43 protein-coding genes and 3 tRNA genes are annotated in these 51,733 nt (G+C 70.3%); 25 read left to right on the plus strand and 21 right to left on the minus strand.

Translation table 11 applies throughout. The features are described 5' to 3' along the window. Positions 1 to 166 precede the first annotated feature (166 nt). The 3 genes from QYS60_RS12950 to cmrA are packed head-to-tail and all read left to right on the plus strand — an operon-like array spanning position 167 to position 3,566. Entirely contained in the window at positions 167 to 712 is a 546-nt protein-coding gene (locus QYS60_RS12950) for a PadR family transcriptional regulator (RefSeq protein ID WP_003938929.1), read from the plus strand. Further along, complete coding sequence (locus QYS60_RS12955; protein WP_371383369.1) at positions 709 to 2,736, plus strand: FAD-dependent oxidoreductase; 2,028 nt, start codon at positions 709 to 711, stop codon at positions 2,734 to 2,736. Before QYS60_RS12950 ends, QYS60_RS12955 begins: the two co-directional genes overlap by 4 nt. Positions 2,737 to 2,762: 26 nt before the next feature. Continuing rightward, entirely contained in the window at positions 2,763 to 3,566 is an 804-nt protein-coding gene (cmrA, locus tag QYS60_RS12960) for a mycolate reductase (protein WP_371383370.1), read from the plus strand. Positions 3,567 to 3,619: 53 nt separating this feature from the next. On the opposite strand, the gene QYS60_RS12965 is transcribed toward cmrA, so the two are convergent. Continuing rightward, a complete protein-coding gene (locus tag QYS60_RS12965) occupies positions 3,620 to 5,338 on the minus strand; it encodes a helicase HerA-like domain-containing protein (RefSeq protein WP_289381856.1) in 1,719 nt (572 codons plus the stop codon). Positions 5,339 to 5,421: 83 nt separating this feature from the next. Between QYS60_RS12965 and orn the strand changes: the two genes are divergently transcribed. Together orn and QYS60_RS12975 are read left to right on the plus strand one after the other, a co-directional pair. After that, complete coding sequence (gene orn / locus QYS60_RS12970; RefSeq protein ID WP_003938933.1) at positions 5,422 to 6,021, plus strand: oligoribonuclease; 600 nt, start codon at positions 5,422 to 5,424, stop codon at positions 6,019 to 6,021. Between the two features lie 83 nt (positions 6,022 to 6,104). Then, positions 6,105 to 6,182 (plus strand) — tRNA-His (locus QYS60_RS12975). A gap of 64 nt (positions 6,183 to 6,246) precedes the next feature. On the opposite strand, the gene QYS60_RS12980 is transcribed toward QYS60_RS12975, so the two are convergent. Beyond that, on the minus strand, positions 6,247 to 7,680 hold the full coding sequence (locus QYS60_RS12980; RefSeq protein ID WP_371383371.1) for a selenium-binding protein SBP56-related protein: 1,434 nt from the start codon (positions 7,678 to 7,680) through the stop codon (positions 6,247 to 6,249). 250 nt (positions 7,681 to 7,930) lie between these two features. Continuing rightward, positions 7,931 to 9,073, minus strand: a complete 1,143-nt coding sequence (locus QYS60_RS12985; RefSeq protein WP_054373841.1) for an Ig-like domain-containing protein — start codon at positions 9,071 to 9,073, stop codon at positions 7,931 to 7,933. Positions 9,074 to 9,422: 349 nt separating this feature from the next. On the opposite strand from QYS60_RS12985, the gene QYS60_RS12990 reads away from it, so the two are divergent. The 3 genes from QYS60_RS12990 to QYS60_RS13000 all read left to right on the plus strand — a co-directional run bounded on the left by QYS60_RS12990 (position 9,423) and on the right by QYS60_RS13000 (position 11,658). After that, a tRNA-Lys gene (locus QYS60_RS12990) sits at positions 9,423 to 9,495 on the plus strand. Between the two features lie 345 nt (positions 9,496 to 9,840). Continuing rightward, complete coding sequence (locus QYS60_RS12995; RefSeq protein WP_371383372.1) at positions 9,841 to 10,680, plus strand: alpha/beta fold hydrolase; 840 nt, start codon at positions 9,841 to 9,843, stop codon at positions 10,678 to 10,680. 141 nt (positions 10,681 to 10,821) lie between these two features. Then, the gene (locus QYS60_RS13000) at positions 10,822 to 11,658 is read left to right on the plus strand and encodes a mycofactocin-coupled SDR family oxidoreductase (RefSeq protein ID WP_003938938.1); all 837 of its coding nucleotides are present in this window, start codon (positions 10,822 to 10,824) and stop codon (positions 11,656 to 11,658) included. Positions 11,659 to 11,698: 40 nt separating this feature from the next. Here the strand turns inward: QYS60_RS13000 and QYS60_RS13005 are convergent, their stop codons facing one another. Both QYS60_RS13005 and QYS60_RS13010 read right to left on the minus strand, forming a co-directional pair. Further along, the gene (locus tag QYS60_RS13005; protein WP_371383373.1) at positions 11,699 to 12,466 is read right to left on the minus strand and encodes a L,D-transpeptidase family protein; all 768 of its coding nucleotides are present in this window, start codon (positions 12,464 to 12,466) and stop codon (positions 11,699 to 11,701) included. Between the two features lie 185 nt (positions 12,467 to 12,651). Beyond that, positions 12,652 to 12,873, minus strand: coding sequence for a DUF3618 domain-containing protein (locus tag QYS60_RS13010; protein ID WP_003938940.1), 222 nt, complete (start codon positions 12,871 to 12,873; stop codon positions 12,652 to 12,654). A 74-nt stretch (positions 12,874 to 12,947) separates the two neighbouring features. Between QYS60_RS13010 and bcp the strand changes: the two genes are divergently transcribed. After that, positions 12,948 to 13,424: a thioredoxin-dependent thiol peroxidase gene (bcp, locus tag QYS60_RS13015; protein ID WP_289377471.1), complete on the plus strand. Its 477-nt coding sequence runs from the start codon at positions 12,948 to 12,950 to the stop codon at positions 13,422 to 13,424. 8 nt (positions 13,425 to 13,432) lie between these two features. Here bcp and QYS60_RS13020 read toward each other — a convergent pair whose 3' ends face one another. Next, positions 13,433 to 14,767 (minus strand): dipeptidase, encoded by a 1,335-nt coding sequence (locus QYS60_RS13020; protein ID WP_289377533.1) that lies wholly within the window; start codon positions 14,765 to 14,767, stop codon positions 13,433 to 13,435. A gap of 187 nt (positions 14,768 to 14,954) precedes the next feature. Here QYS60_RS13020 and QYS60_RS13025 point away from each other — a divergent pair, with 187 nt between their 5' ends. Further along, positions 14,955 to 15,830: a cyclopropane mycolic acid synthase family methyltransferase gene (locus QYS60_RS13025; RefSeq protein WP_371383374.1), complete on the plus strand. Its 876-nt coding sequence runs from the start codon at positions 14,955 to 14,957 to the stop codon at positions 15,828 to 15,830. Between the two features lie 88 nt (positions 15,831 to 15,918). Next, a complete protein-coding gene (locus QYS60_RS13030) occupies positions 15,919 to 16,722 on the plus strand; it encodes a TetR family transcriptional regulator (protein ID WP_040784145.1) in 804 nt (267 codons plus the stop codon). Positions 16,723 to 16,738: 16 nt separating this feature from the next. Here QYS60_RS13030 and QYS60_RS13035 read toward each other — a convergent pair whose 3' ends face one another. Both QYS60_RS13035 and QYS60_RS13040 read right to left on the minus strand, forming a co-directional pair. Further along, positions 16,739 to 17,140 carry a holo-ACP synthase gene (locus tag QYS60_RS13035; protein WP_054373802.1) on the minus strand — a complete coding sequence of 134 codons (402 nt, stop codon included), beginning with the start codon at positions 17,138 to 17,140 and terminating at the stop codon, positions 16,739 to 16,741. A 40-nt stretch (positions 17,141 to 17,180) separates the two neighbouring features. Then, positions 17,181 to 26,435: a fatty acid synthase subunit beta domain-containing protein gene (locus QYS60_RS13040; RefSeq protein WP_371383375.1), complete on the minus strand. Its 9,255-nt coding sequence runs from the start codon at positions 26,433 to 26,435 to the stop codon at positions 17,181 to 17,183. A gap of 408 nt (positions 26,436 to 26,843) precedes the next feature. Between QYS60_RS13040 and QYS60_RS13045 the strand changes: the two genes are divergently transcribed. The 4 genes from QYS60_RS13045 (at position 26,844) to QYS60_RS13060 (ending at position 28,329) form a co-directional block, all read left to right on the plus strand. After that, positions 26,844 to 27,326, plus strand: a complete 483-nt coding sequence (locus QYS60_RS13045) for an HNH endonuclease (RefSeq protein WP_040784148.1) — start codon at positions 26,844 to 26,846, stop codon at positions 27,324 to 27,326. A gap of 47 nt (positions 27,327 to 27,373) precedes the next feature. After that, positions 27,374 to 27,458 (plus strand) — tRNA-Leu (locus QYS60_RS13050). A gap of 68 nt (positions 27,459 to 27,526) precedes the next feature. Next, positions 27,527 to 27,946: a hypothetical protein gene (locus tag QYS60_RS13055; protein WP_003938948.1), complete on the plus strand. Its 420-nt coding sequence runs from the start codon at positions 27,527 to 27,529 to the stop codon at positions 27,944 to 27,946. After that, the gene (locus QYS60_RS13060) at positions 27,943 to 28,329 is read left to right on the plus strand and encodes a DUF3817 domain-containing protein (protein WP_003938949.1); all 387 of its coding nucleotides are present in this window, start codon (positions 27,943 to 27,945) and stop codon (positions 28,327 to 28,329) included. Before QYS60_RS13055 ends, QYS60_RS13060 begins: the two co-directional genes overlap by 4 nt. A gap of 100 nt (positions 28,330 to 28,429) precedes the next feature. On the opposite strand, the gene rdgB is transcribed toward QYS60_RS13060, so the two are convergent. From rdgB to QYS60_RS13080, 4 genes are all read right to left on the minus strand, one after another. After that, complete coding sequence (rdgB, locus tag QYS60_RS13065; RefSeq protein WP_054374480.1) at positions 28,430 to 29,047, minus strand: RdgB/HAM1 family non-canonical purine NTP pyrophosphatase; 618 nt, start codon at positions 29,045 to 29,047, stop codon at positions 28,430 to 28,432. Between the two features lies 1 nt (position 29,048). Beyond that, entirely contained in the window at positions 29,049 to 29,837 is a 789-nt protein-coding gene (gene rph / locus QYS60_RS13070; RefSeq protein WP_010596763.1) for a ribonuclease PH, read from the minus strand. A gap of 13 nt (positions 29,838 to 29,850) precedes the next feature. Further along, positions 29,851 to 30,612, minus strand: a complete 762-nt coding sequence (locus QYS60_RS13075; protein ID WP_371383376.1) for a cyclic nucleotide-degrading phosphodiesterase — start codon at positions 30,610 to 30,612, stop codon at positions 29,851 to 29,853. 123 nt (positions 30,613 to 30,735) lie between these two features. Beyond that, a complete protein-coding gene (locus QYS60_RS13080; RefSeq protein ID WP_371383377.1) occupies positions 30,736 to 31,362 on the minus strand; it encodes a rhomboid family intramembrane serine protease in 627 nt (208 codons plus the stop codon). 155 nt (positions 31,363 to 31,517) lie between these two features. Between QYS60_RS13080 and QYS60_RS13085 the strand changes: the two genes are divergently transcribed. Continuing rightward, on the plus strand, positions 31,518 to 31,670 hold the full coding sequence (locus QYS60_RS13085; RefSeq protein ID WP_371383378.1) for a hypothetical protein: 153 nt from the start codon (positions 31,518 to 31,520) through the stop codon (positions 31,668 to 31,670). Positions 31,671 to 31,675: 5 nt separating this feature from the next. On the opposite strand, the gene QYS60_RS13090 is transcribed toward QYS60_RS13085, so the two are convergent. Genes QYS60_RS13090 through clpS form a run of 3 tightly spaced genes read right to left on the minus strand, consistent with a single transcriptional unit; the run spans position 31,676 to position 33,796 of the window. Continuing rightward, positions 31,676 to 32,782, minus strand: a complete 1,107-nt coding sequence (locus QYS60_RS13090; protein WP_371383379.1) for a P1 family peptidase — start codon at positions 32,780 to 32,782, stop codon at positions 31,676 to 31,678. Then, entirely contained in the window at positions 32,779 to 33,357 is a 579-nt protein-coding gene (locus QYS60_RS13095) for a DUF2017 domain-containing protein (RefSeq protein WP_371383380.1), read from the minus strand. The genes QYS60_RS13090 and QYS60_RS13095 overlap by 4 nt, the downstream gene beginning before the upstream one ends. Before the next feature lie 55 nt (positions 33,358 to 33,412). Continuing rightward, positions 33,413 to 33,796 (minus strand): ATP-dependent Clp protease adapter ClpS, encoded by a 384-nt coding sequence (clpS, locus tag QYS60_RS13100; protein WP_371383381.1) that lies wholly within the window; start codon positions 33,794 to 33,796, stop codon positions 33,413 to 33,415. 48 nt (positions 33,797 to 33,844) lie between these two features. Between clpS and QYS60_RS13105 the strand changes: the two genes are divergently transcribed. The 4 genes from QYS60_RS13105 to QYS60_RS13120 all read left to right on the plus strand — a co-directional run bounded on the left by QYS60_RS13105 (position 33,845) and on the right by QYS60_RS13120 (position 38,155). Further along, positions 33,845 to 35,191 (plus strand): nicotinate phosphoribosyltransferase, encoded by a 1,347-nt coding sequence (locus QYS60_RS13105; RefSeq protein WP_371383382.1) that lies wholly within the window; start codon positions 33,845 to 33,847, stop codon positions 35,189 to 35,191. 5 nt (positions 35,192 to 35,196) lie between these two features. Then, on the plus strand, positions 35,197 to 35,754 hold the full coding sequence (locus QYS60_RS13110; RefSeq protein WP_371383383.1) for an isochorismatase family protein: 558 nt from the start codon (positions 35,197 to 35,199) through the stop codon (positions 35,752 to 35,754). A 46-nt stretch (positions 35,755 to 35,800) separates the two neighbouring features. After that, positions 35,801 to 37,831 carry an ATP-dependent DNA helicase gene (locus QYS60_RS13115; protein ID WP_371383384.1) on the plus strand — a complete coding sequence of 677 codons (2,031 nt, stop codon included), beginning with the start codon at positions 35,801 to 35,803 and terminating at the stop codon, positions 37,829 to 37,831. 120 nt (positions 37,832 to 37,951) lie between these two features. Continuing rightward, positions 37,952 to 38,155, plus strand: coding sequence for a cold-shock protein (locus tag QYS60_RS13120; protein WP_054374489.1), 204 nt, complete (start codon positions 37,952 to 37,954; stop codon positions 38,153 to 38,155). Positions 38,156 to 38,186: 31 nt separating this feature from the next. Here QYS60_RS13120 and QYS60_RS13125 read toward each other — a convergent pair whose 3' ends face one another. Then, complete coding sequence (locus QYS60_RS13125; protein WP_371383385.1) at positions 38,187 to 38,888, minus strand: ANTAR domain-containing protein; 702 nt, start codon at positions 38,886 to 38,888, stop codon at positions 38,187 to 38,189. Positions 38,889 to 39,159: 271 nt separating this feature from the next. Between QYS60_RS13125 and QYS60_RS13130 the strand changes: the two genes are divergently transcribed. Both QYS60_RS13130 and QYS60_RS13135 read left to right on the plus strand, forming a co-directional pair. Further along, the gene (locus tag QYS60_RS13130) at positions 39,160 to 39,354 is read left to right on the plus strand and encodes a hypothetical protein (protein WP_289377480.1); all 195 of its coding nucleotides are present in this window, start codon (positions 39,160 to 39,162) and stop codon (positions 39,352 to 39,354) included. A 115-nt stretch (positions 39,355 to 39,469) separates the two neighbouring features. Then, entirely contained in the window at positions 39,470 to 39,601 is a 132-nt protein-coding gene (locus QYS60_RS13135) for an AMP-binding protein (RefSeq protein WP_371383386.1), read from the plus strand. Positions 39,602 to 39,705: 104 nt separating this feature from the next. Here the strand turns inward: QYS60_RS13135 and QYS60_RS13140 are convergent, their stop codons facing one another. Continuing rightward, on the minus strand, positions 39,706 to 40,170 hold the full coding sequence (locus tag QYS60_RS13140; protein ID WP_289377482.1) for an ATP-binding protein: 465 nt from the start codon (positions 40,168 to 40,170) through the stop codon (positions 39,706 to 39,708). A 124-nt stretch (positions 40,171 to 40,294) separates the two neighbouring features. Further along, positions 40,295 to 42,874 (minus strand): alpha-glucan family phosphorylase, encoded by a 2,580-nt coding sequence (gene glgP / locus QYS60_RS13145; RefSeq protein ID WP_371383387.1) that lies wholly within the window; start codon positions 42,872 to 42,874, stop codon positions 40,295 to 40,297. Between the two features lie 347 nt (positions 42,875 to 43,221). On the opposite strand from glgP, the gene QYS60_RS13150 reads away from it, so the two are divergent. From QYS60_RS13150 to QYS60_RS13160, 3 genes are read left to right on the plus strand one after another with little or no spacing between them, the layout of a single operon-like run. Continuing rightward, positions 43,222 to 45,240, plus strand: coding sequence for an alpha-1,4-glucan--maltose-1-phosphate maltosyltransferase (locus tag QYS60_RS13150; protein WP_054374498.1), 2,019 nt, complete (start codon positions 43,222 to 43,224; stop codon positions 45,238 to 45,240). After that, positions 45,237 to 47,435: a 1,4-alpha-glucan branching protein GlgB gene (gene glgB / locus QYS60_RS13155; protein ID WP_371383388.1), complete on the plus strand. Its 2,199-nt coding sequence runs from the start codon at positions 45,237 to 45,239 to the stop codon at positions 47,433 to 47,435. The genes QYS60_RS13150 and glgB overlap by 4 nt, the downstream gene beginning before the upstream one ends. A 31-nt stretch (positions 47,436 to 47,466) precedes the next feature. Then, positions 47,467 to 48,906, plus strand: a complete 1,440-nt coding sequence (locus QYS60_RS13160) for a neutral zinc metallopeptidase (protein ID WP_371383389.1) — start codon at positions 47,467 to 47,469, stop codon at positions 48,904 to 48,906. An 89-nt stretch (positions 48,907 to 48,995) separates the two neighbouring features. On the opposite strand, the gene QYS60_RS13165 is transcribed toward QYS60_RS13160, so the two are convergent. The 3 genes from QYS60_RS13165 to QYS60_RS13175 all read right to left on the minus strand — a co-directional run bounded on the left by QYS60_RS13165 (position 48,996) and on the right by QYS60_RS13175 (position 51,644). Continuing rightward, the gene (locus QYS60_RS13165) at positions 48,996 to 49,889 is read right to left on the minus strand and encodes a tetratricopeptide repeat protein (RefSeq protein ID WP_371383391.1); all 894 of its coding nucleotides are present in this window, start codon (positions 49,887 to 49,889) and stop codon (positions 48,996 to 48,998) included. A 96-nt stretch (positions 49,890 to 49,985) separates the two neighbouring features. Then, positions 49,986 to 50,357: a DUF3817 domain-containing protein gene (locus tag QYS60_RS13170; RefSeq protein WP_040784029.1), complete on the minus strand. Its 372-nt coding sequence runs from the start codon at positions 50,355 to 50,357 to the stop codon at positions 49,986 to 49,988. A gap of 96 nt (positions 50,358 to 50,453) precedes the next feature. Further along, positions 50,454 to 51,644 (minus strand): acetyl-CoA C-acetyltransferase, encoded by a 1,191-nt coding sequence (locus QYS60_RS13175; RefSeq protein WP_371383390.1) that lies wholly within the window; start codon positions 51,642 to 51,644, stop codon positions 50,454 to 50,456. Positions 51,645 to 51,733: the final 89 nt, after the last annotated feature.

The raw sequence follows: 51,733 nt of genomic DNA on the forward strand, positions 1-51,733 counted from the left end.
ATGCCCGCAGCCTAGGAGATCGCCGCGCCGAGAACCGGCGTCTGACGATCCGCGTGCTCCGCAGTCGGCCGCGAACGCAATCGCGTTCGCGGCCGACTGGGACGTTCGCGGATGTCGACTCCGGTGTGCACTTGATTGCATATGCACCTCGGTGCATACTCGCGATATGGCACTGGAACACGCGCTGCTCGCCGCACTCGACGAGCGGTCCGGCTCCGGCTACGAACTCGCCCGCCGGTTCGACAAGTCGATCGGCTTCTTCCACAGCGCAACCCACCAGCAGATCTACCGCGTCCTGCGGCGGATGGAGGAGCGCGGCTGGATCACCGGCCGCACCGTGCCCCAGGACGGGCGACCCGACAAGAAGGTCTACCGCGTCAGCGCCGCCGGACGCACCGAACTGGACCGCTGGATCTCCCAGCCCTCCGACCCCGAGCAGCTACGCAGCGACCTGGCAGTGAAGATCCGCGCCGCCGGGCCCGCCACCCTCCCCGCCCTCCTCGCGGAGCTCACCCGCCACCGCGACGCCCACGCCGCACGTCTCGAGGTGTACCGCACCATCGAGAAGCGCGACTTCCCCGCACCTGACCGGCTCACCGGGCCCTCACTGCACCAGTATCTGGTTCTGCGCGGCGGCATCCGCGTCGAACAGGGATTCGCGGACTGGTGCCAGGAAGTGCTCGACGCCCTCACCACCGAGGACAACTCGTGACGAACCCGTACCCCCACCTGCTCTCCCCTCTCGACCTCGGACCCTTCACCGTCCCCAACCGGGTCGTCATGGGCTCGATGCACACCGGTCTCGAGGACCGGGCCAAGAACACCGCTCGCCTCGCTGCGTACTTCGCCGAGCGCGCCCGCGGCGGCGTCGGCCTCATCGTCACCGGCGGCTACGCCCCCAACCGGACCGGCTGGCTGCTGCCGTTCGGCGCCAAACTCACCAACCGGCTCGAGGCCCGCCGGCACCGGACGATCACCGATGCGGTCCACGCCGAAGGTGGCCGTATCCTGCTGCAGATCCTGCACGCCGGGCGCTACAGCTACTGGCCCCTGAGCGTGTCTGCGTCGTCGATCAAGGCACCGATCAACCCGTTCCGCCCACGCAGGCTGACCTCGTGGGGTGTGCGCCGGCAGATCCGCGCCTACGTCCGCTGCGCCCGCCTCGCCCAGCAGGCCGGTTACGACGGCGTCGAGATCATGGGCGGCGAAGGCTACTTCATCAACCAGTTCCTCGCCGAGCGCACCAACCGCCGCACCGACGCGTGGGGCGGCAGCGCCGAGAACCGTCGCCGGCTGCCCGTCGAGATCGTCCGCCGCACCCGCGAAGCCGTCGGACCGGACTTCGCGATCTGCTTCCGGCTGTCCATGGCCGACCTCGTCGAAGGCGGCCAGCGCTGGGACGAGATCGTCGCCCTCGCTCAGGAGGTCGAACGCGCGGGCGCCACGCTGATCAACACCGACATCGGCTGGCACGAGTCGCGGGTGCCCACCATCGTCACGTCCGTCCCGCGTGCCGCGTTCGCGGACGTGACCGCCGAGCTGGCAAAGCACGTCGGGATCCCGGTCGCCGCGTCCAACCGGATCAATATGCCCGAGACGGCCGAGGAAATCCTCGCCCGCGGCGACGCACAACTGATCTCGATGGCGCGGCCGATGCTGGCCGACCCGGAATGGGTCCGCAAGGCCGCCGCCGGCGTACCCGACGAGATCAACACCTGCATCGCCTGCAATCAGGCCTGCCTCGACCACGCGTTCGTCAACAAGCACGTCTCGTGCCTGCTCAACCCCCGAGCCGGCCGGGAGACCGAACTGCTGCTCGCCCCCACCCGCCGCCGCAAGACCGTCGCGGTCGTCGGCGCCGGACCTGCCGGGCTCGCGGCGGCCGTGAACCTGGCCCGTCGCGGCCACTCCGTCACCCTGTTCGAAGCCGACGACGAGATCGGCGGCCAGTTCGGCATCGCCCGCCGCATCCCCGGCAAGGAGGAGTTCGCCGAGACCGTACGGTACTTCCGCCGCCAGCTGGAGCTGACGAAGGTGCAACTCCGTCTCGGTACCCGCGCGAGCGCCGACGATCTGATCGGCGCGTACGACGAGGTGGTCGTCGCGACCGGCGTCACCCCCCGCGTGCCCGCCATCCCGGGCATCGACCATCCGAGCGTGCTGTCCTACCCGCAGGTCGTCCGGGACGGGGCGCCCGTCGGGGCGCGCGTCGCCGTGATCGGGGCGGGCGGAATCGGCGTCGACGTCTCCGAGTTCCTCACCCACGACCACTCCCCCACCCTCGACCTGGCCGAATGGAAACGCGAGTGGGGCGTCACCGACCCGAAGGCCGCCCCGGGGGCGCTCACCGAGCCCCGCCCGTCGCCGTCGCCGCGGGAGGTGTTCCTGTTGCAGCGCAAGCCCGGCCCGATCGGGAAGGGACTCGGCAAGACCAGCGGATGGGTGCACCGGGCGTCCCTGAAGCACAAGAAGGTGCACGAGGTCTGCGGGGTCAACTACGAGCGGATCGACGACGCCGGCCTGCACATCAGCTTCGGCGAGGATCGCCGTGACCCGAAGGTGCTCGACGTGGACAACGTGGTGATCTGCGCGGGGCAGGAACCGGTCCGTGACCTGGTCGATCGGCTCACCGCCGCGGGTGTGACCACCCATGTCATCGGCGGGGCCGACGTCGCCGCGGAACTCGACGCCAAGCGCGCGATCGAGCAGGGCACCCGCCTCGCGGACCGCATCTGAACCGGCCGCCGCTACGCTGAGCGACCATGACTCTGCCGACTCCCACCCCCGACGCCCGAGCCGTCGTGACCGGCGCCTCCTCCGGCATCGGCGAGGCTCTCGCCGCCGAACTCGCCGCGCGCGGGCACTCGCTGATCCTCGTCGCCCGCCGCGGCGACGTGATGGAGGAGCTCGCGGCGACGCTGCGGGCGAAGTACGGCGTCACCGTCGAGGTCCGCGCCTGCGACCTGTCCGACCGCGACGCACGAACCGAGCTCGTCGACGAACTCGGCAAGCGCCCGATCAGCATCCTGTGCAACAACGCGGGCATCGCGACGTTCGGCCCGGTGGCCCAGCTCGATCCGGCCTACGAACGGGCCCAGGTCGAACTGAACGCCGTCGCCGTGCACGACCTGACCCTCGCGGTGCTGCCGCAGATGGTCGAGCGCCGATCCGGGGCGATCCTGATGGTCGGTTCCGCGGCGGGCAACATGCCGATCCCCAACAACGCGACCTATGCGGCGACGAAGGCGTTCGTCAACACCTTCTCCGAGTCGCTGCGCGGGGAACTGAAGGACAGCGGCGTGCACGTGACGCTGCTGGCGCCGGGCCCGGTACGCACCGAGACCCCGGACCCGACCGAGGCGTCGATCGTCGACAGGCTCGTGCCGGACTTCCTGTGGATTTCGAGCGAGCACACCGCGAAGGTGTCGCTCGACGCGCTCGCCGAGAACAAGATGCGCATCGTGCCGGGCCTGATCAGCAAGGCGATGTCCGTCGCCGGCAACTACACCCCGCGCGGTGTCGTCGCGCCGATCGTCGGCGCCTTCTACAAGAAGCTGGGCGCATAGCGCCGGTGTGCCGTTTGGGCTGCGGGAGTAGCCCAAACGACACACCGGGGGCGTCAGCGCCGGCGGCGCCGGCCGGTGCCGAAGATGCTGCGACTGATCTCGCGTCCCGCGGCCGACGCCGCCGAGCGCAGGAAACTCTTGACGGCCGCATTGCCGAGGACCTGCTCGACAACGCTCGGCCCTTCGTCCCGCGGCGGCGGCGCGCTGGGCAGGTCCGGCAGCGGCGGCAGGTCCACCCGCGGGTCCGGCGCGGGCGCGCCGGACACCTTGGCGGTGAGCAGCTCGTACGCCGACTCGCGGTCCACCGTCCGCCCGTACCTGCCGTACAGCGCGCTGCCCTGCGCGGCCGCGCGGATCGCCGGCTCGCCGATCGTGTCCATCAGCGAGCGCGGCGGCCGGATCCGCGTCCACGCGACAGGTGTCGGCGCGCCCTTCTCGGAGAGCACCGTGACGACGGCCTCGCCGATCCCGAGGGTGGTCAGTGCCTCCTCGAGATCGTAGAAGTCCGTCTCCGGATACGTCCGGACGGTCTTGGCCAGCGCCTTCTGATCGTCCGGGGTGAACGCGCGCAAGGCGTGCTGCACCCGCGCACCGAGCTGGGACAGCACCGCGTCGGGCACATCCGCGGGCAGCTGCGTGCAGAAGAACACTCCCACGCCCTTCGAACGGATGAGCTTGACCGTCTGCTCGATCTGCTGCAGGAACACCTTGGAGGCGTCCGCGAACAGCAGGTGGGCCTCGTCGAAGACGAACACGAGCTTCGGTTTGTCGAGGTCGCCCTCCTCCGGCAACGTCTGGAACAGGTCCGCGAGCACCCACATCAGGAACGTCGAGAACAGCACCGGCCGGGCGGCGTGGGTGCCGAGCTCGAACAGACTGATCACGCCGCGTCCACCGTCGACGCGCAGTAAGTCCTCGGTCTCGAACTCCGGTTCCCCGAAGAAGGTGTCCCCGCCGTCGGCCTCGAGATTGACCAGCGCCCGCAGGATCACGCCGGCGGTGGCCCGGGAGACTCCGCCGATGCCCTTCAGGTCGGCCTTCCCCTCGTCACTGGTCAGATGGGTGACGACCTGCCGCAGGTCCTTCAGGTCGAGCAGCGGCAGTCCCCGGCGGTCGGCCCAGTGGAAGATCAGCCCCAGGGTGGACTCCTGGGTGGGGTTGAGGCCGAGGACCTTGCCGAGCAGGATCGGACCGAACGCGGTGACCGTGGCTCGGACCGGAACGCCCATCCCCTCGGTGCCGAGGGAGAGAAACTGCACCGGGTAGGTGCTCGGCACCCATTCGGAATCGCCGGTCTCGGCGGCGCGGGTCCGCACCCTGTCGGTGTCCTCGCCGGGCGCCGACAGGCCCGACAGGTCGCCTTTCATGTCGGCCATCACCACCGGGACTCCGGCGGCGGAGAGCTGCTCGGCGATGCCCTGCACGGTCTTGGTCTTGCCGGTACCGGTGGCACCGGCGATCAGTCCGTGCCGGTTCATCGTGGCGAGCGGGATCCGTATCCGAGCCGACGAATCGACCACCCCGTCGTGGACGACAGCGCCGAGGTCGAGGGCGACCCCGTCGACGGAGTATGCCGCGGCGATCTGTCCGGCCGGGCCGGGCGCGACGTCCGCCGCGTCGGCCTCGCGCTGGGCCGCCTCGGCCGCTCGCTGCGCCTGCTCGGCGGCTTCCAGGGCAGCGGCGGCGACGCGCGCCGCTTCCTCGGCGGCCGCGCGGGCGGCCGCCGCCTTCTCGGCCGGCGACGATGCCGGCGGTGTCGGATCGGCTGTCATCCGGTGTCCTCCTCGTCCACATGCGGCCGCGGAATGGTCACCGTGACCATATCGCCGCGACCGGGCTGACTACGCTGTGTTTCGTGCAGGACAAACTTGTATGGATCGATTGCGAAATGACCGGCTTGCGGATCGACAGCGACCAGCTGATCGAGATCGCCGCCCTCGTCACCGACAGTGATCTCAACGTGCTCGGAGACGGGGTGGACATCGTCATCCACGCCGACGACGAGGCACTCGCCGCGATGCCCGACGTCGTCACCGAGATGCACGAGCGCTCCGGGCTCACCGAGGAGGTGCGCAAGTCCACGGTCAGCGTCGCAGAGGCGGAGAAGATGGTGCTCGACTACATCCGGGCTCACGTCCCGGAGGCCGGTACCGCGCCGCTGGCCGGCAACTCGATCGCGACGGACCGCGGGTTCATCGCTCGTGACATGCCCGAGCTCGACGCCTACCTTCACTACCGGATGGTGGACGTCAGCTCCGTCAAGGAGCTGTGCCGCCGCTGGTATCCGCGGATCTACTTCGGGCAACCGGCGAAGGGCCTTTCGCACCGGGCGCTCGCCGACATCAAGGAGTCGATTCGCGAATTGCGGTACTACCGGCGGACCGCGTTCGTCGCGCCTCCGGGCCCTCCGTCGGCCGAGATCGCCGCCGTCACGAAGGAGTTGGGTCCGGCCTGACCTGCGGATTCGCCCTTTCCGGCAAACACAGGCTAGTATCTGTACCGCAGGCGCAACCGGCCCAGGCCGATCGCGAATGCGATGGTGAGTGTAGTTCAGTTGGTAGAGCACCAGGTTGTGATCCTGGCTGTCGCGGGTTCGAGTCCCGTCACTCACCCCCACAGGGCAAGTCCCTGACCGGTATCCGGTCAGGGACTTGCCTTATTCAGTGGCGTGCCACGGCGGTCATCCGGTGAAGCAGTACGAGTCGCTGGACGCATCCCCGCCCTGCAGGCGCGTCTGATGCACCCTGAGTCCGTGGAAGTCGTCGCCGTGCGGGAAGAACCCGCGGTCGACGACGAGGCCGCCGGCGGAGACATCGGCATCGAACTTCGCCATCCACGCTCCGACGCCGTCCGGGTAGAAGACCTCGTCCCAGGCCGCGTACAGCGAGTTGGTGGCGTAGACCCGGCGCCCGTCGCGACTGATCTCCACCATCTGCGGGCCTCCCGAGATCGGGAGGTCCGGAACCGCCGGGTGCGGCGCGCGGCGAACGATCCCGCCCAGGCGCACCGATGCCGTCTCCCGCGGATGGAACGGGTCGGCGACGTCGTACTGCTTGAGCTCTCCTGTGCCCCAGCACGAGACGTACAGCCAACGGTCGTCGACCGACAGGTCGATGTCGGAGACGAGCGGCGGTACCGCGCCGAAGGGTTTCAGTGCCGGCGGCAGATCGTCGGTGTCGGCCGGCTCCGCCGGAATGGTGATCACCTTCTCGACCGCCCACCGGTCGTCGCTCTTGTGCCACATCCACACGGAGGCCGACAGATCCTCCACGCTGACGACAACTCCCACGAACCCGAACGCCTGGGAGGGATTGTGCGCCGGGCGGAGTTCGAGAACCATCTGATGTTCGTCGCCGAGATCGATGCGCTGGGTCAGCTTGCGCTCGGACATGCTCCAGAAGTTCAGATGGTGTCCGAACCTGCGGCCGAGGAGGTCTTCGGGGTTCAGTCCGTTCTCGATCATCGACGGCGTGGCCCACTCGGAGGTGATCACCGTGTCGTACTTCAGGTGCCACCACACGTCGTACGCCAGGAACTGCTCGCCGTGCTCGGCTTCCCAGGCCCCGACGACGTCGAACGTGTCGTGGTCGAGCAGCGCGACACCACCCGGACCCTCGGCGCCGTCGGCGCTTCCCAGGGCGGACATGAAGATGCCACCCGGTCCACAGTGCACCGTGTGCGGACGCGAGTATCCGGCCTTCGCGGCGAGCTCGGCGGCCTCGATCGTGTGTGTCACCACCGGGTGCCGCGCATCGGGCTTGGTGTCGAGGATGTACGTTCTCGACGAGCGGATGCCCGGCACCACCAGGTATCGCCGTTCGAGCGGCTGCCCGTGCTGATCGCCGTGCCCCTCGTGACCGTGCCCCTCGTGACACAGCGCGCTCGAGCAGGCGTTCCACCCGAAGTGGTGCAACTCGTTGCCCGCCGTCGGCAGCTCGGTCCAGCCGACCACGCCACCGAACGTCGGCGAACCCGTCTCGCAATCGACCACTGCGATCGCGTCCTTCGCCCGGCCGGCCGGATCGAACGCAGCCACATAGGCAAGCAGCTCGGGCGCGGCAGCCACGGCCTCACTCGGGCTGCGGTAGAACGTGGGATCTGTCGTCGCAGGCATGAATCCTCCTCGACTCGGACCTGTCCGCCGGGCCACCCTCGGTGGTCCACGCTCGGTCGATGTCACAGGTAGGCATGCCCTTTCCCTGATTCTCCGCCGCGCGGGACCGCATGTCGACCTTCCGCGCGGGACGGGCTGCCCGGAAGTCGGCGTCGGACATGGGAAGACCCCCGGGATCGTCGATCCCGGGGGTCTCGTGCCGATCCCTACCACAGGACGCGGCCCCAGCCTGCCCGCGCCGGGCGGCCGATCAGGTGCGCGCGTTCCCGGCCTTCCACGTCGACCACGGGATGTTCCAGTCCCCGAGCCCCTCGGTGCCCGAGAGGATGCCGCCGACGGTGTTCTGCACGACGACGATGTCGCCGCGTTTGGTGTTGTCGAAGATCCACTTGGCGTTGGCCGGGCTCAGGTTGAGGCAGCCGTGACTGACGTTGCGCACGCCCTGGTCGCCGAGGGACCACGGCGCCGAGTGGAAGAAGATGCCGCTGTAGGACATCCGCGTCGCCCAGTCCACCGGGGTCCGGTAACCCTCCGCGGAGTCGACGGCGACGCCGTAGGTCGACGAGTCCATCACCAGATGCTCGAACCGGTCGCCGATCGTGTACACGCCGTTGGGGGTGGGCGTGCTGTCCTTGCCCATGGACGTGGGCATCGTCATCACGTCGACCCCGTTGCGGTTGACGGTGACCTGCTTGGTGTTGTCGTCGGCGGTGATGACCACCGCATCACCGATCGTGAAGCTCGAGTGCACGTCCGACTGGCCGAACAGGCCGTCACCCAGATCGCGACCGTAGACCTTCACATCCACGGTCACCCTGGTGCCCGGCGCCCAGTAGTTCTCGGGCCGCCACCGCACCTCGCGGTTGCTCAGCCAGTAGAACGCGCCCTCCACCGGCGGCTCGGTGACGACGGTGATGGCCTGCTCGGCAGCGAGACGATCGGGGATGTTCTCGTCGAACTGGATCGCGACGGGCTGGCCGATGCCGACGACCGCACCCTCGCCCGGCATCACGTACGGCTGGGTGAGGTTCCCCGGAGCGCTGGTGGTGAACGAGGCGACGGTCGTCGTCGCTCCGCCGAGCCCGTACGCGACGGCCTCGAGCCGGTACTGCCGGCTGTAGCCGAGCGGCTCGGTGTTCGCCCACGTGGCTCCGTCCGGCCCGAGTGCCCCGGCGACCGCTTCCCCGTCCGGATTGAGCAGGGTGACGGACTCGAGCTTGCCGTTGACCACCGAGACGGTCACCGGCTCGATGGGCGAGAAGCCGACTCCCCCGTCGACCACGCTCGCCGAGACCGTGGGCTTGATGAGCGCGGCGAGGGGATTCGAATCGATCGGCACCTCCTCGGCCCCGCCGGCGCCGGACGCGCCGGAGCAGGCCGTGACGAAGGTCATGACTCCGACCAACACCGCCCCGAGCACCGCCGCGACGGCACGCCGATTCCGCCGACGGCCCGGCGCCGCACTGTTCCCAACCACTCTCACCCTCCGATTCCGGGCCTCCCCCGGGCCGCAAAACTGCACGTCGATGCGCGTGCGCTCGATGATGCCAGCCCTGCTCGAGACACAGCTGCCGCGACGTCGACGACGCGAATAACGTTCGAATACCAATCGCCGCCGACCCCTTCCGCGTTACGTCCCGCGTCCGCCGAAATGCAGCATGACCTGCCGATTTGGTGCGCTCCTGGAAGATGTGTAGTCTTTCCTTCGTCGCCGGGACAACGGCCCGGAGACGCACCGCCAAGCGCCATTAGCTCAATTGGCAGAGCAGCTGACTCTTAATCAGCGGGTTCGGGGTTCGAGTCCCTGATGGCGCACAGCACGAAGGAAGGCCGGCGATCTGCGAGATCGCCGGCCTTCCTTCTTCTTTCCGTCGTGCCCGCTGTCCTCCCCGTCCAGCCCGACACGAACTCGTGCATCCCGCGAAGCACGTCCCGCCGACCGGGCACTTCGCCGGCGGTGTCGTACACAGATTTCCCCTGTGCGGGATGGCGGACTGCACAATTCGCCCGATGCGAGCGTTCGGCCGTCGCGAACAAACTGGGGCCATGTTCACGAAGAGCACTGTGCGAGACGCTGGGACGTCGGCGGACGACGGCCACGCGGGCCTGCGAGCATGGTACGAACGAGTGCTTCCGGACGGCTCGGGATACAGCCGCAGGGTGGAATCGGACTTGCCCACCCGAGTGCACGTCCTGGAGAAGGGCGCCGGACCGCCGATGATCCTGCTCCATGGCACTGGGGTCGCTGCCGGGTTCTTTCTGCCGCTACTCGCCGAACTCGACGGCGTCCGCGCGATTGCCCCGGACCTGCCCGGCCGGGGCCTCAGCGACCCGATCGATCACCCCCGACGGCACTTCCGCACAGCGGCGGTCGGGTGGCTGGATCGCCTGCTCGACGTCCTCGGCCTCGAAGAGATCGTGCTGCTCGGGCACTCCGCCGGCGGGGTGTGGGCCACCTGGTACGCACTCGCGCACCCGGAGCGGGTCCGCCGGCTCGTACTCGTCGGGCCGCCCGCCTTTCCGGGGACGCGGTGCCCGCTGCCGCACCGGGTACTCGCCACTCCGGGGCTCGGCAGGCTGGCGGCCGGTCTCGTTCCGCCCGGCCGGAAGTCCGTGCTCCGGTTTGCCGCCGTCATGGGGGAACGCGCGACGCTGGTCCGGCATCCCGACCTGATCGATCTGCTCGTTGCCATGCGCAGAGACCCCGTCGCCGAGTCGGCCGCGCGCGACGAGATACACGCACTCGTGTCTCCCCTGGCATTGCTGACGCCGTCCGGGTTCCGCCGGCGGACGCGCGTACGTCCCGAGGAACTCGGCCGCCTGACCATGCCCACGCTTCTCCTCTGGGGCCGGGACGAGCCGCTCGGCGGCGTCGCCGTGGCCCGTGGGGTGACCGACCTGATCCCGTCGGCGACGTCGGCGGTCCTCCCGGGCGGACACGTGCCCTGGCTGGGGCAGCCCGCGCAGACAGCTGCCGTGATCCTCGACTTCCTCCCATGACGACGAGGCGTGCGTGTCCGACTCGCACCGGCATGCCGCGACGACTGAGTGTGCCGAGCCGCCTTGCGATTTCGGTCCGATGCCCGTCGAACCCACCTACTGTGGGACGAACATCACACCGAACGCCGGAGGAGTACCACCATGGGTCAGCTCGAGGGCAAGGTCGCATTCATCACCGGTGCTGCACGCGGGCAGGGCCGCAGTCACGCGGTCCGGCTGGCCGAGGAGGGCGCCGACATCATCGCGATCGATCTCTGCGCGCAGGTCGATTCCGTGGGTTATCCCCTCGCCACGTCGGACGACCTCGCCGAGACGGTCCGGCAGGTCGAGGCGCTGGACCGCCGGATCGTCGCCACCCAGGCCGACGTCCGCGACAGTGCCGCCCTGAAGTCGGCGGTCGACGACGGCGTGGCCCAGCTCGGCCGGCTCGACATCGTCCTCGCGAACGCCGGCATCGCCAGCTTCGCGCCCGTCGAGGAACTCACCGACGAGATGTGGGACGACATGATCGACATCAATCTCACGGGGGTGTTCAAGACGGTGCGGGCGACCGTGCCGCACCTGAAGGCCAACGACGGCGGCGGCGCGATCGTGCTCACCAGTTCCACCGCGGGCATCAAGGGACTGGCGAACCTCGCGCACTACGTCGCGGCCAAGCACGGCGTGGTGGGATTGACGAAGACCCTCGCCAACGAACTCGCCCCGCACATGATCCGGGTCAACTCGGTGCATCCCACGTCGGTGGATACGGACATGATCCACAACGAGCAGACTTACGCGGTCTTCAACCCGGACAAGAAGCCGTCCGAGATCACCCGGGAGGAAGCGGGCGAGTCGTTCAAGACCATGAACGCCCTGCCGATCGAATGGGTCGAACCGGTCGACATCAGCAACGCGATCCTGTTCCTGGTCAGCGACGCGGGTCGCTACGTCACCGGTGTGCAGCTGCCGATCGACGCGGGCGCAGTGATCAAGTAGCCGTCCCGGGTCCGGTGTGCCGGCGGGAGCAGGTCACCGGTCAGCCCTCCACGATCACGGGATCGCCGATCTTCACCCGGTCGAAGTACCACTGCGCGTTCTCGGTGCTCAGGTTGATGCACCCGTGGCTCACGTTCGCATACCCCTGCGAGTCCACCGACCACGGCGCCGCATGGACGAAGATGCCGCCCCACGTGAGTCGCACGGCGTACTCGGTGTCGATGCGGTAGCCCTCCGGGGAGTCGATCGGGACGCCGTAGGTGGACGAGTCCATGACGAGGTCGCGAAACTTCTCGAGCACCGAGAACGTGCCGACGGGCGTCTCGTAGCCGGGCTTGCCCATCGACGCCGGCATCGTCCGCACCACCTCGCCGTTGAGGATGACCGTGAACTGGTGCGTCGAGCGGTTCGCGACGGCGACGAACTCGTCGCCGACCTGGAACTGGGTCCGCGCTCCGGCCACGGCGACGGTCACGGTGGTGTGCCCCGGCCAGAGACCGTCGGGAACCCACTGCACCCGGCGGTCGTCGAGCCACGTGAAGTGGCCGCTCACCGGCTTCGACGTGGTGATCTCGACGGCACGCTCGGCGCGGGCGCGGTCGGCGACGGGGGCACCGAACCGGACGGTCACCGGGTGTCCGACCCCCACCACCGCACCGTTCGCCGGCTCGAGTGTCGACGTGGGCAGCCGTGTCGGCGGGGCACCGCCGAGCGTCCCGGCAGTAGCCGCCACCCCGGAGCCGAGCAGGGCTACGGCGGTCAGGATCGAGACGAGAAGAAGTCGTGCAACCCGCTGTGCGTTCGGCATGGCCGTCAGCCCCCTCCGAGATGGCGCGGTTGGCTCACCTCAGTCAATCACGCCATGATCGAACTCGGAACGGTCCAAGGTCACATCGGCCCGCGCGACGACGTCGCCGGGCGACGACGAAGGGCACCGCGGTCCGGTGTGCCGGACGACGGTGCCCTTCGGGCCGGAACTCAGCTCAACAGAACTCAGCGCAACAGCTTGCGCAGCACCAGCGCGCCGACGACGGCGCCCACGGCGACGAGCGCGTACTTGACGTTGGGCTGGTTCACCTTCTCCATCACGGTCTGCTTGGTGTGGGCCATCACGTTCTTCGGGCTGGCGCGCACACTCAATTCGTCGAGGGTGCTCGCAAGCTGGTTGCGGGCGTTCTCGATGTCCCGTTCGATGGCCTCGGTGTCCCTACCCACGTGATCCTCCAGTTGGTCGCTGCACTGTGCTGCGACCACGGTAGTGGACGCACAGGTCCGTTACCCTCTCGGAGGTGACGGAAAACAGCAGCAGGCTCGCTCCCGGCGACACGGCTCCCGAATTCACCCTCCCCGACGCGGACGGCAACGAGGTGTCCCTGTCGGACTACCGCGGACGCAAGGTGATCGTGTACTTCTACCCCGCGGCAAGCACTCCCGGGTGCACCAAGCAAGCCTGCGATTTCCGCGACAGCCTCGCCGACCTGAACGGCGCCGGGCTCGCCGTCGTGGGCATCTCCCCCGACAAGCCGGCCAAGCTCGCCAAGTTCCGGGACGCCGAGCAGCTGACGTTCCCGCTGCTGTCGGATCCGGACAGGGCCACGCTGGCGGCATGGGGTGCGTTCGGCGAGAAGAAGATGTACGGCAAGACCGTCACCGGAGTGATCCGGTCGACGTTCGTCGTCGACGAGGACGGCCGGATCGAGGTCGCGCAGTACAACGTCCGCGCCACGGGGCACGTCGCGAAACTGCGCCGCGACCTGTCGGTCTGACTCCCGGCTCACCGGCCGAGGGAGGCGAGCACCAGTGCCTCCGCGACGGCCATGCGCTCGAGTTCGGACGGGTCCACGCTCTCGTCGGGCCCGTGGATGCGGGCGGCGGGTTCCTCCACGCCCAGCAGCGCGATCTCCGCGTCCGGCAGCACCTGCTGCAGCACGGTGCACAGCGGGATCGAGCCGCCCTGCCCGACCGTGCCGACCTCGCGTCCGTAGACAGCGGCGAGCGCCCGTCGCAGCGCGGCGTATCCCGGCCCGTCGGTCGCCGCCCGGAACGGTTCGCTCACACCCTCCCGGTCGACCCGTACCCGCACGTTCCAGGGCGCGTGCGCGTGCAGGTGCGCGACGAGGGCATCCTGCGCGGCGAGCGGATCCGTCCCCGGCGGGACCCGCAGGTTCAGGCGCGCGGATGCGCGCGGCACGACCGCGGCCGCCGAGCCGACGACGGGGGGCGCGTCGATTCCGAGGATCGTCACGGCGGGCCGTGCCCACACGGCGTCGGCGACCGTCCCGGCCGAGAGCAGCGAGACCCCCTCGAGTACACCGGCATCCGCGCGGAACGTCCGGTCCGGATAGGGTTCGCCCGCCCACGTGCCGTGGGAGTCGAGGCCGTCGATCACGGTGTCGCCGGCCTCGTCGCGCAGGCTCGACAGCAGGCGCACCAACGCAGCGAGGGCATCGGGGGCCGCGCCGCCGAACTGCCCCGAGTGGATTTCCCCGGCCAGGGCTTCGATGTGGACGACGACGTTCGCCAGGCCGCGTAGCGACGTCGTGAGGGTGGGCCGTCCCGCCTCGGCGTTACCGCAGTCCGCGACGAGCACCAGGTCGGCGGCGAACAACTCGGGCCGTGCCCGGGCGAGGTCCTCGAGACCACCGCCGCCGGTCTCCTCCGAGCCGTCACCGACGATCCGGACCCCCACCGGCAGCGGCCCGAGTTCACGCAGCGCCCGCAGCGCGAGCAGATGCATCACCAGGTTGCCCTTGCAGTCCGCGGCGCCACGGCCGTACCAGCGGCCGTCGCGTTCGGTGAGCTCGAACGGCGGGCTGTGCCACAGCGACTCGTCGCCCGGGGGCTGCACGTCGTAGTGGCTGTAGAGCAGCACGGTCGGCGCCCCCGGCGGTGCGGGGGTGTGCCCGAGCACCGCGAGGGAGCCGTCGGAGGTCTCGATCAGCTCTGTGCCCTCGATGCCGACGGCGGCGAACGCGTCGCGCACCCATTCCGCGGCCACGACGCACTGCTCGGGCGGGAACAGACGCGGATCCGCCACCGACCGGAAGGCCACCAGTTCCTCGAGATCCTCGCGTGCCGCCGGCATGAGCCGGCGCACCCGCTCGCACATCTCCGCGACGTCCACGGCACCTCCCGATCGTTGTGTCTCGTTTTCGGTACGGGTACAGCCCGTCCGGATCGAAGCATGCTCGTCCCGCCGGTTTCCGGCGTACATTTCGCGATGTCGGGGTCGCCAACGGGCGGAACGGTCCACAAGAGGCAGGGGGCCGGCCGACCCTCGAACGGAAGGCACTGCGATGCCACCCAGTCCGCAGACCGCACTCACGCCCTTCTACCGGCAGGTCCAGTCCCACTACGACCTCTCGGACGAGTTCTTCACCCTGTTCCTCGATCCGTCCATGACCTACAGCTGCGCATACTTCGAGCGGGACGACATGACGCTCGAGCAGGCCCAGGCCGCGAAGGTCGATCTGTCGCTCGGCAAGTGCGACCTGCACCCGGGCATGACACTGCTCGACGTCGGATGCGGCTGGGGCTCGACGATGGTGCGCGCGGCCACCCACTACGACGTGGACACGATCGGGCTCACCCTCAGCCGCAACCAGTACGAGCATGTCCGCGACCTCGCCGCGCGACTGCCCGGCCCCCGCACCGTGGACGTGCGCCTGCAGGGCTGGGAGGAATTCGACGGGCGGGTGGACCGCATCGTGAGCATCGGCGCATTCGAGCACTTCCGGAGCGAACGCTACGACCAGTTCTTCACCAAGTGCCACGACATGTTGCCGCCGGACGGGCGGATGCTGCTGCACACCATCGTGGGGCACCGGCTCACCACACTGCGCGAGCGGGGAATCCCGGTGACCCGCGAGAACGCGCTGTTCCACATCTTCATCAAACGGGATATCTTCCCCGGCGGGCAGTTGCCGCAGCCCGAGACCGTGGTCGAAGGCGCGGAGCGGGCCGGATTCCGGGTCGAACGCATCCAGGCCCTGGCTCCGCACTACGTCCGCACCCTCGAACACTGGGCCGCGGCCCTGTCGGCCCGCCGCGACGAGGCGATCGCCCTGTCGTCGGAGGAGATGTACGCGCGGTTCATGAAGTACCTGAACGGTTCCGCCGAGCACTTCCGGACCGGCCACATCGACGTCATGCAGTTCACCCTCGTCAAGTGAGCCGACGGCCACCCCCGAGGTGTTAGCTGAGACTCGCCCTCACAGCTAGAAGTTCGGAATTCGGACAACCTCCGGCTAGCCTGGGCGCGTGGAGTCTGCAACGAAGCGCGGCCGTACCCCACGCCGAATCGATCCGGCGCTGGAGGTCCAGGCGGCACCCCAGGAGCTCGTGCCGCGCCGCCGCCCGACGCAGGAGCGCAGCCGGCGCAAGTTCGACGCGCTGCTCGCCGCGTCCCGCGAACTGCTCACCGAGGTCGGCTTCGAATCGTTCACCTGCGAAGAGGTGGCCGCCCGGGCCGACGTACCCATCGGCACCCTCTACCAGTTCTTCGCCAACAAGTACGTCATCGTTTGTGAACTGAACCGGCAGGACCTGGTAGGCGTGCAGGACGAGCTCGCCAAGTTCGACGGCGTCGTCCCGTCCGTGGACTGGCTGCGGTTCCTCAACGCCTTCGTCGACCATCTCGCCGGTCTGTGGATGTCGGACCCGTCGCGGCGGGAGGTGTGGCTCGCGATGCAGTCCACCCCGTCGACGCGGGCGACCGGCGCGATCCACGAGAAGGAATTCGCCGAGCAGATCGCGCGGATGCTGGCTCCGCTCATGCCCGACACTCCGCGCGAGCGCCGCACCCTGATGGCCGAGGTGCTCGTGCACGTCGTGTACTCGATGCTGAACTTCTCCGTGCAGGACAACCAGAGCCACGCCGACGCGGTCGTCGAACTCAAGCGGCTGATGGGCGCGTACCTGATGGTGGCCGAGAAGGAGTCCCGGACGAGCGCCAAGCGGCGCAAACGCCGCGAAGAGGCCGCCCGGGCGGAGGAGTCCCGCCGGGCCGACGACCGCGACTCCGAAACGCAACAGGCGGAGGAAGTCCGCACTTCCTCCGCCTGAAACCACCACCCGGGCCCTACGCTTGTGGGTCCTCCTCGAGCACGACGAACGCCCCCGCCATGTCGCCGTCGTGCGTGAGCGAGACGTGGATCCGCACCCCGGTCAGGTGCGCGGCGACATCGCCGTGCAGCCGGATCCCGGGTCGGCCCCACGCATCGGAGACCACCTCGATCTGCCGGTGCACGGTCTCCGGCAGCACCGGCGGGCTGCCGAACAGCGACGCCGACCACGCCTTGATCAGCGCCTCCTTCGCAGCCCACCGGGCCGCGAAGTGGCGGCCGGGACGGGAGCTGCGGGTGTTCGCGTCCCGACGCTCGCCCGGCGTGAAGTTCGAGAGCATCGCCGTACCTGCGCGGCCCAGCTGTTCCTCGAACTCCGACACCGTGACCAGGTCGAACCCGATCCCCGCAACTCCCATCCGTCCCGTGACCCGCTCTCTGTGACCGTGCGGCCGGCGGCTACTTGCAGCCGGGCAGACCCGAACGGTACACGTCGCCGTCGCCCAGTCGTGCCTGCGGCGAGAGCAGCACGTCCGCTTCGAGCTGGCGTGCCGCGTCGGCCGGCACCGAGTCCCCGCCGAAGCGGCGGTCGGCGGGCCGCTGGTACAGGGCCGCACCCCCGGTCATGGCCTCCGCGAGGCGGCGCTTACCGGCGACGGCGCGGGCCTGAGCCTGCTCGACGTAGGCCTGCCGGCGCTCCGCCGGGATCGCCTCGACGAACGCCTGCGGGTGGACCACCGCGATCAGCCCCGACACGTGGCCGAACCCGAGGCTGGTCAGCAGACCGGCCTTGAGCGCGTACTGCTCGCCGAAGCGGAGCGGGGTGCGCGGCCACACCAGGTGCTCGAACCCGGCCATCTTGTCGTCGACGCAGTCCAGGCTGCGGTTCGGCGGGACGATGCCCTGGCTGAGGACCTGGCACAGGCCGATCAGCTGGAACGCCGCCGCGCCGCCCTTGGCGTGACCGGTCAGCGACTTCTGCGACACCACGAACATCGGCGCACCGTCGCTGCGGCCCAGCGACCCCGCCAGGCGCTCGTGCAGCTCCGCCTCGTTCGGGTCGTTGGCCGCTGTGGAGGTGTCGTGCTTGGAGATCACCGCGATGTCGTCGGCGGTGACACCGAGCTTGCGCAGCTCCCGCGCCAGGCCCGACTCGAGCCCGCCGCGGCCGGCGCCGAGGGCACCGATGCCCGGAGCCGGGATCGAGGTGTGTACGCCGTCGGCGAAGGAACCGGCCCATGCGACCACACCGAGGACGGGCAGGCCCATCTCCAGTGCCAGGTCGCCGCGGGCGAGCAGGACCGTGCCGCCACCGGCGGACTCGACGAACCCACCGCGCCGGCGATCGTTGGCGCGGGAGAACCGGCGGTCGCTGATGCCCTTGGCCGTCATGTCGTCCGACTTCGCGGTGGCCGACATGTCACCGAACCCGACGATGCCCTCGATACCGAGGTCGTCGAAGCCGCCGGCGACGACCAGCTGCGCCTTGCCCAGCTTGATCTTGTCGACACCCTCCTCGACCGACACCGCGGCCGTCGCGCACGCCGCCACCGGGTGCACCATCGCGCCGTAGCCACCGACGTACGACTGCACGACGTGCGCGGCGATGACGTTCGGCAGGGCCTCCTGCAGGATGTCGTTCGCGCGGGACTCGCCGAGCAGCGTGTCGATGTACAGCGACCGCATCGAGGTCATGCCGCCCATGCCGGTGCCCTGGGTGTTCGCCACGTACGAGGGGTGCACCCAGCGCATGAGCTCCGACGGGGTGAAACCGCTCGAGAGGAACGCGTCCACCGTGGTCACGATGTTCCACAGGCCCACCCGGTCCACGGACTCGGCCATGTCGGCGGGGATGCCCCACTTGGTGACGTCGAACCCGGTCGGGATCTGGCCACCGACCGTGCGCGTCAGGTTCATCTTGCGGGGCACCCGGATCTCGGTGCCGGCCTTACGGGTGACGGTCCAGTCACCGCTGTCCGGAACCGACTGCGCGACGGTGTTCTCCGGGTCGGCGTCGACGAACGCGCGGGCCTCGGCCTCGGACCCGACCACGAAGGACAGGTCCTTGTCCAGGAACACCGAGGTCAGCAGCGGCGCCGCATTGTCGATCATCGCGCCGTCGTCGCCGTAGCGGCGGATGCCGCAGCGCTCGACCACCGCATCGTGGTACCGGTCGGCGATCTCCGCCTCGGGCACCAGCTCGCCGGTCTCCGCGTCGTACCAGCCCGGGGTGGGATCGTTCTCCCATGCCACAAGACCCGTGACCCAAGCCAGCTCGAGCACACCGGCGGCCGACAGTTCCTCGTCGACCTCCATCTCGAAGCGGGTGCGGGCCGAGCCGTACGGGCCGAGCTCGCCGGCGCCGACGATGACCACCAGATCGGCGGGATCGACGTCGAGCGGCTTCCACTCCGGCGCAGGCGACGTCGCGTCCAGGCGCGGCGGCGCGGGCAGCGCCGCGATGGTGACCTCGTCGGACTCGGTCTCGGCCGCGGCCTGCGCCTCGGCCTCCTCCTGAGCCTGCTTGGCCAGGGCCGGCAGGTCGATGTCGGCCTCGGACAGGCCCCCGGTCAGGTCCGCCACCAGCGGCGCGGCCGCAGCGGACTCCTTGGAGCCGGCGGTGACGAGCTTCAGCAGCTCGACGGCCATCTCGTCGGTCGACCAGGTGCGCACACCGGCGGCCTCGGCGGCCTCGACCAGCGGATCGTTGCCGCCCATCAGGCCCGTGCCCCGGACCCAGCCGATGAGGGCGTGAGCGAGGGTGACCCGCTCGGCCCACGTGCGCTCGGCGTGCCAGCGGTTGACGATCGCGTCCAGCGCGGCCTTCGCCTCGCCGTACGCACCGTCGCCGCCGAACTTGCCGCGGTTCGGCGAACCCGGCAGCACGACGTGCAGGTGGGTGTCGACGTCGCGGTCGTAGCCGATGTCGGCCAGCCCCGCGATGAGGCGCTCCACCGACCACAGCAGGACCCGCATCTCCATCTCGGCGCGGGCACCGGCGTCGGCCATCGACCCGACCACGCGCGGCGCGGCGAACGGGAACAGCAGCGTCGGGGTCAGAGCCTCCTTGATCAGCTTCTTGGCGCCGCCCGCGGTCTCCACGGTCTCGGTGCCGAGCCACTGCACCAGGGCGTCGACGTCGGAGTAGGACGCCATGTTGGCCGGAACCACCCACAGGGCCGCACCGGACCGCGCGTTGCCTGCGTACAGCTCCTTGTAGAAGCCGAGGCGGCTGTCGTTCAGGCTCGAGGTGGTGACCACGACCGTCGCGCCGCCGGCGAGCAGCTTCGCCGCGACCGCGGCCGCGATCCCGCCCTTGCTGGCGCCGGTGACGACGGCGACCTCGCCGGCGTACTCGGCGTCGCCGGTCTGCCGGGCAGCCGTCGCGATCGCCTCGAAGGTCCGCGCGAGTTCCGTGCGGCCGGCCTCGGTGGCCTTGCCCGCCCAGAACGTGGCGTGCGCAGCCACCGTGGCGCCCGCACCGGCGAAGCGCTCCGCGGCGATCTCGGCACCGAGCCACACGCGGGCCAGGTCCTCACGAGCCGTCGCCCACCGGTCGTCGATCAGCACGGCCTTGCGGGCATCGAACGCCGGCGCGACCAGCCGCTGCCAGTCGGAGCCCAGCTCCGCCGAGACCAGGTCGACCAGTTCCGTGTCCGCCTTGTCCGCGAGGTCCGAGGCCGCGTCGGCCAGGCCCAGCTCGGACAGGATCAGACGCGCGGTCTTGGCGAGCACACCGTTCGAGCCGGTGATGCCCTCGGCGAACTCGCCGAGCGCGGCAGCGTCGACGGTGGCACCGCCGCCGCCACCGGCGGACGGCATCGACACCGCGACACCGCGGCGGCCGGCGACCGACTGCACCGCAGCATCGATCAGCTTGTCGACGGCGCCGCCGTCGGACAGCGTGCCGTCGGACAGACCGCCGAGCGCACCGCCGCGGACGGACGAACCGTCCCGGCTGCCGAGCGCGACCTCCGCGGTCACGTGCGACGCCCAGCCCTCGCCCAGGCCCCACACCTTGGTGACGCGGTCGGCGACGTAGGCGGGACGCTTGCCCGACGGACCGAACACCTTGCGCAGGTGGTCGTTGACGGAATCCGACAGCACCGGACCGAAGGGCCGGTAGGTGCGGGCCAGGCGATCGACCGTGGCGGCGAGCGCGCCCATGTCGGCGTCGGCGGCACCGTCGATGGCGCCGAGCGACAGCTCCGAACCGAGGTCGACGAGCAGCTGGTTGCGCCGCGAGGACACGCCGTCGCACAGCGCCTCGATCGTGTCGGCGGGACCGACCTGATCCGGGCGCAGCTTCGTCCACAGGGCGATGAGCACCTTCGTGGCGTCGGCGGCCTTGAACGCGATGTCGTCCGGACGCGGGCCACCCGCCGGAGCGGCAGGTGCGGCGGCCGGAGCGGCAGCCGCAGCCGGGGCGGCCGCGGACGTCTCGGCCGAGGCCGGCTCGTCGTCCTCCACCGGCGCCGGATCGACGTCCGTGGAGTACACGACCGAGGCCTCGCGCTCGATGTTGAGCACCTCGACCGGCTGCCCGAAGCGGCCCGGCAGCTTCAGCGTCTGCGACGCCAGGTTCGCCACCGTCGGGGCGGCACCGAGGCCGACCTCGACGAACCGCTCGACGCCCAGGCCGCCGTCGGCCTCGTCGGCGAACAGCAGGTCCTGCGTCTCGATCCAGCGGACCGGGGACGCGAACTGCCACGCGAGCAGCTCGGCGAGCACGACGCGGCACAGCTTCGAGCGATCGGCTGCCCAGGTGTCGAAGTCCGCGAGGACCTCGGCCAGCGGCTCGGACGGCACCAGGTCGGCGATCTCCTGGACGAACTCCCGGCCCAGGTCGAACGGCTTGGGCACCAGGTTCGGGATGTAGCGGCCGATGAGGATGTCGGGATCGATCTGCTCCGGCAGCAGGTTCAGCAGGCGCTCCCGGAAGTCGTCCACGCCGCCGCGCAGGACGGTCGAGTGGAACGGCACGTCGATCCCCGGGACCAGGATGAACGCACGCTTGCCACCGAACTCGGCGACCTTGCGCTCGATCACGGACTCGAGGACCTCGAGGCCGGCGACCGTGCCGGCGATCGCGTACTGCGAGCCGCGCAGGTTCAGGTTGACGATCTGCAGGAACTCGCCGGTCTCCTCGGCGACCCCGGCGACGAACGCCTCGAGATCGGCGTCGGCGACACCGAACTGCGACGGGCGGATCGCGGCCATGCGGTAGTCCGAACGGCCGTGCTCGTCGCGCGGCACGAGGGCGTGCATCGCCGATCCGCGGCTGAACACCACCTCGAGCACCGCCTCGAGCGGCAGCACCCCGGCCACGGCGGCGAGGGCGTTGTACTCGCCCACCGAGTGACCAGCCAGGAACGCGCCCTCGACGAAGGCGCCGGCCTCACGCAGTTCCGCGATCTGGGCGACGCCCAGGGTCGCCATCGCGACCTGCGTGAACTGGGTCAGGTGCAGCACGCCGTCCGGATGCTTGTGGGTGACCCCACGGGCCTTGAGCACGGTCGGGTTGTCGCGCACCACGGCCAGGATGGAGAAGCCCAGGGCCTTGCGGGTGTGCTTGTCGGCGCGATCCCAGATCTCCCGGGCGGCCTTGCTGCGGGCACGGGCGTCCAGGCCCATGCCGGGACGCTGGATGCCCTGGCCGGGGAACGCGTACACCGTGCGCGGGGCAGCGGTGCGGCCGGTGGCGACCATCACCAGGTCGCCGTCCACGCGGCAGCCCACCTCGACGATCTCGGCGCCGCGGTCGGTCGCGATGCGGTCGACCCGCACGTCGATCTGCGCGCCGGGGCGCACCATGCCGAGGAACCGGGCGGTCCACGCCGTCAGGCGGCGGGCCGGCAGCTTGGCGTCGGACTCGAGGGCGGTCACGACCTGCTGGGCGGCGGCCGAGAGCCACATGCCGTGCACGATCGGGGTGCCCAGACCGGCCAGCAGGGCAGCGTTGTCCGAGGTGTGGATCGGGTTGTGGTCGCCCGAGACACGCGCGAAGGCGCTCATGTCGATCGGGGCGACGATCACGGCGTCTCGGCGGCGGCGACGTGGGGTCTCCACCGCGTCCTCGCTCACGGCACCGCCGGCGCGAACCGGATCGGCCAGCTCTGCCTTACCGGTGCGGCCGCGGATCGCGAAGCGCTCGATCAGCGTCGCGACCGTGGCGTCCCCGGAACCGTTGCCGTTGTCGGCGGTGATCTCGACATGCACCTCGACCACCCGGCCGAGGTCGGTGTCGACCACGTCCTGCACCTCGGCCTTGACACCCAGGATCGACGGATCGGTCGGCAGACCGTCCTTCACGTCGACGGCGTGGTCGAGATGGACCAGGTCGAGCATGCCCTCGATCACCGACAGGCTGTCGTCGGTCTGCGCGGCGCCGAGCGCGGCGAACACCGCTGGCCAGCACGCGCCGACGAGGACGTCGGGCACACCGTGGGCACTCGGGGTCAGCGTCGACGGCAGTCCCGAACCCGTGACACCGGCATGGTCGGCGATCTTCTCCGGCAGCCACCCGAGAGTGATGCGGGCCGCGCCCTTCTTCACCGCGGGCAGCTCCTGGCCGGCGGCGACACCGAGCAGCGCCGACATGGACGCCGACGCGTCCTCCGCGGTGACGACGGGAGCGCCACCGGTGTGCACGGTGGCCGGCACGGTCAGGCGGATCTCGACGGTCTTGTCCCCCGCGAGCGGCACCGTCAGGCCCACGTGCTCGGCGTCGAGAACGCTCAGGGTGGCGCCCGTCGCGGCGTGCACGGCGGCGGTGTCGGATTCGACGGACCACTCGTCCAGGTCACCGAGGCGGTGCACCGGGTTCACGGTCTGGCGGCCGGCCCAGTTCACATCCGGAGCCGACAGCACCGCGTCGAGCAGACCGGACGCGAGGTCCTGGTGACGACGAGCCGCGATCTGCACCGGCTCGACGCCGGCCGCGACCAGCTCGTCGACGGTGGCCTTCTCGAACCGGTCGAGCAGCTCACCGACGGGCTCGTCGGCGCGGGTGATGCCCGCGACGGCGACGGTGCCCGGGATGATGCAGACCTGATCTGCGCTGTAGCGCGGATCGTGGGCCTGCCACAGGGAATCGGACCGCCACCAGCGACGCACGTCCTGATCGACCACCGGCACGAAGTTCACCGGCTTGCCCGGGGTGCGGCACAGCGCGACGAAGAACGGGACGTCGGCCGGGTGCAGGACCACCGAATCGGCATCCGGGAACTGCCCGGTCAGCGTCGCCAGCGCCGCGTACGGCCGGTCGAGGGCCGCGTCGTCGGCGAACAGCGTCGGGATGGGGCCACGATCGGCCGGATGCAGACGGGACTCGGCACGCTGCAGCATCTCGCGGAAGCGCTCACGCCAGGTGACGTCGATCCACGGGTTCTCGGCCGCGTCGGCCACCTCCTGCGAGCCGACTGCGAGCTCGAGGTAGCGGGCGAGCCACTGCCCGTAGGTCATCTCGGCGACGTCGCCGAAATACGGCTTCGCGGTGACGTCCAGCGCAGCGATGATCTCGTCGCGGCGCGCGGCCACGGCCTCGGCGTCGCCGGCGACCTCGTCGAGCAGGCGCCCGGTGCGGGACGCCGCGTTGTCGATCTCGTGGATGTCCGCGCCCAGCTGGCTACGGCCGGAGGCCATGCCGCCGGAGGCGGTGCCGGCGCCGACCCAGTCCGGGGTGCCGGGGGTCTCGACGAGCATCCGCTTGACCTCGGGCGACGTGGTCGCCTCGAGCGTCGCCATCGCCGCGGTGCCGACCAGGATGCCGTCGAGCGGCATCGCCGGGAAGCCGTGGGCGGTGGACCAGCGGCCGGTCAGGTAGTCGGCGGCCCGCTCGGGGGTGCCGATGCCACCGCCGACGCACAGCACCAGGTTGGACCGGGTGCGCAGCTCGGCGTAGGTGGCGAGCAGCAGGTCGTCGAGGTCCTCCCACGAGTGGTGGCCGCCGGCGCGGCCGCCCTCGATGTGGACGATGACCGGGTAGTTCGGCACCTCGTTCGCGATGCGGATCACCGAGCGGATCTGCGCCACGGTGCCCGGCTTGAACGCGACGTAGCTGATGCCGGCCTCGGTCAGCTCCTCGATGATCGAGACGGCTTCCTCGAGCTCGGGGATGCCGGCGGTGACGACCACACCGTCGAACGGCGCGCCCGCGGCGCGGGCCCGCGGCACGAGCCGCTTGCCGCCCACGTGCAGCTTCCACAGGTACGGGTCGAGGAACATCGAGTTGAACTGCACGGCGCGGCCCGGCTCGAGCAGCCCCTTCAGCTCCTCGACGTGGTCGGCGAAAATCTGCTCGGTGACCTGGCCACCGCCGGCGAGCTCGGCCCAGTGGCCGGCGTTGGCCGCGGCGGCGACGATCTTCGGATCGACGGTGGTCGGCGTCATGCCGGCCAGCAGGATCGGCGAGCGGCCGGTCAGGCGCGTGAAGGACGTCTCGACGCCCTGGCGGCCGTCGGGCAAGGTGACCGGCTTCGGCGCGAACGCGGACCACGGCTGCGGCACCTCGGGCTCGGCGCCCGGGGTCAGCAGGTTGCGCTGACCACCGCGGGTGGCGGCGGCGATGATGCCCACACCCTGGCCGCGCAGGCCCGAGCTGGTCATACGCGTCAGCAGCTCACCGGGACCCAGATCCAGGATCCACGAGGCACCGGCCGCGACGGCGTCGTCGACGAGGGCGACCCAGTCGACCGGGTCGACGAGCACTTCCTGCGCCAGCGAACGGGCGAGGTCGGCGTCCAGGCCGCAGCGAGAGGCCCAGTCCGCGACCTGCTCGACCGCGTCGGCCAGCGCGGGGTGATGGAATCCGATCTCGGCGGAGACCGGCTCGAAGGTGGGGGCGAACACGGCACCGCCGCGCTTCTTCGCCTCACGTTCGCGGGTCTCCGCGGCCGAGATCTCCTCGCAGCGCTGCTGCACGCGCGCCAGGGCGGCCGGCGGGCCGGACAGCACGACGCGGCGACGGGCGTTGCGGATGGCGACGACAGCGGAACGCTGCGGATCCTGGTCGGCGAAGACCTCGGCGACGACGGCGCGCAGGCGCTCGGGGTCGACGTTCGCGACGGCGAGCATCGGGAAGCGCTCGGCGCCCGCGATGATGCCGCGGCGGCGGCCGACGAGGGTGGCAGCGGCACCGATGAGCTGGGCGATCGCGAGGATCTGCCCGTCCTTGGCGCCGGCGGCCTCGGTGGCCGCGACGGCGAGCACGCCCTGGGAGTGGCCGATCACGGCGGCCGGGGCCTGCGCGGTCACGTCGAGGCCCTGGTTCGCCAGCGCGCGCAGCGCGGCCACCTGGGTCAGGAACACGCCGGGCAGTGACACCGCGGCGGAGGTCAGTGTGGTCTCGGAGGGGCCGGCGACGGGCGTCTCGTCCTCGTCGGCGACTTCCTGCTCGAGCATCCAGGCGATGGGGTCGAAGCCGCTCGGGCGCACCACGACGAGGTCGTGTGCGACGGGCGCGAGCAGCGCGTCGGCCTCGTTGACCAGTTCGGTCAGGACCGGCTCGAGTCCGTTGTCGCGGCTGAGCTCCTCGAGGGAGCTGAGCCACGGGGCACCCTGGCCACCGAACGCGAGGGCGTACGGCTCCCCGGCGAGGAGCTTGTCGACCAGCGCACCCTTTCGGGAAGCGGGGCCGATCCCCCGGTCGCTGGTGCGTCGTGATGCCTTCGAGTTCCGTCCGTTGTCGGCTGGTGTGGTCTCGTCGATCGTCACGCGTGTAGTTCCTCTCCTGAACACCTCGAGGGCGTGGTTCTCTCGTTGGCCGCCCGCGCCGCCGTTGGCGTTCTGATGGCTCTGATCTGCTCGTTCGGGCTAACCAAGAGTGACACAAAATCATGAGGGGTTCCTCATGTTTTGTTCCGCGCGGGTTACCGAGGCCGGAGGGGCGCGTGAGATCACTCACAGGAGGCCGGAGAAGTGACTCGCCGGTAGGGAGAGTCGGCGCAGGCTGCACGGCTACGTGGACGTCCATCAACCTGAGGAAAGCCTCACGTTTATCGTTACACAATCGTTACCATCTTGACGGGCCGCGAAACGCGTGCATGAGGGCGTTTTCCGCGATTTGTCAGAACAGCCGGATACACTTCTCTTATCGAACACACATTCGATCCAGGGGGGACGATGGGGCGGTCGACGAAGTACACATTGGAAATCCTCGAGGAGGCGGTACAGAACTCGACAAGTGTTGCCGGGGTCATGCGCTACCTCGGCCTCGTTCCGAGCGGGGGTTCGCACCACCACCTCAGCCGGCGGATCAAGAAGCTGGGCATCGATACGACACACTTCACCGGATCGGCACACACCAGGGGTGGTCGTGCGCTGAACCGTCTGGAATGGAAGGAAGTGCTGGTCTGCAGACCCACCGGCGCTCCCCGACAGAAGCCGCCTCTCCTCCGCCGGGCCCTCGTCGAGTCCGGACGCGAGTACAAGTGCGAGAAATGCGGCCTCGGCGATCTGTGGTGCGACTATCCGATCACACTCCATGTGGACCATATCGATGGGAATCCGAACGACTCCCGCCCGGAGAACATCCGATTCCTGTGTCCCAATTGCCATAGCCAGACCCCGACCTGGGCCGGAAGAAGACGTTTCGGCACCCGATAGGTCGACCAATGAAGGACTGGCGTAATCGCGTAAGGTAACGCTGGTAAGCGCGAGTGGCGGAACAGGCAGACGCGCGGCGCTTAGGACGCCGTGTCTTCGGACGTGGGGGTTCAAGTCCCCCCTCGCGCACCACGTGACCTCTCCCACGGCACTCGACCGCTCTTGGCAGGTCGAGGGGCCGCTCGGGTACTTTTGATGACGTGTCCGAGAACCGTCCGCCGCGTCGCCTTGCCCTCGTCGTACTGGTGACGGTCGCCGCGGCCGGTTGTCTCGGTCTGGGCTTCTGGCAGTGGACCCGGTTCGAGGCCGTGGGCGGCACGTTCCAGAACCTCGGCTACGCACTGCAGTGGCCCGCGTTCGCCTTCTTCTGCGTCTACGCCTACCGCCGGTTCGTGAAGCTCGAGACCGAGGACGCCGAGAGTCAGGCCACGGGAGCGCCGCGCGCGTCGGAACCGAAGGAACCCACCGAGATTCCCGAGGATCTCCTCCCCCAGCGGCCCCGAGCACAGATCGACCCGAATGCGGACGTCGATCCGGACGACCCCGAGGCCCGGCAGATGCTGGAGTACAACGATTACCTCGCGCAGCTGGCGCGCAGGTCCGATAGGAGCGCTCAGTGAGCACGACCCCCGAGCAGGCACCCGACCAGACGAGCGGTTCGACCGCGCCGCAGTCTCGACCGGTGGCCGACCGGAAGAAGATCGCCTCGGCCCTGACCCGGTACCGCGCGCTCGCTTGGATCACCGGCGTGTGGCTGCTCGTGCTCACCGGCGAGATGGTCGCGAAGTACATCCTGAAGGTCGAGAACGTTCCCGGCTGGATCGCCGTGGTCCACGGCTGGGTCTACGCGGTGTATCTCGTGCTCACGCTCGACCTGGCGATCAAGGTGCGCTGGCCGGCAGGCCGCACGATCGGCACCCTCCTCGCCGGCACCATCCCGTTCCTGTCGTTCTTCGTCGAGCACCAGCGCACTAAGCAGGTCAAGACCGACTTCGGCGTCTGACGCCGGCCCAGATCCACGCGATCGACCGGCATCCGCCCACGCCACGGCGTGGGCGGATTCCGATTCTCCGCTCGAATCCCCAGCTCGGCGCGACGGCCGTCTAGCGCGCGAGCGCGGCGAGGTCCGGTACGAGCTGCGCCAGCGCCCGCCCGCGGTGCGACGACGCGTCCTTTTCCTCGGCGCTGAGTTCGGCTGCGGTGCGGTCCTCGCCTTCCGGCCGGAACACCGGGTCGTAGCCGAACCCGTTGCCACCGCGGGGGCTGTGGACGATGGCGCCGCGCCACTCCCCGCGCACGACGTGCACCGCGATCTCGCCGTCGTCACCGGGGACGGCGAGGGCGCAGGCGGAGACGAATGCCGCGCCGCGCCGCTCGTCGGGGACGTCCTGCAGCTGCCCGAGCAGCAGTTCGGTGTTGGCGTGGTCGTCGCCGTGCCGTCCCGACCAGCGGGCGGACAGCACCCCGGGCATCGCATTGAGCGCGTCGACCTCGATACCGGAATCGTCTGCGACGCAGGGCATCCCGGTCGCCGCTGCGCCGTCGCGCGCCTTGGCGGCGGCGTTCTCCTCGAACGTCGCGCCCGTCTCGGGCGCTTCGTCGTAGGGCGGCACCGCGTCGAGGCCGACGAGGTCGATCCCGTCGATTCCGGCGGAGTCGAGGACGCGCTGCAACTCGCGCAGCTTCTTCGCGTTGCGACTGGCCACGAGCACCCGCACCATCTCAGACACCGAACTTCTTCCGGGTGCGCTCGGGTGTCACGGGCTGCGGGAGCGTGCCCGGGTAGGGCGCTTCGAGCGCCTGCTTCTGGATCTCGCACAGTTCGGCGATGCCGGCGAGCGCGGAGTCGAGCATCTTGTCGAGGGTGGAGCGTGCGAACGTCGCGCCTTCGCCGGTGCCCTGGACCTCGACGAGGGTGCCGGTGTCGGTGGCGATGACGTTCATGTCGACCTCGGCGCGCACGTCCTCCTCGTAGGGCAGGTCGAGACGGACGCGGCCGTCGACGACGCCGACGCTCACGGCGGCGATGGCACAGGAGATGGGCTGCGGGTCGGTCAGGCGCCCTGCCGCGCTCAGCCAGGTGACGGCGTCGGCGAGCGCCACGTAGGCGCCGGTGATGGCGGCGGTGCGGGTGCCGCCGTCGGCCTGCAGGACGTCGCAGTCGATGGCAATGGTGTTCTCGCCGAGGGCGGCGAGGTCGATGCAGGCGCGCAGGGCGCGGCCGACGAGGCGGCTGATCTCCTGGGTGCGGCCGCCGAGCTTGCCCTTGACCGATTCGCGTCCGCTACGGGTGTGCGTGGCGGCGGGGAGCATCGCGTATTCGGCGGTGAGCCAGCCGAGACCGGAGCCCTTGCGCCAGCGCGGTACGCCCTCTTCGACGCTGGCGGTGCACATGACGCGGGTCTGGCCGAATTCCACGAGCACCGAGCCCGCGGGGTGGTTGGTGAATCCTCGGGTGATCCGGATGGGGCGGAGTTCGTCGTCCGCTCTGCCGTCTTCTCGTGTGGTCACCCGGACGAGCCTATTAGATGCGGTAGACGTCTCCGGCGGACACCGCGTGGACGGGCCCGGAATACTGCTCCTTGGCTTCGGCGATGACGTCCTCGCGCGAGGTCCACGGCGGGATGTGGGTGAGCAGCAACTCTCCCACCTCGGCACGCGCGGCAACGAGCCCGGCTTCGGCGCCGGAGAGGTGGATGCCGGCGGGCCGGTCATCGGGCGCATGGGTCCAGGAGGCTTCGGACAGCAGGACGTCGGCACCGCGCGCGAGGTCGACGACCTCGTCGCACATGCCGGTGTCACCGGTGTAGACGACGGTGCGTCCGGAGTCGCTGGTGATGCGGAATCCGTAGGCCTCGGGCGGGTGGTTGACCCGGCCGGGGCGGATGGTGAGCGCGCCGAAGCGGAAGGCTTCCCCGTCCGCGAGGGTTCGCACGTCCAGGGTGTCGCTGACATCGTCCATCTCACCGGCGATCTCGGCGGAGGCGGCTCCCACGCGGACGCTGGTGTCCGCGGGGCCGTAGACGAGGGTGCGTCCGGTCGGGCGGTTCGGGGAGTAGCGCCGCCAGACGAGCAGGCCCGGTATGTCGAGGCAGTGGTCGGCGTGCAGGTGCGAGAGCAACAGCGAGACCTCGCCGGGATCGGCGTACCGCTGCAGGGCCCCGAGGACCCCGGGACCGAAGTCGATCACCAGGGGCGGGGTGCCGGGGGCGGTGATCAGGTAGCCCGACGCGGCGGAATCCGGCCCGGCCACGCTGCCGGAACACCCCAGGACGGTCATGCGCATGGGCTCATGCTGCCACGTCCCTGTGGTTGCGACGAAGCCAACACGGGTTTTGATCGAGAGATGTCACAGTCGCGCCGACGCTGTGATCCTACCGATCGGTCAGTTACCTGACGGGGGTGCGTCTCACCCGAACGGGGAGCTCGGCACAGCTGGGGAACGCCGCCGGCGACGCTCGTCGGCGGAGAGCAGCCAGGCGGCCAGGACGCCGCCGACGGCACCGAAGAGGTGCCCCTGCCAAGAGACGCGGGGGTCGCTGGGCAGCACGCCCCACAGGATGCTGCCGTAGACGAACAGCACGATCACCCCGATGACGATCTGATTCGCCTGCCGGGTGAAGATGCCGCGCGTGATCAGGTAGGTGAGCCATCCGAAGACGAGGATGGACGCCCCGATGTGCACGAAGCCGGCTCCGGCGGTGAGCCACGTCCCGAGTCCCCCGACGACCCAGATGATCGCGGTGGCGGCCAGGCCGCGGCCGATTCCGGAGACGAGCACGAGGAATCCGAGCACGAGCAGGGGGATGGTGTTCGCGCTCAGGTGCGCCCAGTCGGCGTGGAGCACGGGGGCGAACAGCACGCCCCACAGTCCGTCGGCGCTTCTCGGTTCGATGCCGGCGGTGTCGAGCTCGGCGGGCGCGGCGGCGTCGACGGCCTCGATTGCGTAGAGCAGGGCGACGAACCCGGCGATCAGCAGCGCCGCGCGTTGCCAGACGGGCCGGAGCCCGGGACGGGAACCGTCGGGTACGGTCATGCGCTCGCCCTTCGCGTGTGTCCTGCATGGTGTTCCTGACTTTCGAGCCTACCGACGGGGGCCCTGATCGGCACCGGGCGCGACCGCGTGAAACCGCACTATCCCGGCGGTGCGGTGGCTACCGTGGAGGTCACCGTCGACCCGGGGAGGCAGTCGTGCCCAGAAGCGTCGGAGATCGCTACATCTGCGAGAAGTGCGGTGCGCAGCTCGTCTACGAGAAGGCGTGCCCGTGCAGCGAGGAGATGGCACATTCGGAGATCTGTTGCGGTGGCCAGATGAAGCGCGTGTCGGAGGGTGCGCCGGGCTGAGCGCGTCAGCGCGACGTGGTGGTCCCGGTCGCGAAGGCGGAGGGGAACAGGTCGCGGTAGGCGGGGATGCCTGCGACCGCGGTCGCGTGCAGCACCGCGTCCACGACGGCGCGCTGGACGACCTCGGCGGCCACCTCGCAGACGGCGGCCAGCACGGGTAGTTCGGGCGCGAAGGCGTCGGGGATCGGACGTGCCGGCGCGGGCACCGTCGCGGTGCCGGTGGCCAGGGCGAAGAGGGTGTCGCCGTCGAGCGGGGAGTGCGCGGGGCGAACCGCCCGCGCGAGCCCGTCGTGCCCGGCGACGGCGACCCGGCGGCAGGCGGCGGCGGTCAGATCGGCATCGGTGGCGACGACGCCGATGGTGGTGTTGAGGGCGGTGCCCTTCGGCGCGAGGGCGTTGGCGGCGGCGATCTCGGCGGCGGCCGGGGCGACGAGTCCGAGCTGAGCGGCCCGGGTGGGCCCGAGGCCCCACGGCAGGCCCGTTTCGGGATCGAACACGGCCCCGACGGGGTTGGCGACGACGAGTGCGGCGACGGTGACGCCGGCGGCGGGGCCGTCGGTCAGGGCCAGGCTCGCGGTGCCGATGCCGCCCTTGAGGGTGCCGGCGCGGGCGCCGACCCCGGCGCCGACGGTGCCGCGCGCGACGGTCGTGCCCGCGGCCGCGGCGGCCCGGTATCCGCTGTCGGCGGTGGGGCGCGCGGTCCACTCCCCCACGGGCAGGTCGAAGACGACGGCGCCCGGCACGATGGGCACGACGGCTCCCGGCGGTCCCATCGCGATGCCGCGCCCGTGCTCCTCGAGCCACCGCATCACGCCGTCGGCGGCGGCGAGACCGTAGGCGCTGCCGCCGGTGAGGAGTACGGCGTCGACGCGCTGCACGGAGTGGCTGGGGTCGAGCAGGTCGGTTTCCCGGGTGCCGGGGCCGCCGCCGCGGACGTCGACGGCGGCGGTGACGGCGCGGTCGGGGACGACGACGGTGCATCCGGTGGCCCGTCCGGTGCCGTAGGTGTCGTCGGAGCCGAGGGTGACGTCGGTGTCGAGGGCGTGCCAGTGCCCCACGCGCATGCCCGCGACGTCGGTGAGCGAGTCGGTGGGTCCGGGCGCGGCCGTCACGGCATGAGCGCCTGGACGAGGGAGTCCTGCATCCAGGTCAGCCAGTGGTAGACGTCGAGGTGCGGGGCTCGCGGGTCGTCCTCGTCGAGCGCCTCGGGGGTGTCGTCGTCGATGCCGAGGGTGGTGCCGAGCGCGAGCCGCAGGTCGTTGAGCCCGTACAGCCAGGCATCGGCCTGCTCGGGGCTGAGAACCACCTTCCCGCCGGATTCGGGGACGGTGCGCAGGATGACGGCTCCGGCGGCGAGCTTGGCGTCGATGATGTCGGGTTCGTGCAGGCTGCGCAGGGCGCCGTTGAGGTCGGCCGATTCGTCGTCGGGATGCACGGTGGCGTCGGCGTCGGGCCGGTGGAAGTCGGGCAGCAGCCGTTGCAGCGCCGGGACGTCCGGCGGGGTGGAGTTGCCGGTGCGCAGACCGGTGAGCGCGGCGAGGTCGTCCTGTGGGGCGCCGGCGGCGCGTTCCTCGAGCATGCCGAGGACGGATGCGACGAGCGAGCGCAGCACCGACGCTTCGTGTGCGTCCATCTCGGATCGCAGCTTCACGCCTCCGAGCGAGTTCTTCCTGCTCCACTGCCGCACGTCGGTCGGCTCCTCCTGGCTCCGCGGTCGGAATTGTCGGCGAGCGGGCGGCCGGTCACTCGGCCCGCTGCATCGTCGCCCACAGCCCGGCGGCGTGCAGGCGTTGCACGTCGTGTTCCATCTTGTCACGCGAACCGCTCGAGACGACGGCCTTGCCTTCGTTGTGCACCTTGAGCATCAGTTCGGTGGCCTTGGCCTTGCTGTACCCGAACAGCTTCTGGAATATGTATGCGACGTAGTGCATCAGGTTGACCGGGTCGTCCCATACGACGGTGACCCAGGGCCGGTCGACGGCTTCGATCTCCTCGACGGCTTCGGCTTCCGCCGGCATTGCCTGCCCTGCCGCCAGGGTGACCGTGGGGAACGAGACCACGGTAACTGCGTCGGACAGCTCCGTGGGGGCGGTGTCGAACGGGCTTGTCGAGGAACACATCGCCATGTCTCCAGGGTACGGCGTCCGCGCCCGCCGATACAGCGGCATCCCACCGTGCCCCTCTACAGTGAGCGGGTGCCCGATTCCCTTCTTCGGTCGACCACGACGGCGAGTACCGCCCTGTTCACGGACGTCTACGAGCTGACGATGCTCGAGGCTGCGCTTGCGGACGGTACCGGTTCGCGCCCTTGCACGTTCGAGGTGTTCGCGAGGCGTCTGCCGCCCGGGCGCCGGTACGGCGTGGTCGGCGGGACCGGCCGGCTCGTCGATGCGCTCGAGACGTTCCGCTTCGGCGAGGAGGAACTCGCGGTGGCGGGACGGTTCCTCGACGCGTCGACCGTGGAGTGGCTGCGGGGCTACCGGTTCTCCGGCGACATCGAGGGCTACCGCGAAGGCGACTTCTACTTTCCCGGTTCGCCGGTGCTGGCGGTACGCGGCACGTTCGCCGAATGCGTCCTGCTCGAGACGCTGATCCTGTCGATCCTCAATCACGACAGCGCGGTGGCCTCGGCGGCGGCCCGGATGGTCAGCGCCGCGGACGGCCGCACCCTGATCGAGATGGGGTCGCGCCGCACCCACGAGGAGGCGGCGGTCGCGTGTGCGCGGGCCGCGTACCTGGCGGGCTTCGATGCGACGTCGAATCTCGAGGCGGTGCGCCGGTACGGGGTGCCGGGCACGGGTACCGCGGCGCACGCATTCACGCTGGTGCACACGACGGGCGCGGGTCGCGACGAGGCGGCGGCGTTCCGCAGCCAGGTCGAGACGCTCGGGGTGGGAACCACGCTGCTGGTGGACACGTACGACATCACCAACGGGGTTCGCACGGCGGTCGAGGTGGCCGGCACCGGTCTCGGGGCCGTCCGGATCGATTCGGGTGATCTCGGCGTGCTGGCCCGGCAGGTGCGTGAGCAGCTCGACGGCCTGGGTGCGACGAACACGAAGATCGTGTTGTCGGGTGACCTGGACGAGTACGCGATCGCGGGTCTGCGCGCCGAGCCGGTCGACGTGTACGGCGTGGGCACGTCGCTGGTCACCGGGTCGGGCGCACCGACGGCGGGAATGGTCTACAAGCTCGTCGAGGTCGACGGCATCCCGGTGGAGAAGCGCAGTGCCCACAAGGAGTCCCGGGGCGGCGCCAAGCGGGCGGTGCGGTTCGCGCGCCCGACCGGCACGTTGGTGGAAGAGGTGATCTACCCGGCGGAAGCACCCGTCCCGGAGGGTGACGGCGAGGTGGTGCACGAGCTGATGGTGCCTCTGATCTGCGACGGCGAACGGGTCGACGACGTGGCTACGCTGGAGGAGAGCCGGGCGTTGCTCGCCCACGGGCTGATCAGTCTCCCCTGGGAGGGTCTGACCCTGTCGGCGGGTGACGCGGCGGTGCCGACCCGATTCGTGAGGTGAGGACGATGTCGCGGGCGTTGGTCGTCGTCGACGTTCAGAACGACTTCTGCGAGGGCGGGTCGCTGGCCGTGGCCGGCGGCGCCGCGGTCGCCGCCGATATCAGCCGGTACCTGACCGCGCACGCGCAGGACTACGCGCACGTGGTCGCCACCCGGGACCACCACGTCGATCCGGGTGCGCACTTCTCCGACGAGCCGGACTTCGTCGACTCGTGGCCGCCGCACTGCCGCGTGGGAACCCCGGGTGCCGAGTTCCACCCGGCGTTCGACACCACCCGCGTGGAGGCGATCTTCTCCAAGGGCGCGTTCGAGGCCGCGTACTCGGGCTTCGAGGGCAGTCACGAGACGGGCGAGTCGCTCGACGAGTGGCTTCGCCGGCACGGCGTCACCGAGGTCGACGTCGTGGGCATCGCCACCGATCATTGCGTGCGCGCGACCGCGCTCGACGCGGCGGCCGCGGGGTTCGAGACCCGCGTGCTGCTGCCGTACACCGCGGGGGTGAGCGCGACGACCGTCGAGTCGGCACTCTCGTCGCTCCGGGAGGCGGGTGTGGAGCTGGTGTGACAGGTCGGTCCGCGAGGCTGACGGTGGTGCCCAGTACCCTGGCGCGGTGCCCGAACTCCCGAATGTGCCGGAACTGCTGCGCACCGCGGTGCACGCGCTGGGCGGCAAGGAACGGCGCAACCAGCTGACCATGGCGTCGGCCGTGGCGCATTCGCTGGACACCGGTGAGCACCTCGCCGTCCAGGCCGGCACCGGCACCGGCAAGTCGCTCGCCTATCTCGTGCCGGCGGTGCGGTATGCGGTGCAGACGGGCCGGACCGTGGTGGTCTCCACCGCGACGATCGCGCTGCAGCGCCAGCTGGTGGACCGGGATCTGCCGCGACTGGCCGACGCGCTGGCGACGGAGCTGGGCCGGCGCCCTCGGTTCGCGATTCTCAAAGGCCGCGGTAACTACCTGTGCCTGAACAAGATTCACACCGGTCTGGCGGAGGAGCCCCCGGCGGACGACCAGTTGTTCGACGCGTTCGCGCTGTCGCGGATCGGCCGGGAGGTGCGGCGGGTCACGGAGTGGTCGTCGACCACCGACACCGGCGACCGGGACGACCTCGTCCCGGGCGTGTCGGATCAGGCGTGGCGTCAGGTGAGTGTGAGTGCCCGCGAGTGCCTGGGCAAGTCGCGCTGCCCGGTCGGTGAGGACTGCTTCGCGGAGATCGCCCGAGCCGAGGCCGGGCAGGTCGACGTGGTCGTCACCAATCACGCCCTGCTGGCGATCGATGCGATCAGCGGACTGTCGATCCTCCCCGAGCACGACGTGGTGGTGGTCGACGAGGCGCACGAGCTCGTGGACCGCGTCACCGGGGTCGCGACGGCCGAGCTGTCCGGCGGCACCGTCTCGGCCGCCGCCCGGCGCTGCGTGAAACTGATCGAGGACGCGGACGTGGACCGCCTCGAGGGCGCCGCCGAGAACTGGGAGGCGCTGCTCGAGGAGCTGCCGCCGGGACGGTGGGACGAGTTGCCCGAGGGGGCGGGCGCGGCACTGGCCGCGATCCGGGACGCGGCCTGGTCCGTGCGCACCGCGCTGGGGCCGCCCAAGCCCGGCCTCGACGCCGAGGCCGCCGCCGCCCGCAACCAGGCGCTCGCGGACGTCGACGAGGTGCACGACTGCGCGGTGCGGGTGCTGACCGCCTTCGAGGAGACCGATCCCGCCGCGCGTCGGGACGTCGTGTGGCACGCCGCCGACGAGTTCCGCGGCAACGTCCGTCACACGGTGCGGATGGCGCCGCTGTCCGTCGGTGGGCTGCTGCGCTCCCGGCTGTTCGCCGAGGCGACGGTCGTCCTGACCTCGGCGACGTTGACGGTGGGCGGTTCGTTCGACGCGCTCGCCGTCAACTGGGGGCTGCCGCCGGAGTCGCCGGCACGCAGCGACACGGGTGCAGCGTCGGGTACCGAACCGCCGTCGGACGACGGGGACCTGCGGTGGAACTCCTTGGACGTGGGATCGCCGTTCGACCACGCCAAGTCCGGCATCCTGTACGTCGCCAGGCATCTGCCGCCGCCGGGGCGCGACGGACTCTCCCCCGCGTACCTGCACGAGATCGCGGAGCTGGTCGAGGCGGCCGGTGGGCGCACGCTCGGCCTCTTCTCGTCGATGCGGGCCGCGAAGGCGGCCGCGGAGGCGATGCGGGAGCGTCTGGACACACCCATTCTGTGCCAGGGCGAGGACGCGACCGGCGCCCTGGTGGACAGGTTCGCAGCCGACGAACCGACGTCGCTGTTCGGGACTCTGTCGCTGTGGCAGGGCGTGGACGTCCCGGGGCCGTCGCTCTCACTCGTGATCCTGGACCGGATTCCGTTCCCGCGGCCGGACGATCCGCTGCTGGTCGCGCGGCAGCGGGCCGTGGAGGCGCGCGGGGGCAACGGTTTCCTGTCGGTGGCGGCCACCCATGCGGCGCTACTGCTCGCGCAGGGCGTCGGGCGGCTGCTGCGGAGCACGGACGATCGGGGGGTCGTGGCGGTGCTCGATCCCCGCCTCGCGACCGCACGGTACGGCGGATACCTGCGCGCGTCCCTGCCGCCGTTCTGGGAGACGGCCGACCCGCAGGTCGTGCGCAAAGCGCTCACGCGGCTGCGCGGCTGATCGTGCCGCCACACGTCCGATCCCGAACCGTTCCCGAGATCGCCGGATTTCCTGACGTTTCGCGGCAGCCTCGAAGGAGACGCAGCGGCCCGGTGGTCGCAGGGACAGGGGCTTTCGGATATGCCACAGGGCATCGTGAAGTGGTTCGACGAGGAGAAGGGGTTCGGGTTCATCGCTCAGGACGGCGGTGGTCCCGACATCTTCGTCCATTACTCGGAGATCGCCGGCACGGGCTTCCGCTCGCTGGCGGAGGGCCAGCGCGTGGAGTTCGAGGTCGGGCTGGGTGTGAAGGGACCTCAGGCGGAGAACGTCCGCCCGGTGTGAGAACGCAGGGCGCTGCCGCCGCCCGCGGTGTTCAGACCCGCAGGCCCACTTCGACAACGGCCTTGGCGACCGAGCGCACGGGTGCCTGATTTCTGCGAGCGTGGCCGCGGATCAGCCGGAACGCCTCGTCCGGGGTGATGTTCCGGGCCTGCGCGATGACGCCCTTCGCCTGTTCGATGACGATGCGCGAATCGAGGGCGGTCTGCAGTTGCGCGTTCAACTGCTCGTGCTGCCGAAGCTTGTTGGCGTTGACGATGTAGCCGGTGGCCATGTCGGCGCACACCTGCGCCGCCGCGATCTCGCGATCCGCCCAGTCACGCGGTTCGCAGGCGTACATGTCGAGGGCGCCGATCTTCTCGTCCGCGAGCTGCATCGGGATCCCGGCCACCGCCGCGATCCCGTACTCCCGCGCCTTCCCTGCGAACTCCGGCCACAGGTCCGGCCGTGTCCGTACATCGGCGACCGCGATGGGTTCGCCCCGATCGAACGCGTACCGGCACGGTCCTACGCCGGCGTCTTCCTGGCAGCGTTCCATCTTCCCGACCACTTCCGCGGCCGCGGTGACGAACTGCAGCCGGCCCTCGCACTGCAGACTCACCCCGCAACCGAGCAGGTCCAGAACGGCAGTCACGCCGTCGACGAGGTCGTCGAGAGCTGCGCCGACGTCGTAGGAGGTCGGCAGCCGGCGCGCAAATCGAGACAGTACCTCCATGAATTCGTCCTGGTCGAACACCGGTGCGCTCCTTCCGGTCGCCCCCTCGATAGTGACACAAATCACATAGATTCCGCGGAATCGCCTACCTCACATCCTCTACCCTGGTAGCCAGAGCTTCCGCCCCAGATCCCGGCGACGCTCGAATCGGAGCCGCCCCGACCCCCGGTGCTCCCCCTCTCGCTCTCCACGCATCGTGGGGACAGGTCTCGGAGAACACCGCGCCAGGCCGGCTGCTCGCCGTTCCACGTCGGTGTACCTCCCGGACACGCTCCGCGAAGAAGGAACACCCATGGTTTACGTCGCTCCTCGCTCGACTCACACCGACGGCTCGCCGCTGCTCTCGGTTCCGGCGATCGTCACCGGCGCGGGCGCCCTCTCGTGCGGGCTCGTCGTCGCGATCAGCCAGTCTCTCGCCCTCGGCGTGCTGGCGGCGCTTCTCACGGTCGCAACCGTCGCGGGCGCGGCCCTGATGATCCGCCCCTGATCACCCGATCCGACTGACCACCCGATCCGGCCGGCTCTGCCGGGCCCACCCGAGCAAGGACACGATGAACCACCCTGATCACCTCGCCCACCGGAGCACAACCCCGGGTTCGGCGATGAGCACGATCGAAATCAAGGCTCGCATCGACGCGATGGTCGCGGACGACCACACGCGCGCCGACCGCACATCCGCCGCGACCCGGCGGCGCCCGGGATGGGCGTCGAGCCGGCGCGGCACCGGAAGCTGACCACCGGCGTTCTCCCGGCGCCGGTGGTCTCCGACCGGATCACCGGCTTCCGGACAGCGCCGCAGGGGGGCGCTTCCGGAAGTCGGTGATCCGTCACTGTCGGATCACGGTGCAGCGACGAGCGCAGCGCAACCCGACACGTCCCACTTCATCGAGACCGAGGTGCCGTCGGGGACGGAGACGACCTCCGTATGCGACGTCAGAGTCCGGATCAGCGCGAGCCCGTGGCCACGGCAGCTGTCGCCGGACGCGTCGTCCGGGGTACGCCATCGGCCGTGGTCGGTGACGATCACCTCGACGGAGCACTCGTCGGGTCGGTACACGGCCTCCAGGTCGACCGCACCGAGGCGATCTCCATGCCCGTCGGAGTAGGCGTGCTCGACGACGTTGGCCAGCGCTTCGTAACTGGCGAGCAGCACGTCCTGGCCCACTTCCGCCCCGAGACGGAGGCGGCCGAGCCAGCGGTCCAGGGCCTGGCGCAGCATCGTCACCTGACCCGGCTCGGCGCGGACCCCGCGATAGAACAACCCGGTCGATGTGAATGCGTGCGAGGCGTCTCGCGAGTACATCCTCCTCCTCGGATCTCCGATGCACCCCGGTCGGGCGCAACGGCTGTATACCCACCGCAGTGCGGGGCTATACCTGGACCCGGGAGTACGCGCACGACAACGGATAACCGTCCCGATCGGCCGGCTAGGCGAGCACGACCTTGCCCAGTTCGGCGTCCGACGCGAGCAGCTCGTGGTGCGGCAGCGCGCGCACCGTGTAGCCGACCGACCCCGCCATCGGCAGCGCGACCTCGACCTCGAAGACCTCGCCGAGCGGATCCGTACCGGTGTGCCGCATCGGCACCGTCACCACGTCGGACAGGGTGTCGTCGGGCCCGACCCGGCCGACGACGGCCTGCACGACTACGTCGTCGGCGCGCAGACCGCCGAGGTACACGTGAGCCGTCAGGGCGAGCTTGGACCCGATCTCCGGGATGTCCGGCAGTCCGGCGCTGTCGACCTGGGCCACCCGCACGGCCGGCCATGCGGCCTCGACGCGGCGCCGGTAGTGGGCGAGCTGCCGCGCCCCCGCGAACCCGTGGGCGACCGCCTCCCGTGCGGCGGCGGCGGCCGGCGCGTAGTACTGCACCGTGTAGTCCCGGACCATGCGGGAAGCGAGCACCTTCGGACCGAGGTTCTGGAGCGTGTGCCGCACCATCTCGATCCATCGCGTGGGCACCCCGCTGCCGTCCCGGTCGTAGAACCGCGGCAGGACCGACCGCTCGAGCAACTCGTACAGGGCGCTGGCCTCGAGATCGTCCCGGCGATGTTCGTCCATCACCCCGTCGGCGGTGGGAATGGCCCACCCGTTCTCGCCGTCGTACATCTCGTCCCACCAGCCGTCGCGGATGGAGAGGTTGAGCCCGCCGTTGAGGGCCGACTTCATCCCGGACGTCCCGCATGCCTCGAGCGGGCGCAGTGGATTGTTCAGCCACACGTCGCAGCCCCAGTAGAGGTACCGGGCCATGGACATGTCGTAGTCCGGCAGGAAGACGATGCGGTGCCGCACGTCGGCGGCATCGGCGAACCGCACCACCTGCTGGATCAGTGCCTTCCCGCCGTCGTCGGCCGGGTGACTCTTGCCGGCGACGACGAGCTGCACGGGGCGTTCCTCGTCGAGCAGCAGGGCACGCAGTCGTTCCGGGTCGCGCAGCATCAGGGTGAGCCGCTTGTAGGTCGGCACCCGGCGCGCGAAACCGACGGTGAGGACATGCGGGTCGAACACCCCGTCGACCCACCCGAGTTCGGCCTCGGTGGCGCCGCGCTGGAGCCAGGACCGGCGCAGCCGCCGGCGGATCTCGTCCACCAGCTGCGCGCGCAACGTGTTGCGGGTGGCCCACAGCTCGCGCGGTTCGACCGTCTGCAGCAGTTCCCAGCCCTTGGCCTCCTCCACCCGGTCGGGACCGGCGAGGCGGTTGGCGAACTCGAGCCACTCCCGGGCGGCCCAGGTGTGCGCGTGCACGCCGTTGGTCACCGACCCGATCGGGACTTCGCGGGCGTCGAAGCCGGGCCACAGGTCGACGAACATCTCGCGGCTGACCCGGCCGTGCAGCTTCGACACGCCGTTGCAGCGCTGGCCGAGCCGCAGCCCGAGATGCGCCATGTTGAACACCCGGGAATCCGATTCCCGGCCGAGGGCGAGGATGCGGTCCACCCCCAGGCCCGGCAGCAGTGCCGACTCGTTCTCACCGTTCGGGCCGGAGAAGTAGTGCCGGACGAGGTCCGCAGGGAACCGGTCGATGCCTGCGGGAACCGGGGTGTGCGTGGTGAAGACGGTGCCGGCGCGGACGGCGGCGAGCGCCTCGTCGAAGTCCAGTCCGGCGCCCGTGACCAGTTCGCGGATGCGTTCGGCACCCAGGAACCCGGCGTGTCCCTCGTTCATGTGGAACACCTCGGGATCGGGCAGTCCCGCGATGCGCGTGTAGGCCCGGACGGCACGCACGCCGCCGACCCCGGCCAGTATCTCCTGCTTGATGCGATGGTCCTGGTCGCCGCCGTAGAGACGGTCGGTGACCCCGCGCAGTTCCTCGTCGTTCTCCGCGATGTCCGAGTCGAGCAGCAGCAGCGGGACGCGACCGACCTGGGCGATCCACACTCTGGCGGTGAGGGTGCGATGGCCGGGCATGGCGACCTGGATCAGCGCGGGAGTGCCGTCCGCCTCGGTCAGCAGCCGCAACGGCAGTCCCTGCGGGTCGTAGTTCGGGTAGTGCTCGCTCTGCCAGCCGTCGGCGGTCAGGGACTGCCGGAAGTAGCCGGAACGGTAGAGCAGGCCGACACCGATGAGCGGCAGCCCGAGGTCCGAGGCCGCCTTGAGGTGGTCACCGGCCAGGATGCCGAGTCCGCCGGAGTAGTTCGGCAGGACCTCGGACACGCCGAACTCCATGGAGAAGTAGGCGATGCCGGACGGCAGCCGGACGCCCTCGTTCTGTTCGTGCTGGTACCAGCGCGGTCTCGCGAGATAGTCGTCGAGATCGGCCGACTCGGCGTCGAGCCGCGCGAGGAACTGCTCGTCCGCGGCGAGCGCGTCGAGGCGGGCCGGCGGCACCTCGCCGAGCATCCGCACCGGGTCCTGCTCGACGCGGCGCCACAGGCCGGGATCGATCGAGGCGAACAGGTCCTGCGTGGGCGTGTGCCACGACCAGCGCAGGTTGACGGCGAGCGGGCCCAGTCCGGCCAGCCGCTGGGGAAGGTGGGCTCGTACGGTGAACCGACGCAAGGCTCTCACCCCGGGAAGACTACCGACAATCCGCCGTATGCGAAGACCGGCAAATACGGCAGGTGTCCGCCGGCCGGGCCGGGTGTCCGGAGGACAGGCCGGGGGCGTTTCCGCACCGCGTCTCGACGGGGCGGTTCGTGCCACCGGGTGATCCCGACGAACGTGCCGACGTTCCTTTCGTTTAGTCACGTCGACCCCGGGTAACAGCTGTGTCGGAACTCCGGCGACACAGCACGTCGCACGAGGGGACGGCGGTGCGCCCCTCCACTACGGTTGGAGACGGGCCGCGTCCGACGGGCTCGTCAGCAGTCCGTGCGAGGAAACGGAGCCAGCGTGACAGACGGAACGGAGCGAGCGTGACAGGTCGAATCGGCATCGACGATGTCCGTCCCGACATCTCGGGAGGGCGACATCCGGTCAAGGCCGTTGTCGGGGAGGTGCTTCCCGTGTCGGCGGTCGTGTGGCGAGAGGGCCACGACGCCGTCGCCGCCACCCTGGCCGTGCGCGGGCCGGGCTCGGACCCGGAGAGCGAGGGAAAGCTGATCCGGATCCCGATGGTTCCCGGTGAGGCACCCGACACCTTCCACGCCGTGTTCACCCCCACCAGTCCGGGACTGTGGACCTACCGCGTCGAGGCCTGGAGCGACCCGGTGACCACGTGGCGGCACGCGGTGGACGCGAAGGTCGACGCCGGGCAGGGCCCGGAAGACCTGGCGAACGACATCGAGACCGGCGCCCGGTTGTTCGAGAAGGCCGCCAAGACCGCGCCACGTCCCAATCGGCCGGCCCTGCTCGCCGTCGCCGCGGCGCTGCGGTCGGAGCGGCCGCTGTCCGACCGGATCGCGCCCGCGTTCGCCGCGGACATCACCGAGATCCTGCGGGCCAATCCCCTACGTGAGCTGGTCACCCGCGGGAAGGCGTACACCGCCGTGGTCGACCGGGAACGGGCCCTGTTCGGTTCCTGGTACGAGTTCTTTCCCCGCTCGACGGGCGGCTGGAACGAGGACGGCACACCCCGGCACGGCACCTTCGCCACCGCCGCGGCGGAGCTGCCGCGGGTCGCCGCGATGGGATTCGACGTGGTGTACCTGCCGCCCATCCATCCCATCGGCAAGATCAACCGGAAGGGGCCGAACAACACCCTCACCGCCGGCCCCGACGACGTGGGCTCGCCCTGGGCCATCGGTTCCGACGAGGGCGGCCACGACGCGATCCATCCCCAGCTCGGCACGGAGGACGACTTCCGCGCCTTCGTCGCACGTGCGCGCGAACTGGATCTCGAAGTCGCCCTCGACCTGGCGCTGCAGTGCGCCCCGGACCACCCGTGGGCGAAGGAGCATCCGGAGTGGTTCACGGTCCTGCCGGACGGCACGATCGCCTACGCGGAGAACCCGCCCAAGAAGTACCAGGACATCTATCCGGTCAACTTCGACAACGATCCGGACGGCATCTATGCCGAGGTACTGCGCGTGGTGCGGCACTGGATCAGCCTCGGCGTCAAGATCTTCCGCGTCGACAACCCGCACACCAAACCACCGAACTTCTGGGAGTGGCTGATCGCCGAGGTCAAGCGCACCGACCCCGACGTACTGTTCCTGTCCGAGGCCTTCACCCGGCCCGCCCGCATGTACGGGCTCGCCCGGCGCGGGTTCACGCAGTCCTACACGTACTTCACGTGGCGCGTCGCCAAGTGGGAGCTGACCGAGTTCGGTCAGGAGATCGCGGCGAAGGCGGACGAGGCGCGGCCGAACCTGTTCGTCAACACCCCCGACATCCTGCACGAGACGCTGCAGCACGGCGGCCCCGGAATGTTCGCGCTGCGCGCGGCACTGGCCGCCACGCTCGCCCCGTCGTGGGGGGTGTACTCCGGATACGAACTCTACGAGCACGTCCCGCTGCGACCGGGCAGCGAGGAGTATCTGGACTCGGAGAAGTACCAGCTGCGTCCGCGACGGTTCGACGAGGCCCGCCGCCGCGGGGAGTCGCTCGAGCCGTGGATAGCGACGCTCAACCGCATCCGGCGGGCCCACCCGGCACTGCAGCAGCTGCGCAACATCCACTTCCACCACATCGACAACGACGCCCTGATCGCGTACTCGAAATTCGATCCCCGGACCGGGGATTCGGTTCTCACCGTGATCAACCTCAACCCCTTCGGGGCCGAGCAGGGCACCATCTGGCTGGACATGCCGGCGCTCGGTCACGAATGGCACGACCAGCTCACGGTGTTCGACGAGGTGTCCGGCGCGCAGTACTCGTGGGGTCAGGCCAATTTCGTCCGGCTCGAACCCTGGCGCGCGGTCGCGCACATTCTGGCGTTGCCGCCGATCGGGGTGCCGACGCGAACCACCCTCGCCTACAGGAGGAACTCGTGACCGTGCCCCCGATTCGACGCCACTCCCCCAGCCCGCACGACCTGGCCCGGCTGGCGGCCGGCGAGCACCACGATCCGCACTCGGTGCTCGGCGCCCATCCACATCCCGAAGGCACGATCATCCGGGCTCTGCGTCCGCACGCGGAGAAGGTGGCAGTGCGCATCGGTGGCATCGATCATCCGCTCGAGCCCCTCGGTCACGACCTCTTCAGCGCACTCGTCCCGGTGCACGACCTGTCGGACTACCGGCTCGTGGTGACCTACCCGTTCGAGCACACCGTCGTCGTCGCGGACCCGTACCGCTTCCTGCCCACGCTCGGGGAGCTGGACCTGCACTTGTTCGCCGAGGGCCGGCACGAGCGGCTGTGGGAGATCCTCGGGGCGCATCAGCGTGCGTACGAGACCCCGGACGGCCCGGTCCGGGGCACGTCGTTCGCGGTGTGGGCGCCCGGCGCGCGCGGCGTCACGGTCGTCGGCGACTTCGACGGCTGGGGCGGCCGGCTCGCGCCGATGCGGGTCCTCGGTTCCAGCGGCGTGTGGGAACTGTTCCTGCCCGACGTGGAGCCGGGTGCGCTGTACAAGTTCCGGATCCACGGCCGCGACGGTTCCGTCCAGGACAAGGCCGACCCGATGGCGTTCGCCACCGAGGTACCACCGGCGACGGCCTCGGTGGTCAACGAGAGCAGCTACGAGTGGAGCGACGACGCGTGGCTCGCCGCCCGGGCCGAATCCCGCCCGTGGCAGGAGCCGATGAGCGTCTACGAGGTGCACCTCGGCTCGTGGCGTCCCGGTCTCGGATACCGGGAGCTGGCCGACCAGCTCGCCGACTACGTCGCGGAGGCCGGTTTCACCCATGTCGAGCTGCTGCCGGTCGCCGAGCACCCCTTCGGCGGCTCGTGGGGCTACCAGGTCACGTCGTACTACGCACCCACGGCGCGGTTCGGCACGCCCGACGAGTTCCGTGCGTTCGTCGACCGGCTGCACGCCGCCGGCATCGGCGTGCTCGTGGACTGGGTGCCCGCGCATTTCCCGAAGGACGAGTGGGCGCTGGCCCGGTTCGACGGCAGCGCCCTCTACGAACATCCGGACCCGCGCCGCGGCGAACAGCTGGACTGGGGCACGTACGTATTCGACTTCGGACGCCGGGAGGTGCGCAACTTCCTCGTCGCCAACGCGCTGTACTGGATCGACGAGTTCCACATCGACGGCCTGCGTGTCGACGCCGTCGCCTCGATGCTCTACCTCGACTATTCGCGGCCCGAGGGCGGCTGGACACCCAACGTGTACGGCGGCCGGGAGAATCTCGAAGCGGTGGCGTTCCTGCAGGAGATGAACGCGACCGTGCACAAGCTCCACCCCGGTGTCGTCACGATCGCCGAGGAGTCCACGGCCTGGCCCGGCGTGACCCGGCCGACCCACGCGGGCGGTCTCGGCTTCTCCATGAAATGGAACATGGGGTGGATGCACGACACGCTCGGGTACATCGGCCGGGACCCGGTGCATCGCACGTACCACCACCACGAGATCACCTTCTCCCTGGTGTACGCGTGGAGTGAGAACTTCGTCCTGCCCATCAGCCACGACGAGGTCGTGCACGGCAAGGGCACGCTCTGGACCCGGATGCCGGGCGGCGACCGCGAGCAGGCCGCCGGTCTGCGCGGACTGCTCGCGTACATGTGGGCCCACCCCGGCAAGCAGCTGCTGTTCATGGGACAGGAGTTCGGCCAGACCGCGGAGTGGTCCGAGGAGCGGGGCCTGGACTGGTGGCAGCTCGACGATCCGCACAACGGACCGCTGCACCAGGGCGTCCACCGGCTCGTCGCCGACCTCAACCGGATCTATCGGGAGCATCCCGCCCTCTGGACGCTGGACACCTCGCCGAGCGGGTACTCGTGGATCGACGCCAACGACTCGGCCAACAACGTACTGAGCTTCCTGCGGCACGGAAGCGACGGTTCGGTCGTCGCGTGTCTGTTCAACTTCTCCGGATCGACCCATTCGGACTATCGTGTCGGATTACCCGAAACAGGACAGTGGTCGGAGATCCTCAACACGGATTCGACGGCTTACCAGGGCAACGGCATCGGCAACCTCGGTTCCGTGACGGCCACGGCACGCTCCTGGCACGGGCGCCCGGCGTCGGCGGAGGTGACGCTGCCTGCTTACGGTGCGATCTGGCTGACGCTGCAGCGGTGACCGCCGTCCTCGGACGACAGGAGAAGACCAGGTGACTCGGACGCGGCTGCCGTTCCGCCTCGCGGTACCGGCGCTGGCCGTGATGGTGCTCGCCGGATGTGCCGCCCGCATCGAGGGCACCGCCGTGTCCATCTACGACAACCCGTTCTCCGTGGCCGGCCTGCCCGTGTCCTCGGGCCCCAACGGTCCGCGGCCCGGCGCCACGGACGCGCAGGTGACGATCGAGAACTCGGACGGCGGGGACGTCGATGCGCTTGCCGGCAATGCCGTCGCCGACATCGAGACCTACTGGAAGGAAGAGTTCCCCCGCATCGCCCGAGGAGGGTTCGAGCCCGTCGGCACGATCGTCTCGTGGGATCCCGACGAGCGCGGCCCGAAGTTCTGCGGGGAATCCACCTTCGAATTCGTCAACGCCGCATACTGCAACCGCGACGACGTCATCGGCTGGGACCGCACCTACCTCATGCCGCAGCTCATCGAGACGTTCGGTCCCATGGCGGCCGTGACGGTGCTCGCCCACGAGTACGGCCACGCCGTGCAGTTCAAGGCCGGGACGGTCGCCGAGGACGATCCGGGCATCGTGTTCGAACAACAGGCGGACTGCTTCGCGGGCGCATTCATGCGGCACGTCGCCGCCGGCAACTCGGAGCACTTCCGGCTCAACACCTCGGACGGGCTGAACTCGGTGCTGGCGTCGATGGTGTCGTTCCGCGACAGCGACCCCAACGACCCGGGTGCGATCCACGGGTCGGCTTTCGAACGCGTCACCGCGTTCCAGATCGGCTTCACCGACGGTGCGGGATCGTGCACCCGCATCGACGCCGGCGAGATCGAGTCCCGGCGTGCCGATCTGCCGCAGTTCTTCGACAGTTCCGACGACGGCGAGCTTCCGGTGACCGAGGAATCGGTGGAGGCGCTGATGGCGTCGTTCCGCCGGGTGTTCGATCTGCCGCAGCAGCCGGAACTGGACCTGTCCGGGGCCGACCTCGGCTGTCCGGACGCGAAGCCCACGTCGCCCGTGTCGTACTGTCCCGCCACGAACACCATCGGCGTCGACGTCGAGGAGTTGGCGGACCGCGGCACCCCGTTGCACACCGGCGCCGGGGGCATCACGACCGACGTGCGGGGCGACTACGCCGCGTACGTCCTGCTCGCCTCGCGCTACGCGCTGGCAGTGCAGAACGCCGCCGGTCAGTCGCTCGTCGAGCCGCGCACGGCGCTGCGGGCGGCCTGCCTCGCCGGTGTGATCAGCGCCGAACTGAGCCCCGACAGCACCGGCTCGCAACCGGCCGAGGACATGGTGTGGCTGTCGCCGGGAGACCTGGACGAAGCCGTCTCCGGTCTGCTGGCCGACGGTCTCGCCGCCAGCGATGTCAACGGCAACACCGTCCCGAGCGGATTCTCCCGGGTCGACGCGTTCCGCACCGGAGTCCTCGGCGGGGAGGCCGCCTGCTCAGGGCGCTACCACTGATCCGCCACCGCTGAAAGAACACCACCGCTGAAAGCACTCTGTGCGGTGGACGATCCGGAAAACGGACCGCCCACCGCACAGGGGACGCCTCAGTACAGCGCCGACGCCAGCTTGCGCCGCGCCGCGACGACGAACGGCTCCGCCGCGTCGAACAGCTCGAACAGTTCGAGCAGCCGCGCACGGGCGGCGTTCCTCTCGTCACCCGCACTGCGGGCCACGAACCCGATCAGCCGCGCAAACGCGGCCTCGGGCTGCTGCGCGAACAGTTCGGCGTCGGCCGCAGCGAGCTGCGACTCGAGATCGGCCGGGGCGGCGTCCGCCCGGGCGATCGCGTCGGCCGGCACCGACTGCGCGCGGGCGAGGAACCGGACCTGCCGCAACGCGGCCAGAGCCTCGGCATTGGCGGGCTCGGAGTTGAGGATCAGCTCGTACGCCGCTTCGGCACCGGCCAGGTCCCCCGCTTCGAGGGCCTGCTCGGCGGCGACGAATCGCGGATCCTCCGCCGGTTCCTCCGCGGCGTCGGCACCGGGCGGACCGGACAGCTTGCCGGCGACCGCGTCCTGGATGGCGTCGAGCCATTGCCGGAGCTGCGGTTCGGGCTGGACGCCCTGGAAGTCGGCGAGGGGTTGTCCCGCGGCGATCGCGACGACGGTCGGCACGGACTGCACGCCGAACGCCTGAGCGATCCGCGGGTTGGCGTCCACGTCGACCTTCGCGAGAACCCAGTTGCCGCCGCCTTCGTGCGCCAGCTTCTCGAGCACCGGGGAAAGCTGCTTGCACGGGCCGCACCAGGTGGCCCACAGGTCCACGATGACCGGGACCTGCATCGAGCGCTGCAGCACCTCGGCCTCGAACGTGGCCTCGGTGACGTCGACGACGGGCGCGAGCCCGGTCGCGGTGCCGGCGCCGGAGTCGGACGGCGGCGGAGGTGGGGGCGCGGTGGCCCGCTCTTTGAGGGGCGCGAGATCCACCGCGCCGGACATTGCCGCGGCGGTCGCGGCGGAACGTGCTGACGGACGGGAACCTGGTCGAGTCACGGTGTCCAGTCTGTCACGTTCCGCGCGACAGGTGACAGCAGGTCAGGCGAGTGCAGGCGCGTCGGCCGGACGCGCTTGCGCGGACAACTCCGCGAGACGCCCGGTACGCACGGCCCACCACTCGAAGACGATCGTGCCGAACGGCGGGATGGACGAGATCAGAGCCAAGCCCGTGGTGACCAGGTTCCACTTCAGCGCCCGTGCGGTGAGGAGAGCAACGAGGACGAAAGCGACGAACACGCCGCCGTGCAGCGGCCCGAAGATCTTCACGCCGATCTCGTTGCCGTTCTCCGGCAGGTACTTGAACGCCATCCCGACGAGCAGGCCGGCCCAAGTGAAGGCCTCGAGAATTGCGACGAAGCGGAACCGCTTGGCCGGGGTACTGAGATCGAAGAAGTTCGCCATGTACACCATTGTGCCGATCGACTACGACGACCCGTCGTTGCTGTGAGAGACGTCACGGCCCCGACGCGCTGCGCCGAGGCCGTGACAGGAGTAGTGAGTTGCGGACTACGCCTTGGGGACGCGGACGATGAGGGCGTCGCCCTGCCCGCCGCCGCCGCACAGGGCCGCGGCCCCGACCCCGCCGCCGCGGCGGGCCAGCTCGAGGGCCAGGTGCAGCACGATCCGCGCCCCCGACATCCCCAGCGGGTGCCCCAACGCGATCGCCCCGCCGTTGACGTTCACCCGCTCAGGGTCCAGGCCCAGCTCGCGGGTCGAGGCGATCCCCACCGCGGCGAACGCCTCGTTGATCTCCACCAGGTCCAGCTCGGTCGGGTCGATGCCCTCCCGCTCACAGGCACGCGCGATCGCCCGTGCCGGCTGCGACTGCAGCGTCGAATCGGGACCGGCGACCACCCCGTGCCGGCCGATCTCGGCGATCCAGCTCAGCCCGAGTTCCTCCGCCTTGGTCCTGCTCATCACCACCACCGCCGCCGCGCCGTCGGAGATCTGCGAGGCCGACCCGGCGGTGACGGTGCCGTCCGGGGCGAACGCCGGGCGCAGCTTCGCCAGCGACTCGGCGGTGGTGTCCGGGCGGATGCCCTCGTCCGCGGCGACGACGAGCGGGTCGCCCTTGCGCTGCGGGATCGACACCGGCACCACCTCGGCGTCGAACAGCCCGTCCTTGTGCGCGCGGGCCGCCCGCTGGTGGCTGGCGGCGGCGAAGGCGTCCTGCTCGGCGCGCGAGACCGCCGCCGCGCCGGTGTTGGCGGACTCGGTCAGGGCGCCCATGGCCTGGTCGGTGAAGATGTCGTGCAGCCCGTCGAAGGCCAGGTGGTCGCGCAGGGTGACATCGCCGTACTTGAACCCGGCGCGGGACTTTTCGAGCAGGTGCGGGGCGGCGCTCATCGATTCCTGGCCGCCGGCGACGACGACGTCGAACTCGCCGGCGCGGATGAGCTGGTCGGCCAGGGCGATGGCGTCGAGACCGGACAGACACACCTTGTTGACCGTCAGGGCGGGGACGTCCATCGGGATGCCCGCGGCGACGGCGGCCTGCCGGGCCGGGATCTGCCCGGCGCCGGCGGTGAGCACCTGCCCCATGATCACGTACTCGACCTGTTCGGGGGCGACCCCGGCCTTGGCCAGGGCCCCGGCGATGGCGACCCCGCCGAGGTCCGAGCCGGAGAAGTCCTTCAAGGCGCCCTGCAGACGCCCCATCGGGGTCCGGGCTCCGGCAACGATGACAGAACTGGTCACGATGAGGTCTCCGATCCTGTTGGCGAGCAGTGGTATTCGGTTACGTTTTCTCAGACGAGTTCGTCGATGCGGACCTCGAGCGGCGCCGC

The sequence above is a fragment of the Rhodococcus sp. GXMU-t2271 genome (assembly GCF_041414735.1).
In the GTDB taxonomy this organism is placed as follows: domain Bacteria; phylum Actinomycetota; class Actinomycetes; order Mycobacteriales; family Mycobacteriaceae; genus Rhodococcus; species Rhodococcus indonesiensis.

What these genes read in the sequence shown, in the direction of transcription:
- QYS60_RS12950 (WP_003938929.1), top strand. Translation starts at nt 167, where the DNA reads ATGGCACTGGAACACGCGCTGCTCGCCGCACTCGACGAGCGGTCCGGC.
- cmrA (WP_371383370.1), top strand. Translation starts at nt 2,763, where the DNA reads ATGACTCTGCCGACTCCCACCCCCGACGCCCGAGCCGTCGTGACCGGC.
- QYS60_RS12965 (WP_289381856.1), bottom strand. Translation starts at nt 5,338, where the DNA reads ATGACAGCCGATCCGACACCGCCGGCATCGTCGCCGGCCGAGAAGGCG.
- QYS60_RS12980 (WP_371383371.1), bottom strand. Translation starts at nt 7,680, where the DNA reads ATGCCTGCGACGACAGATCCCACGTTCTACCGCAGCCCGAGTGAGGCC.
- QYS60_RS12985 (WP_054373841.1), bottom strand. Translation starts at nt 9,073, where the DNA reads ATGACCTTCGTCACGGCCTGCTCCGGCGCGTCCGGCGCCGGCGGGGCC.
- QYS60_RS13000 (WP_003938938.1), top strand. Translation starts at nt 10,822, where the DNA reads ATGGGTCAGCTCGAGGGCAAGGTCGCATTCATCACCGGTGCTGCACGC.
- QYS60_RS13005 (WP_371383373.1), bottom strand. Translation starts at nt 12,466, where the DNA reads ATGCCGAACGCACAGCGGGTTGCACGACTTCTTCTCGTCTCGATCCTG.
- QYS60_RS13020 (WP_289377533.1), bottom strand. Translation starts at nt 14,767, where the DNA reads ATGTGCGAGCGGGTGCGCCGGCTCATGCCGGCGGCACGCGAGGATCTC.
- QYS60_RS13025 (WP_371383374.1), top strand. Translation starts at nt 14,955, where the DNA reads ATGCCACCCAGTCCGCAGACCGCACTCACGCCCTTCTACCGGCAGGTC.
- QYS60_RS13035 (WP_054373802.1), bottom strand. Translation starts at nt 17,140, where the DNA reads ATGGGAGTTGCGGGGATCGGGTTCGACCTGGTCACGGTGTCGGAGTTC.
- QYS60_RS13045 (WP_040784148.1), top strand. Translation starts at nt 26,844, where the DNA reads ATGGGGCGGTCGACGAAGTACACATTGGAAATCCTCGAGGAGGCGGTA.
- rdgB (WP_054374480.1), bottom strand. Translation starts at nt 29,047, where the DNA reads ATGGTGCGGGTGCTCGTGGCCAGTCGCAACGCGAAGAAGCTGCGCGAG.
- QYS60_RS13075 (WP_371383376.1), bottom strand. Translation starts at nt 30,612, where the DNA reads ATGCGCATGACCGTCCTGGGGTGTTCCGGCAGCGTGGCCGGGCCGGAT.
- QYS60_RS13080 (WP_371383377.1), bottom strand. Translation starts at nt 31,362, where the DNA reads ATGACCGTACCCGACGGTTCCCGTCCCGGGCTCCGGCCCGTCTGGCAA.
- clpS (WP_371383381.1), bottom strand. Translation starts at nt 33,796, where the DNA reads ATGGCGATGTGTTCCTCGACAAGCCCGTTCGACACCGCCCCCACGGAG.
- QYS60_RS13110 (WP_371383383.1), top strand. Translation starts at nt 35,197, where the DNA reads ATGTCGCGGGCGTTGGTCGTCGTCGACGTTCAGAACGACTTCTGCGAG.
- QYS60_RS13120 (WP_054374489.1), top strand. Translation starts at nt 37,952, where the DNA reads ATGCCACAGGGCATCGTGAAGTGGTTCGACGAGGAGAAGGGGTTCGGG.
- QYS60_RS13130 (WP_289377480.1), top strand. Translation starts at nt 39,160, where the DNA reads ATGGTTTACGTCGCTCCTCGCTCGACTCACACCGACGGCTCGCCGCTG.
- QYS60_RS13135 (WP_371383386.1), top strand. Translation starts at nt 39,470, where the DNA reads ATGAGCACGATCGAAATCAAGGCTCGCATCGACGCGATGGTCGCGGAC.
- QYS60_RS13140 (WP_289377482.1), bottom strand. Translation starts at nt 40,170, where the DNA reads ATGTACTCGCGAGACGCCTCGCACGCATTCACATCGACCGGGTTGTTC.
- QYS60_RS13165 (WP_371383391.1), bottom strand. Translation starts at nt 49,889, where the DNA reads ATGTCCGGCGCGGTGGATCTCGCGCCCCTCAAAGAGCGGGCCACCGCG.
- QYS60_RS13170 (WP_040784029.1), bottom strand. Translation starts at nt 50,357, where the DNA reads ATGGTGTACATGGCGAACTTCTTCGATCTCAGTACCCCGGCCAAGCGG.